Here is a 57,299-nt window from a genome sequence, read left to right as displayed (position 1 = left end):
AAGTGCAGGCCGTGCAGGGCTTCTCGGTCATCGCCACGGCGAACAACCGCGACAAGGGCGTGAACGAGTTGTCCAGCGCGCTCAAGCGCCGCTTCAACACCGTCATCCTGCCCGTGCCGGCCTCGCAGGACGAAGAGGTGCAGATCGTCACCAAGCGCGTGGCCGAGCAGGGCCGCGCCCTGGCCCTGCCCGCCGAGCCGCCGGCCCTGCAGGAAGTGCGCCGCGTGGTGCAGATCTTCCGCGAACTGCGCAACGGCCAGACCGAAGACGGCAAGACCGTGCGCGTCAAGTCGCCCAGCAGCACGCTGTCCACGGCCGAGGCCATCTCGGTCATCAACAGCGGCATGGCGCTGGCCGGGCATTTCGGCGACGGCGTGCTGCGCGCGGGCGATGTGGCCTCCGGCCTGCTGGGCGCCGTGATCAAGGACCCGGTGCAGGACAGCGTGGTCTGGAAGGAATACCTGGAGACCGTGGTCAAGGAGCGCAGCGACTGGAAGGACCTGTACCGCGCCTGCCGCGAGCAGCTCTGAAGCCCGCACTCCCGCACCGCTGACCGACCGCACCCTCTGCGCATCCCCCGTATGGCCACCTCTGCCAATCCGCTTCATTTCTTCGGCATCCGCCACCATGGCCCGGGCTGCACGCGCAGCCTGCTGCAGGCCCTGGAGCAGCTGCAGCCCGACTGCCTGCTGGTGGAGGGACCGCCCGAGGGCGAGTCCCTGCTGCCCATGCTGCAGCATGCCGACCTGCAGCCGCCCGTGGCCATGCTGGTCTATGTGCAGGACAGCCCGGCCCATGCCGCCTTCTATCCCTATGCCGAGTTCTCGCCCGAATGGCAGGCCCTGCAATGGGCGGCGCGCCAGGGCGTGGCCACGCGTTTCATCGACCTGCCCCAGACCCACCGCATGGCGCTGGACATGGCCGAGCAGGAGCGGCGCCGGGCCGAGGCGGCGGCAGCAGATGCAGCTGATGCAGGCGCGGATGCGGCCGACGAAGGCCAGGATGCAGATGCCGACACCGGCTCCGACTCCGACACCGGCTCCGATTCCGTCGCCGCTGCGGCAGACGGCAGCCAGCTCCAGAGCAATGCCGCCGAGGCCCTGGACCGCGACGACACCACGCAGTCCGTGCCGGCTGCCGACCTTGCAGTCGATCCCTCGGCACCGTCCCCGCAGGACTGGCACGATCCGCTGGACCTGCTGGCCGAGGCCGCTGGCTACCCTGACGGCGAAAGCTGGTGGAACCGCATGGTCGAGGAACGCGGCGACGGCGCCACCCTGTTCGAGGGCATTGCCGAAGCCATGACCGTGGTGCGCGCCGAGCTGCCCAACGAAGTGCGTGGAGAACGCCACGCCCAGCGCGAGGCGCTGCGCGAAGCCTGGATGCGCCAGTGCATGCGCGAGGCCGTCAAGGCCGGCCACCAGCGCATTGCCGTGGTCTGCGGCGCATGGCATGTGCCTGCCCTGCAGGCCCAGGTCACCGCCAAGGCCGATGCCGCCACGCTCAAGGGCCTGCCCAAGGCCAAGGTCCAGGCCACCTGGGCGCCCTGGACCTACCGCAACCTGTGCTCGTCCAGCGGCTATGGCGCGGGCGTGGATTCGCCGGGCTGGTATGAACATCTGTGGCGCTGCTCCGAGCCTGTGCCCGAGTCCTTGCTCCAGCCCGCACCTGCTGCCGACCCGGCACGCGCCAGCACCCAGCGCACCGTCGGCTGGCTGGCGCGCGTGGCCCATCTGCTGCGCTCCAAGGATCTGGACTGCTCCAGCGCCCACATCATCGAGGCCACGCGCCTGGCCGAAAGCCTGGCGGCCCTGCGCGGCCATGCCAGCCCCGGCCTGCCCGAGCTGGACGAGGCCATCGTCACCGTCATCAGCATGGGCGAGCACACGCCGCTGCGCCTGATCGAGCGCGAACTCAGCGTGGGAGACCGCATCGGCGGCGTGCCCGCCGACGTGCCCCAGGTGCCGCTGCAGCGCGACATCGAGCAGCAGCAAAAAAGCCTGCGCCTCAAGCCCGAGGCGGCCGCCAAGGTCCTGGCCCTGGACCTGCGCAAGGACACGGACCGCGAACGCAGCCACTTCCTGCACCGCCTGCGCCTGCTGGGCATAGAGTGGGGCAGCGTCACCACCGACCAGCAGCGCAACCGCGGCACCTTCCGCGAAAGCTGGCAGCTGCAGTGGGAGCCCGAGCTGGCCGTGCGCATCATCGAGGCCAGCCGCTACGGCGGCACCCTGGTGCAGGCCGCCGCCGCCAAGGTACGCCAGGCGCTGACGCCCGAGACCCCGCTGCCCGAGCTGGCCAAGACCATCGACGACGCCCTGCTGGCCGACCTGCCGCACCTGGTCGATGCCCTCATGCACGACCTGGCCGACCGCTCGGCCAGCACCGGCGATGTCTCCCAGCTCATGCAGGCGCTGCCGCCGCTGGCCAATGTGCTGCGCTACGGCAGCGTGCGCCAGACCGACACCCAGGCCCTGGCCACGGTGATCGACAGCATGGCGCTGCGCGCCGCCATCGGCCTGCCCCTGGCCTGCATGGCGCTGGATGAAGACGCTGCAAGACACATGCAGGCCACGGTGCTGCAGGCCCACGAGGCCCTGCGCCTGCGCGATGCCGACGAGCCGCGCGAAGCCTGGTTCGGCGCCCTGCGCAGCATTGCCATGGGCGACGCGGGCGCCGCCTTGCTGCGCGGCGCGGCCTGCCGCCTGCTGCTCGATGCCCACCGCCTGGACAGCGAGGCCGTGGCCACGCAACTGGGCCGCAATCTCTCGCTGGGCGTGCCGCCGCTGGACGCTGCCGCCTGGCTGGACGGCTTTCTCAACCGCCAGGCCCTGGTGCTGCTGCACGACGACGCCATCTGGGGCGCCGTCGATGCCTGGCTGGCGCAGCTGGGCGAGACCCAGTTCACCCAGATCCTGCCCCTGGTGCGCCGCAGCTTCTCGGCCTTCTCCAACCATGACCGCCAGAGCCTGGGCGAAAAGGCCCGGCGCGGCCAGGGCAGTGCAGCCGTGGCGGCTGCATCCGCAGGTGCCACGGGTGCCGCAGGCGCGGCAGGCGATGGGAACGACGGCGCCTGGAACGAGGCGCGTGCCGTGCTCGCCATTCCCGTACTCGATCAACTGCTGGGCCTGAACCTGCCCGCGCAACCGCTGACCCGCCTGCAAGAGGCCCAGCCATGAACACCGCTGCCACCGTGAACGATGCATCCCTTGCCGGCGCCGACCTGCAGGAGACCGCCCCCCAGCCCACCACCCGCCTGCAACGCTGGCGCCTGGTGCTGGGCCAGCCGTCCGAGGCCAGCTGCGGCTGGCTGGGCCCCAAGGGCAGCTCCATCGACGAGATGGACAAGGCCCTGGCCGCGCTCTACGAAGAGGACAACAAGGACGGCGGCCTTTCGCGCCGCGGCGGGCGGGGCAACTCCTCGCCCAGCGTGGCGCGCTGGCTGGGCGACATCCGCAAGTACTTTCCCAGCCAGGTCGTGCAGGTCATGCAGCGCGACGCCATGGAGCGCCTGAACCTGCGCGAACTCATGCTCCAGCCCGAAATGCTGGAGCATGTGCAGCCCGACGTGCACATGGTGGCCGACCTCATCTCCCTGGGCTCCGTCATCCCGCAGAACACCAAGGAGACCGCGCGCATCGTCGTGCGCAAGGTGGTGGACGACCTCATGCGCCGCCTGGAGGAGCCCATGCGCAGCGCCGTCTCGGGCGCGCTGGACCGCAGCCAGCGCAACCGCCGTCCGCGCCACTCCGAGATCGACTGGAACCGGACCATCCGCGCCAACCTGCGCCACTGGCAGCCCGACTACCGCACCATCGTGCCCGAGACCCTGGTCGGCTACGGCCGCAAGGTCCGCCGCCCGCAGCGCGAAGTCATCCTGTGCATAGACCAGAGCGGCTCCATGGCCAACTCCGTGGTCTACTCCAGCATCTTCGGTGCCGTCATGGCCAGCCTGCCGGCCGTCAGTACCAAGCTGGTAGTCTTCGACACGGCGGTGGTGGACCTGACCGACAAGCTCTCCGACCCGGTGGATGTGCTGTTCGGCGTGCAGCTGGGCGGCGGCACCGACATCAACCGTGCCGTGGGCTACTGCCAGGGCCTGATCAGCGAGCCGCGCAACGCCATCGTCGTGCTCATCTCCGACCTTTACGAAGGCGGTGTGGAAAGCGGCCTGCTGCGCCGCGCCTCCGAACTGGTGGAGTCGGGCGTGCAGTTCATCACGCTGCTGGCCCTCAGCGACGAAGGCGCCCCTGCCTACGACGCGCAACTGGCCGCCAAGCTGGCCGCGCTGGGCGTGCCCTCGTTCGCCTGCACGCCGGACGCCTTCCCGCAGCTCATGGCCGCCGCCATCCGCCGCGACGACGTGGCTGCCTGGGCGGCAGGGCAGGGCTTCAAGACCAGCAAGTGACGCACGGCCGGTCGGCCCCGTGACCGGGCTGGCCGCCGGGCATCTCCTACATGGGCAGGACATGCCCAGGCCCCATGATGGCGCCCAGGCAAAAAGAAGTTCCCCGAACAATTCACTGGAGTAATGCGATGGCTGGTGCTGGTTTGCTGATGCTGCTGGACGATATTGCAGCGATCCTGGACGACGTGGCCCTCATGACCAAGGTGGCGGCACGCAAGAGCGTGGCCATGGCCGACGATGTGTCCGTCATGACCAAGGTGGCCGCGCAGAAGACGGCCGGCGTGCTGGGTGATGACCTGGCCCTGAACGCCCAGCAGGTCACGGGCGTGCGCGCCGAGCGCGAGATTCCCGTGGTCTGGGCCGTGGCCAAGGGCTCGCTGATCAACAAGGCCATCCTGGTGCCTGCGGCGCTGCTGATCAGCGCCTTCATTCCCTGGGCTGTCACGCCGCTGCTCATGGTGGGCGGCGCCTTTCTGTGCTTTGAGGGTTGCGAGAAGCTGGCCCACAAATTCCTGCATTCGCCCGAGGAAGATGCCGTGGAGCGCGAGCGCCTGACCCAGGCCAATGCCGATGCGGGCGTCGATCTCGTCGCCATGGAAAAGGACAAGATCAAGGGCGCCGTGCGCACCGACTTCATCCTCTCGGCCGAGATCATCGCCATCACGCTGGGCACCGTGGCCTCGGCGCCGTTCGGGCAGCAGGTCGCCGTGCTGGCGGGCATTGCCCTCATCATGACCGTGGGCGTCTATGGCCTGGTGGCCGGCATCGTCAAGCTCGATGACCTGGGACTGTGGCTGGGCCAGCGTGCCAGCGCTGCGGCCCGCGCGCTGGGCCGGGGCATCGTCGCCGCCGCTCCCTGGCTGATGAAGGGGCTGTCCGTTGCGGGCACGGCCGCCATGTTCCTGGTGGGTGGCGGCATCCTCGTGCACGGCGTGCCTGCGCTGCACCACGCCGTGGAAGGCCTGGGCGAGGCCGTGGCCCAGGGCGCGCTGGGCGGCCTGTGGCGGGTGCTGGCGGTGAATGTGCTCAATGCGGTGGCCGGCATCGTGGCTGGTGCCATCGTGCTGGCGGCTGTCGAAGGCATCAAGCGCCTGCGCCGCCGCTGAGTCGCGGCAAACATCGCCGGCCGGCCCTGCAGCCGGCAAGGCACGCCACGGGGGCCGGACGGCCCCCGTTTGCATGGAATTTTCGCTTCGGCGCATCGCATTTGACTGTGGGCGCAAGCACGTGCATTTCCCCTGGAACTCCGCAAGGCCAGGCGTCCTCCTGTCCCTTGGCGGCGGCGCAATGCGTTTGCGCCTGCCGGCCGCCGAGGCTCCGAGAACGGCCCATTGCCGCAGCGGAGCCGTTGTCGGGATCGGGCGGCTGAATTCGCATCCGCACCGGTCCCTGGGTGTTCATCAGGGGGACTCCATGATTTCCAACCTCACCAAGGCCAGCGTGCTGCGGTCCGTCATCGCCGGCTGCACGCTCGCGCAAGCGGGCAGGGCCGAGAAACTCAGCACCGAGCGCGCGCGCACGGCGCTCAACCGCATCTGCGAGCTGCTGCATCTGCCCAACGACTTGGCCGCCATCCACGCGGAGCCGCAGCTGTACCTCGAATCCCTGGCCCACTTCGAGAGCCTGCCCCAGTTCGAGCTGCGCACGCCGCTGGTGGCCAAGCTCAAGCAGGTGCTGGGCCTGCGCTCGTCCAGGCAGCTGACGCCGGCCGTGCTCGCGCAGGTCAGCGCGTCACAGCTCATCAACCAGGGCGTCTCCATCATCGCCCTGGCCGATCTGCAGGAGTGGCTGCTCAAGCATGACCTGTCGCTGATGCATGGCCCGCCCATCACGGACATCGACTTCAGGGAAGCCAGAAAGGCCATTGCCTTGCTCGACGCCTTCGACTTCGACACCGAATCGCTGGAATGGCAAATGAATCACCTGGCCCGCAAGCGCGGCCGGGCCAGGAGCCGGCCTGCCCCGGCTGCCTGCGCAGTGGAATCCCTGCCTGCCGTCCGCACCACAGGGGCTGCGCCCTAATATCGGGGCTTCCCAACAAGGCCCGATACACCATGAAGTTCTCCTTGCTTGCTGCCGCGGCTGTGGCATTGCAACTGCTGGCGCCGGCGCCTGCCCTGGCGGCCGACGACATCGTGTTCAAGGACAGCGCCGGCCGCGTGCTCAGGCGCAGCGACCTGGACAAGGCCGATGGCCGCTTCAGCTGGGAGCTGCCCTCCGCCACACCCGTCAGCCAGGCCGCGCGCGATGCCCATGCCTCGGGCCGCGCTGCAGGGCAGAACGGCGATTACCGCGCCGCCCTGGCACATTTCGAGACCGCCTCGAAGCTGGCGCCCCGCTGGCCCTATCCCATCTACGACGCTGCATTCACCTACCTGCTGCAAAAGGACTTTGACGCGGCCTATCGGCATTACCGGCGCGTGGATGCACTGGCGCCCAGGGGCTTCTTCACCGCCAAGACGGCCGTGCACAGCCTGCGCATGGAGCGTGACGGCAAGCTCCCCCAAGGCACCTACCTGCGCTACCTTGCCCTGGAGTGGGAAACCGACCGCGACAAGACGCGCCAGGCCGCCTTGGCCATGACCCGCGAGACGCCCGGCTTCGCTCCCGCCTGGAAGACGGCCGCCCATCTGGAGGACGACCCCGCAAAACGTCTCGCCCTGCTGGACAGCGGCCTGAAGGCCGACCCCGATGCCGAGACCCGCGGCTTTCTGCTCCTGAACAAGGCCATGGTGCTGCGCGAACGCAACCAGATCCCAGAGGCCATGGTGATGCTGGGAGAGCTTGCGTTAGACCCGCAGTCTCCGCTGGATGTCGAAGCCCTGGCGCGGCACACGCTGGCGCAGTGGGCGCGGCCTTGACGCTGGCACCTGCACATTCCGCCCTGCAGCCCGCTCAGCGCAGGGCGAGCTCCACGGCTTCCGCAGACAGCCCGTAGGCCTCCACGAAGACCTCGATGCGGTCCTGCGTCTGCGCGTTCACAAACGTCTCCATACCCACGCTGTCCATCTCCCCTGACAGCATCTGGCCCGTATTCACGGGGCGGGTATCGAGCTGCTGCGCCAGCACGCAGCTGTCCTCTCCCTCCGGCTGCAGGCCGATGAGCCCCGTCTGGTTGTTGATGGCAATCACCCTGGCTTGTCTTTGCATGCTCCACCCTGTCGTCTGAATCCGTCGTTTCTGGAATGGCGAAAAGGCGCCGCCTTGTGCAACGCCCCTGCCTGTCCTGGCGACTGTAGGCAAGGCTTGGGGACGGCGGTAGAGGCCCGGGGCTTGGTGGACTGCCAAGGGGAATTTACGAATGGCTTTCAGAGATGATGGGTTTTCTGTTGAATGTGGCGGATGTGCCGAGGCGGTTGCAGGGCGCTTTGACCCGGCGACCTGGAGTGGATGCACTCGACGCGGCATCTGCTGTGCGATGGCCATGCATGGCGAGGAATGCATGAAACTTTCCGAAGCGCTGGCTTTGAACCGTACCGGGATTCGCCATGTGGTCAAGTCCCACCGTGCGACCCTGATGGATGAGGCCGCCATCCAGGAGGAACTGCAGCGCCTGCTGGGCATGTCGGTCGATGGGCTGACGCCCGGTGCCTTGCCGGAGGCCTTCCGCAGCCAGATGCTGGCCGAGGCGCTGCCGATGTGGGCAAGGCATTGCGCGCCAGCGTTCCTTCCTGATGAATCGGCAAGTGAACGGCATCTGCCGCAAACCTGCGATAGATACCTGACCAAGCACCTTCATTGCGGGTATCGCGGGCAGCCTCCCCCTCTCAGCTTCCCAGCGCCCCGCGCACGGCAGCGCGCTCGCCCATGCGCTTGAAATGCGCCTGCACCTTGGGGAAGCCGGCGATGTCCACGCCGTCGCCTTCCAGCCAGCCGGCAATGGTGAACAGATAGGCGTCGGCCACGGAATAGTCCGAGCCCAGCACCCAGGGGGCATCGCCCAGGTAATGGCGCTCGATCACGCCAAAGCATTCGGCCATGTTGGCTGCCACCTTGCGCTGCATGGAGGCAATGGCTGCTTCGTCATCGGCCCAGCGGCCTGCGCGGCGCCCGTGGGCGTGGGCCACGTGCACGGTGGAGGACAGGTAGCTGTGGAAATCCTGCATGTGGGCAAAGGCATACGCATCGTCGAGCGGGGCGAGCCGGGCCTCGGGGAAGCGGCGCGCAACGTAGGCGAGCAGGGCCGGCGTCTCGGTGAGCACGCCGCGCTCGGTCACCAGGGCGGGCACGCGGCCCTTGGGATTGATGGCCAGGTATTCGGGGCTGCGCTGCTCGCCCTTGGGGAAGTCGAGCTTGATGACTTCGTGCGGCGCATTGGCTTCGATCAGGGCGATGCGGGTGGCCAGGGCGCAGGTGCCGGGCGCGTAGTAGAGCTTGAGGGTGGTCATGAAAGAGACGGGCAGGAATGGGATACGTGCAGATTCTGCAGCCGGCGCCGATGGCCGGGCCGGCCCTCCAACTTAGTGCGTATCGCACGGCCGTGCAAGCGGCATCTGCGTCTTTGCTTATGTCTGGGACTGCAGGGCCGTCAACCACACGTTGGATCACCTTACTGCCTGTCATTTCCATGTGGTGATCCCGCCCCTTGTCAGCACTCAGAACCGATAGGCCGCAGCCACACGCACCTCACGCCCGAAGCCCAGCGCGCAGAATTGCGCGCCGCCACGGAAGGTGTTGCATTGCGTGCGGTACTGCCTGTCGGTGAGGTTGCTGAGGTTGACCGAGAAGCGCCACGGGCCGGTGGTGTAGGCGGCCATGGCGTCCCACAGCGTGTAGGCGTCGTTCATGGGGGTCTTCACGCCGTCCATGGGCAGCTCGCCAGGCGTGGCGCTGATGTGGCGCAGGCCCAGGCCCAGCTCCAGGGCGCCGCGCTGGTACTTGCCCCACAGCGATGCGGCATGGCGCGGCGTGGCGCCGGGGCGCGCGCCGATCTCGATGGCGTTGTTGCTGCGCGTGACCCTGGAGTCGAGGTAGGTATAGGCCGCAATGGCCGAGAAGCCGCCGCCGATCTCGCCCTGGGCCTGCAGCTCCAGTCCCCGGTTGCGCACTTCGCCGGTCTGCACGTCGAAGCGAGGGTTCAGTGTGGATGGCGTGCGCACATTGCGCTTGCGCAGGTCGAACACGGCGGCGCTGAGCGTGTAGCCGGCCGATGGCGGCGCGTAGCGCAGGCCTGCCTCGAACTGGCGCGCGGTCTCGGGCTCGTAGGGCCTGCCGTTGGCGTCGGTGGCCGTGACCGTGGTCAGCGGCGGCTGGAAGGAGTTGTTGAAGGACACATAGGGAGCCAGGCCGCTGGGCGCCAGGTAGATCAGGCCCAGCCGCCCGGTGACGGCGCTGTCGGTGCGGCGCACGGTGGTGATGGCGAAGGGCGCGTTGGCTGCGGCGCGCGCGTCGTAGTCGGTGTCTATGCGTGCGCTGTCGCGGCGCAGGCCGGCGCTGAGCACCCAGCGCTCGCCGAACTTGATCTGGTCCTGCACGTACAGACCCACCTGATGCGTGCGGGCCAGCGCGCGGTCGCTGAGGTAGTTGTCATTCCAGTTCGGCGCGATGTGGATGGGGTTGACCAGGTCCAGCGGCGCCACGGCGCCGTTGAGCGAGTAGATGCGCCAGTCGAGCCTGGAGCGGTAGTAGTCGAAGCCCACGGCCCACTGGTGCGAGACGGCACCCGTCCGGTGGCGCCCTTCGATCTGCGTGTCCATGACCCAGGTCTGTTCGGCGTCGGGCCGCACCATGGCCAGGCGTGCCATGCCGCGCTGGTCGGCCGTCAGGCCCCGGTTGCGCATCTCGCGCCGGTCGTTGCGGCCGTCCAGGTAGCGCAGGTTGTTGCGCAGCGTGAGCTGGTCGTTCAGGCGGTGCTCCAGCAGCCAGCCCACGCTGGCATTGCGCTTGTGGTGGCCAGATCCCGGTCCGCTGACGTTGATGTCCGTGGCCGACCAGCCCGCAGGCGTCTGGCGGTAGTAGGGGATGACGAAGCCGGTTTCGTCCTCCTGGTACTGCGCCAGCAGGGTGAGGCTGGTGCGCTCGCCCAGCAGCGTGAAGGAGGGGGCGATGTAGCTGCGATCGGCGCGCAGGCCATTCCACTGCGTGCCCGATTCGCGCTTGAGCACGGTCAGCCGGGCCAGTGCCGTGCCCTGTTCATTGATGGCGCCACCGATGTCGGCCGTGAGCTGGCGCCGGTCGTGGCTGCCGAATTCCACGCCCACTTCGCGCTGCATGCCGGCGCGCGGGCGCTTGGTGACGGCATTGATCAGGCCACCGGGCGCGGACTGGCCGTACAGCACCGAGGCCGGGCCGTGCACGACTTCCAGCCGCTCCAGCCCATATGGCTCCAGGTTGGTCATGAAGCCGTTGTGGACCATGCGCATGCCGTCGCGGTACAGGCCCGTGCCGGTCAGATAGAAACCGCGCACGGCCACGTCGTCATCGGTGACGCCGTAGTCCATGGGACGTACGCCCGCGCTGTAGCGCACGGCCTCGGCCACGCTGGAGATGGCCTGGTCGCGGATCTGGGCCTCGCCGATGATGCTGACCTGCTGCGGCGTCTCCAGCAGCGGCACATCCATCTTCATGGCCGAGGCGCTGCGGCGTGGCGCGTAGCCGGGCACGGCGCCCCAGGCGCTTTCATGCTCGGCATCGGCCAGCACGTTCACGGTAGGCAGTGCATGCTCGGCCGCGGCCCCGGGCCGCGCACGGTGCACGGCCCAGCCGCCTTCGGCCGTGCGCGTGGCCTGCAGCTGGTGCGGGGCGAGCAGGGCGGCAAGCCCTTCGTGCACGCCGCGCGTGCCGCTCAGCGCCGCCGACTGTCGGCCCTGGACCAGGGCTGGATCGAACGAGAGGGTGATGCCTGCCTGGCGCGCGAGGCTGTGCAGGCTGGTCTCCAGATCACCGGCCGGCAGGTCGAACCGGATGGACCTGGCATCCGGGGCGGAGCTCGGGCTCTGGGCCATAGCGGTCGCTGGCAGGCCCAGCGTGATCAACAGGCCCAGCGCCAAGGCCTGCGTGGCCAGGGCCGTGGGGCGTGTGCAGGAGGGCGGATGGGCAGCGTGGCGGGTACTGGGCAGGCTGGGCATGGAGGCAGTCCTTGAGAAGCGGCAAAGGAAAAAGCGATGTCTTTGCTCCTATGCCGAACGGGCGGTGTGAAACCCGTAATGACTGCCTGAAAAAAATTCCGGATCAGGCTTTGACCAGGCGCATGGCGCTGTGGGAACCGCTGGCTGCTCCTTGTCCGCGCTCCACACGCACAGGCAGCGTGCGGGCAATGGCGGCCAGCGCACGACCCGCCGGATCCGGCCCGTCCAGCTGGAATACGCCTGAAACATGCAGGGCAGCCACGTCGTCGGCGCATTCCATGGGAATGCCGGTCTGGCGTGACAGCTCGGTCATGAAGGCGTCCAGGCGCATGCGGCGGGCGACAAGCACGCCGTCGGTCCATGCGTCGGGCACCAGGCCTTCGTCGGGCAGGCGAACAGGGCGGTGCTGGCCGGCGTGCAGCACATGGGTTTCGCCGGAGGTGGCGACGATGGCGTCCAGGGGGTCTGGCGCAGTGCCGTCCAGCGCCCTGACATGGATGGCCACGCGGCCCTCGGTGACGTACAGGCGCGTGGCCGTGTCCGGGTGTTTTTCGTGGCGCACGCCGAAGCTGGTGCCCAGGGCCTCGAAGCGGGCCAGCGGCGTTTCCACCCAGAAGGAGCGTCGGCCCGCGAGGGAGCGCGGGTCGCTGCCGGTGTCGATGAAGATCTCGCCGCGTGCCAGGCGGACCACGCGGCGCAGCAAGGTGAAATCCACCTGCACCAGCGTGTCCGGTGCCAGGTGCAGGCGGCTGCCGTCGGCCAGCAGGGTGCTGCGGCGCTCACCGATGGCCGTGCCCAGCGCGATCTGCTCGCGCGGTGCAGCCCAACGCCATGCCATGGATCCCAGCAGCAGGGCAGCGGGGCCCAGGAACAGCAGCCGCTGCAGGCTTGCGCGCCGGCCTCGCGCCGGACCTGGACCAGCGGACCGCAGGACGCCGTGGGCCAGTCCCGCCTGGCCGGCGGGCAGGGCGAACTGGGCCTCCACCGCCTGGACCTGTTGCCAGGCCTGTTCGTGCGCGGCGTGGCTGCTGCGCCATGCCTGGCAGGCGGCGCGGTCGGCATCGGTGGCCGTGCCGGAGGCCAGCCGCACGGCCCAGGCAATGGCCTGTTCCAGCGCCTGGGGGGCTGGTCTGTGCTCACGCCGTCAGTTCCTTGCGCAGGGCAAGGCAGTGGCGTATGGCGGTGGTCATGTATTTCTCGACGGAGCTCAGGCACACGCCCAGCTGCAGGGCGATTTCCGGGTAGCTCAGGCCTTCCAGGCGGGAGAGCAGAAAGGCGCTGCGGGCCTTGGGCGGCAGGCCGGCCAGCAGGTTGTCGATGCGCACCAGGGATTCGATCAGCAGATGGCGCTCCTCGGCCGAGGGCGCCAGCGGCTCGGGCAGGCTGGCGATGGCGTCCAGGCAGGCGCGCTCCAGCGCGGCGCGGCGGGTGTGGTCCACGACCAGGCCGTGGGCGATGGTGGTGAGCCAGGCGCGCGGCTCGCGCACGCCATGCAGGGACTGGGGCTTGCCCAGCACGCGAACGAAGGTGTCCTGGGCCAGGTCGGCCGCATCGCAGGGATTGCCCAGCCTGCGCCTGAGCCAGCCCACCAGCCAGCCGTGGTGGTCGCTGTAGAGCAGGGCGATGTCGGGGTGCGAAGGCGCGGCGGCCATGGGGCGGGTTCCTGGGAATGCGGATTTGATAATGATTCGCATTCTATTTGAGCAATGGCTGCAGCCTGCCCGCAACTGGCCCGATGCGCAATGCGTTGCATGCATCCAACGCGATCCGGCCATGCGGGGCTGCGCACCTTCGGGTTTGAGCTAGGACAAGATCGGCCACGTCCGCCCCTGATGCAATACAGCTACGGGATTTGCCCCGGGCTACTCCAAGACTCTCCATCATGAAAAGAACTCTGCTCGCCGTTGCTGCCGTTTGCGCCCTGTCGTCGGGTGCCGCGTTTGCGCAGCAGGCCGAAGGCCCCTGGATGGTGCGCGTGCGCGCCGTGAATCTGGACAGCGCCAACAAGGACAGCACGGGTCTGGGTCTGTCGATCAACAACAAGTGGATGCCCGAACTGGACGTGTCCTACTTCTTCACGCCCAACATCGCGGCCGAGCTGGTGCTGACCTACCCGCAAAAGCACGACCTGCGTGCCAACGGCCTGGGCCAGATCGGCAGCCTCAAGCACCTGCCGCCCACGTTGCTGGCGCAATACCACTTCACCAATTTCGGCGCCTTCAAGCCCTACGTCGGCGCCGGTGTGAACTACACCCGCTTTTCGAGCGTGAGCTTCAACCCTGCCGTGCAGGCCGCGCTGAACCCCTCGATCAAGAAGAACAGTTTCGGCGGCGCGCTGCAGATCGGTTTCGACTACGCGCTGGACAAGAACTGGTCGCTGAATTTCGACGTGAAGAAGGTCTTCATTGAAACGGACGTGAGCTCCGCCGGCACCAAGGTGGGCACCTTCAAGGTGAACCCGGTGCTGGTCGGTGTGGGACTGGGCTATCGCTTCTGATCTCCGGATCATGAGTGAGGCACGCGCTGCTTCATCCGGCAGCGCGTAGTGAGGCAAGGATGGGTACTTGGTCCGGTATGCCGTTCGCGGCATACCGGATTTTTTTCGTCCGAACCGGCGCTTTCGCCTGCTGCGGACATGCTGCGGCGCACCACCGGACAGGTCACGAAAAAATCACGCGCGGGGGAAACTGTCCTACCCGCATGCCATGGGCAGGCGCCTAGGCTGGTGCCTCGGCCTGCCGGTGCGAGTCTTGCGAGGCTCGCTTGCCGTTTGCAGGCGTCAGTCACCATTGGCTGTCCGCCCCGTGGCGACCGCGCCCTGCTGCAAGCCGGGATGCGGCATTCACCATGCTGCGGCGGGCGGCGCACAACGCGAGGCCCCCACCATGCTGTCTGCCCACGATTCGACCGTGTCTTCCTCTGCCCTGGCATCGCGCGCCCAGCGCGTGCCGCTGCCTTTGCCTTCGGCGCCGCGTGCGCCCGCCCAGGGCGGCAGGCGCGAGGCGGCCCCGGAATGGGCGGACCACGCACTGCGCGCGACCCGCGCCGAACTGCAGCACGGGCTGATGCAGCCCCAGGCCCAGGTCTCTCCCAAATACCTCTACGACGCGCGCGGCTGCGACCTGTTCGAGCAGATCACGCGGCTGCCCGAGTACTACCCCACGCGCACCGAGGCCGCCATCCTGGCCGACTCTGGCGCCGCCATGGCCGAGGCCCTGCGCGGCAGCGAGGTGCTGATCGAGCTGGGCGCTGGCAATTGCGAGAAGGTGCGCGGCCTGTGCCGCAGCCTGCGGCCACGGCATTTCGTGGGCGTGGACATTGCGGGCGCGTTCCTGCGCCAGTCCGTGCGGCGGCTGGCCGAGGAATTTCCGCAGCTGCAGGCCCATGCCGTCACGGCCGACATCACCGAGCCGCTGACCCTGCCGCCCCATATCCCGCAGGCCGGGCGGCTGCTGTTCTATCCGGGCTCGTCCATCGGCAATTTCGACCCGGTACAGGCCCAGCGCATGCTGGGCCAGATGCGTGCCATGGTCAACGACGACGGCGGCCTGCTGATCGGCATAGACCTGCCCAAGTCCACGCAATGGCTGGAGCCCGCCTATGACGATGCACAGGGCGTGACGGCGCGCTTCAACCTGAACCTGCTCAGCCACGTCAACAGCCTGCTGGGCAGCGACTTCAACCCGGACGACTGGGAGCATGTGGCCTTCTTCAACGCCGAGCATTCGCGCATCGAGATGCACCTGCGCGCGCGCCGCCCGCTGATCGTGGGCTGGCCGCAGGGGCTGCGGCATTTCTCGGCCGGCGAGACCATCCACACCGAAAACAGCTACAAGTACCCGCTGCCCGAATTCCTGGGCATGCTCGCCTGCGCGGGCTTCGGGCCCTGCCAGGTCTGGACGGATGAGCGCCAGTGGTTTGCCGTGATCCATGCCCATGCGTGAAATGCCCGCCGTCTTCCGCTGGGTGCAGCGCTACGAGGCCGTGCGCCAGAGCACCGTGCTGCTGGCCGCGCCCCTGTCGGCCGAGGATGCCTGCGTGCAGTCCATGCCAGACGCCAGCCCGGCCAAATGGCATCTGGCGCATACCACCTGGTTCTTCGAGACCTTTGTGCTGGCCGAGCACGCGCCCGGCGTGCCGCCCTTCGATGCCGACTTTCGCGTGCTGTTCAACTCCTACTACCAGCAGGTGGGCGAGCGGCATCCCCGTGCCCAGCGCGGGCTGCTGACGCGCCCCTCGCTGGCGCGGGTGCTGGCCTACCGCGAGGCCGTGGACCAGCGCATGCTGCAGATGTTCGAGGACTGGGGCACGCAGCCGCCTGCACGGCTGGCCGCGCTGCTGGAGCTGGGCCTGCAGCATGAGCAGCAGCACCAGGAACTGCTGCTGACCGACATCAAGCACCTGCTGTCCTGCCACCCGCTGTGGCCTGCGTACCGGGCGCAGGAAGAGGGCGTGCCTGCGCCGCAAGAGCCCGATGGATTGCCCCCGCCGCTGCAGTGGCTGACCGTGCCGCGCGGCATGCATGCCGTGGGCCATGCGGGCGAGGGCTTTGCCTTCGACAACGAGCGCCCGCGCCACGAGGTGTTCCTGCAGGGCTGCGAGATGGCGCAGCGGCCCGTGAGCAATGCCGAGTTCCTGCGCTTCGTCAAGGATGGCGGCTATGCCCAGCCGCAGTGGTGGCTGGCCGAAGGCTGGGACTGGCGCTGCGCGCAGCAGCTGGAGCACCCGTGGTACTGGCGGCGCCAGGCCGGTGGCGTGATGGACGGCATGTGGCAGGAATTCAGCCTGCATGGCGCGCTGGCGCTGGACGGGCGCAGGCCCGTCTGCCACCTCTCTTACTTCGAGGCCGATGCCTATGCGCGCTGGGCCGGCGCGCGCCTGCCCACCGAGGCGGAATGGGAGGCGGCCCTTGCCGCGCAGATGGCGCAGCGCCCGCAGCACGGCGAGCCGCCCGGCCCCGTGCACCCGCGCGCCATGCAGCCCGGCAGCCATGTGCTGGGCGAGGTCTGGGAGTGGACCCAGTCGGCCTACACCGCCTACCCGGGCTTTGTGGTGGCCGAGGGCGCGGTGGGTGAGTACAACGGCAAGTTCATGGTCAACCAGTACGTGCTGCGTGGCGGCTCCTGCCTCACGCCGCCCGGCCATGCGCGCGCTAGCTACCGCAATTTCTTCCCCACCCAGGCGCGCTGGCAGATGACCGGCCTGCGGCTGGCAAGGGATCTGGCCTGAGCCTGCCCGTGCCGCGTTGCCTGGCATTGCATCGCGCGCCGGCGCATGCAGTAGCATCGTCGGCCTCAATGATCCGAGGGAGTTCCATGTTGTTGCGTTCGCTTGTTCTTGCCATGCCGCTGTCCCTGGTCCTTGCCGGCTGTGCCACTGCGCCGCCCCAGGCACCGGCGCCCAGCCAGCCACAGGACCAGCCCCGGCCCGAGGTGCCCGCCAAGGCCCCGGCCGATGCGCCGCACGCCGAACCCGAGGTCGCCAACCTCACGCCCCTGCCCAGCCTGCTGCTGATCGGCGAAGACGCTGCCGGCCGCTACTACTCCATGGTGGCTAAGGCCACGTTCACCATCGAGGCCGATGGCCGCCTGAGCCTGGCCGACCAGGGAGGTGGCCACGGCGGCGAGCCCATGGCGCCCCAGGCCGACATGCAGGACCAGAGCATGTCCACCGAATGCAAGCCCTATGGCGCCGTGGCCAACCAGCGCACCACCTGGTTCCCGTACACGGGCGTGTTCGTGCGGGGCGGCACGCTGGTTGGCGCCAGGGCCGACGGTGCGGACGTGGCCGCCAAGGCGCTCACCGAGCATGAAGGTGCCCAGATGCTCTACACGGGCAAGGATGCTGATGCCACCGAGTACTACTACGCGCCCTGCGTGGGTGCGCAGCGTGTATCCACGGGCTGGCGGCTGGACCGCTACCTGCCCGACGGCGGGCAGCTGCGCGTGCGCGCCGATGCGCGCGGCGGCAAGGGCCAGACACTGGAGCTGAAGATTCCCAAGCCCTTTGCGCCCTTCGTGCTGGTGCGCTACCAGTCGGGCGCCATGATTCCCGTGCCCATGCGCGCCGTGCTGGCCACGGTGGACCTGGCCGAGCGCCGCGTGGTGATGCAGTACCAGGGCACCTATGCCGTGGAGCCTGCCATCCGCAAGATGGAGCTGCGCCTCATCGTGCCCGGCAGCCGCCCGTCCGAAGGCGAGACCGCCGCGCGCCACGCCGAACGCACCCAGGCCCAGCTGCGCGACCTGGCCCGCTGCGCCCCGCCCAAGGGCCATGCCATCGAGCCCTGCGCCAACCCGCAACGCACGCCCGATCCGCTGATCTTCTACTCCTCGCAGCAAGTGCGGGAGCGCGCCAAGCGGCGCTGACAGGCCAGGGCCTGCCTGCAAGGGCCGGGCCGCCGCGCAGTCCGGCCAGCCCTTGCGCGGGAATCAGACCTTGGCCAGCGCCTGCTCCAGGTCGGCCAGCAGGTCGCTGATGTGCTCGATGCCCACGGACAGGCGCACCATGCCTTCGGTCACGCCGGCCTTGGCAAGCTCCTCGGCGTCCAGCTGGCGGTGCGTGGTCGATGCCGGGTGCGTGGCCAGGGACTTGGCGTCGCCGATGTTGACCAGGCGCGTGAACAGCTGCAGCGCATCCAGGAAGCGCGCACCGGCGGCGCGCGTGTCGCTGTCGCCGCTGCCGTTCTTGAGGCTGAACGAGAGGATGCCCGAGGCGCGGCCGCCCAGCTGCTTCTTCACCAGGGCGTGGTCGGGGTGGTCCTGCAGGCCGGCGTAGCGCACCCATTCGATCTTGGGATGCTTTTGCAGCGTCTCGGCGATCTTCTGGGTGTTCTCGCAGATGCGGTCCATGCGCAGGGCCAGCGTCTCGATGCCCTGCAGGATGAGGAAGGCGTTGTGCGGCGACAGCGCGGCGCCCGTATTGCGCAGCGGCACCACGCGCACGCGGCCGATGTAGGCGGCCTCGCCCAGGGCCTCGGTGTAGACCACGCCGTGGTAGCTGACATCGGGCTCGTTCAGGCGCTTGAAGCGTGTCTTGTGCTCGGCCCAGGGGAACTTGCCGCTGTCCACGACGGCGCCTCCCACGCTGTTGCCGTGGCCGCCCAGGTACTTGGTCAGCGAGTGCACGACGATGTCGGCGCCGTGCTCGATGGGGCGCAGCAGATAGGGGCTGGGCACCGTGTTGTCCACGATCAGCGGCACGCCATGGGCATGGGCCACATCGGCCAGGGCGCGGATGTCGGTGACATTGCCCAGCGGGTTGCCGATGGACTCGATGAAGATGGCCTTGGTCTTCTCATCGATGTGCTGGGCAAAGCTGGCCGGGTCGCGCGGATCGGCAAAGCGCACCGTGATGCCCTGCTGCGGGAAGGTGTGGGCGAACAGGTTGTAGGTGCCGCCGTAGAGCGTGCTGGCCGAGACGATGTTGTCGCCGGCCTCGGCAATCGCCTGGATGGCATAGGTGATGGCGGCCATGCCCGAGGCCACGGCCACGGCGGCAATGCCGCCTTCCAGCGCCGCGACGCGCTTTTCCAGCACGTCGGTGGTGGGGTTCATGATGCGCGTGTAGATGTTGCCGGCCACCTTGAGGTCGAACAGGTCGGCGCCATGCTGGGCACTGTCGAAGGCGTAGGCCACGGTCTGGTAGATGGGCACGGCGGCCGACTTGGTGGTGGGGTCGGGCGAGTAGCCGGCGTGGACGGCCAGGGTTTCGATGCGCATGGAAGATTGCCTTTCTGGTGACGGCTTACGCAAGAAGGGCACGGGCGGGCCATTTGCCATGGGGAGCGGCGCGTTCCCGCATCCTGTTTGCGTAAGTCCTGAGGTTTTACTAGCGGAGGACGGTTGGCATTGTGGCGTGCCGGCCTCCGGTGCCCAACGATGCGTTGGTTACGAACATATACGCCGCAGCCCGGTTGCTCCTCTGCCACGCGCAGATAGGCCCGGCCTGCCATCGCCAGAACCGTGAGTGAATGTGTATTTTTGTTAACGACGTGTTGTAACGTGACCTGATCGCTAGACTCCATCAGGGAGTTGATGGTGACGTTGACAGCAAGACATCTTCTGGCGCTGGCGGTGCCCCTGTGCACCTTGCTGCTGGCCGGCTGTTTCTATGTCTGCTGGCGGCATCTGCGTGCCCGGCGCGAGTTGCGCAGCATGTCCTTCGCCTTCACCGGCTTCAGCCTGGCGCTGCTGTTGCAGATCCTGGAGCGGCCTGCGGCCGTTCCCGTCAATGCGTTGACGACGGCCGCGCTGCAACTGTGCGCGGCCTGGTTCATCACCGAGGCCATGGCCATACGCCAGGGCGTGCGACCGGATGCACCGCTGGCGGCCGGCTTTGGCGGCGCGGTGCTGGTGGTGCTGGGCTACTACGCCTGGGCCGTGCCCGATGCCCAGGCGCGCCAGCATGTGCTCAATTTCGGCCTGGGCCTGCAGCTGGCCCTGCCGCTGTGGCGGCTGCCACGCAGGCATCCCTGCACAGGCTGGGACCGGCTGCTGCTGTGGGTGTTCGTGGTCTTTGCGCTGAGCTTTTTCGTCCGCACGCTGTGGGTGACGCCGCGTGCTGCTTCGGTATCGGCCATCGCAGCCGGGGAATGGCTGGGCATTTCTTCCTCGTGGATGGCGCTGCAGCTGAGCCTGCTGGTGTTCGGCCTGCTGTTTGCCATGCTCTTCCTGGCCGCAGCGGTGCGCGACACCGTGCAGGAGCTGCACGAGGAGCGCGACCGCGATCCGCTGACCGGGCTGCTGAACCGGCGCGCCTTCAGGGAGGCCGTGCAGCGCCGGCTGGCCGAGCAGCCGCAGCTGTCGGCCGCCGTACTGGTGTGCGACCTGGACCATTTCAAGCGGGTCAACGACGGCTGGGGCCATGCGGCGGGCGATGAGGTGCTGCAGCGCTTTGCGCGCCTGCTGCTGCGCAGCACACGCCAGCAGGACCTGGTTGCACGCTTTGGCGGGGAGGAGTTCGTGGCCCTGCTGCCGCACGCCGACCCGCTGGCCGCGCAATGGATCACCCGGCGCATCCAGACCCAGCTGCGCCTGATGGGCTTCAGCGCGCTGCCCGACGACATACGCATCACGGCCAGCTTTGGCGTGGCCTGGATGGCCCAGGGCCAGACGCTGGAGCAGGCGCTGGCGCGTGCCGACGCCATGCTCTACGAGGCCAAGCGCGCAGGCCGCGACCGGGTGCGGCTGGTGCCGCAAGAGGAAGAGGCCTAGCCAGGGCTTGGCTTGCCCGGTGTGACCGGCGCCTGCAGCAGGCGTGGGGTGCGGGAAGGGCGTGGCGATGAGCGCGGGGCGCTGGACTCGCGCGGTACATGTGGCTCATGTGGCTCATGCGGCTTGTGCTGCTCGTGCGACACATGCGGCTCGCGCGGTGCCTCCTGCTCGCGTGGCGCGTGGGCCCTGCGTGGTCCCCGCGGGCCGCTGGAGCTGCCGGGGCCGCGGGGTTCAGGCGCAGGCCTGGCGGGCCTGGCCGGGCGTTCGGCCACGGCCGGCTGGCGCTGTTCCCAGGTGGGCAGGGCGGCATGCACCATGGCGGCGCCGTGGGCGTCGTTGGCCGCGTAGTGGCGCTGGGCCAGGCTCAGCTGCGGTGCAGCCCAGTTGGAGGTGGAGATCTTCTTGGACTTGTGGAAGTTCTGCCCCAGCACCATGGCCACGGCCGCGCGCACGCCTACCGAGCTGGCATAGCCGTGGCGCTTGAACACGCGGTCCAGGTCGATCACGTTGTGCAGCGCAACGCCCAGGCGCGCGGGCAGCGCGCTGCGGTCATGGTCCAGGCCGAAACCGGCCTTGCAGATGGACTCGCTGGCCAGCACGTCGGCCGCAAGCGCGCGTGCCTGCGCATGGTGCAGCTGCAGCAGCCAGGCCTGGTCGCAGGTGGCCAACTGCACCACATGGGGGCCGGTGTCGGTCTGGTGGGCGTGGAACAGCGGCTTGCTCTCGGTATCGAAACCGAGCACGGGAGCCGCCATCAGCGCGGCGCGTGCGGCCGCGAATTCGGCGTCGGTGGCGGGCACGTGGATGCAGCGCTCGGGCAGGGCGGCAAAAGGCGGCAGCAGGCGGCTGTCATCCTTGCTGGGAGCGTGCAGGCGGGGCATGGGAAAAGAAGGGGAAGCCGAGGCAAGCCGTCAAGTATGCCTGCACTTGCATGCCCCTCAGGCACCGGGTTTTTATCCCCGGTGCGTGTGGACGGAGTTGTGGAAAACTCCGGGTGTAACTTGCCGAATCCGCGCCCTGCAAGGCTTTCCACGGAATGCCTAAAAAATCAGCGCAGTGGCGAAAGGGCGTCGAATAAGGGTATTTGCGGATGGCTGCGCCGGACCCCGATGCAGGGTCCGGCGGCTGTTTCAAAAGGTGTCTAAAGGCCTTGATCGTTGAAGACCGGCACCCGCTTTTCCAGGCCGGCGCGCACGGCCTCGGCCTGGTTGGAGCTGCCCAGCAGGGCCTGCTGCTCCTGCGCTTCGGCCAGCAGGATGTCTGCGGGAGAGGCGGTTTCGCTGAGCTGCATCAGCCGCTTGGACGCGCGTATGGCGTGCGGGCTGCTGGCCGCGATCTGGCGGGCCAGGTGGCGCGCTTCCTCCAGCGGCGCAGCGCTCACGCGCGTGGCCAGGCCCAGGGCCACGGCCTCGGGGCCGGGCACGATGCGGCCGGTGTAGACCAGCTCGCGCAGCACATCGCCGCGCACCAGCGGCGCGGCCAGCGCGCAGCCGGCCATGTCGGGCACCAGTCCCCACTTGATTTCCATGATGGACAGCCGCGCATCATCGGCCACCAGGCGGATGTCCGCGCCCAGGGCCAGCTGCAGGCCGCCGCCGTAGGCCACGCCATGCACGGCGGCGATCACGGGCACGGGCAGCTCGCGCCAGCCCCAGCAGATCTGCTGGAAGCGGTTGGCCATGCCGTGCGTGCGCGCGGCCAGGTCCGTCATGTCCGCCGTCTGCTGGCCGTCGGCAATGCCGGCCATGCTGCCCATGTCCAGGCCCGCGCAGAAGGCGCGCCCTTCGCCATGCAGCACCACGGCACGCAACCCGGGCGTGTCCCGCAGCCGCGCCAATGCGTCGATCAGGGCGTCGAACATGGCGGGGTCCAGCGCATTCATCTTGTCGGGCCGGGCCAGGGTCACCTCGGCCACGCCGTGGTCCACCGATATGCGCACGCGTTCTTGGCTCATGGCTTGTCTCCTTGTGTCTATGCGGTTCTTTGCTGGCGGTCGGCCGCGTTGCGCGATTCGATGGCGCTGCGCGCATTCGCCCAGTCCTGGTCGCTCCAGCTGGCCAGCCCGGCGAAGTTGCCGCCCGTCGCCTGGTATTGTCCGCCGTCTATGGCGATGGTCTGTCCCGTCAGGTACTCGGCCTGGGTGCTCATGAGGAAGACGGCCAGGTTGGCCAGCTCGGGCATGCGGCCGTTGCGGCCCATGGGGTTGTCGGCACGCACATGCTCGCCGCCCTGCGGGTTCAGCCGCGCGCTCATGCCTTCGGTGGGGAACAGGCCCGGCGCGATGGCGTTGAAGCGTATGCCCCGGTTGCCCCATTCCACGGCCAGCGACTGCGTCATGGCATGCACGCCCGACTTGGCCATGGCCGAGGGCACGGTGAAGGCCGAGCCGTTCCAGACCCAGGTGGTGAGGATGGACAGCACGCTGGCCTTGCGGCCCTCGGCCAGCCAGCGGCGGCCGCACTCCAGCGTGAGGTTGAAGCTGCCGCGCATGACGATGTTGGCCACGGCGTCGAAGGCGCGCATGGACAGGTCCTCGGTGCGGCTGACGAAGTTGCCGGCCGCGTTGTTGACCAGGCCCGTGAGCGCGCCGCCATCGGCCCAGATGGCCTCGATCATCTGCTCCACGGCCTCGGGCTGGCGCACGTCGCAGGCATGGCCCGTGGCCCGGCCGCCGTGCTGCTGCATCAGCTCCTGGGCGGTCTGCTCGACCACGGCGCCGCGCCGGCCGCACAGGTGGATGTCGGCGCCCATCATGAGAAAGGCCTCGCCCATGACACGGCCCAGGCCGGTGCCGCCGCCAGTGACGAGGATGCGTTCGCCCTTGAGCAGGCCGGGCTTGTAGATGAGGTCGTCGAGGGTCATGGCTGCTGTCTCCTGTGCTGCCGGGGAAGGGATAGGGGGACTGCGGCAGCGCTTGGCGCCGCCAGGGGATCGGAGCGTCAGAGCGCGCGCGATATCACTTCCTTCATGATTTCGCTGGTGCCGCCGTAGATGCGCTGCACGCGCGCATCGGCGTACATGCGGGTGACCATGTATTCGTTCATGTAGCCATAGCCGCCATGCAGTTGCACGAGTTCGTCAAGCACGCGGCCCTGCGCTTCCGAGCCCCAGAGCTTGGCCATGGAGGCCGTGGCCGTGTCCAGCGTGCCGGCCACCAGTTGCTCCACGCAGCGGTCGATGAAGGCGCGGCCCACGGTCAGCGTGGTGGCCACCTCGGCGAGCTTGAACCGGGTGTTCTGCATGTCGGCAATGGCCTGGCCGAAGGCGCGGCGCTCGCGCACGTAGGCCAGCGTGGCCTCGTAGGCGCCTTCCATGCAGGCCAGGGCAGCCAGGCCGATGATCAGGCGCTCGTAGGGCAGGTCGCCCATGAGCTGGTAGAAGCCCTGGCCTTCGCGCCCGCCCAGCAGCGCGTCCTGCGGCACGGCCACGTCGTCGAAGAACAGCTCCGAGGTGTCCTGGGCCTTCATGCCCATCTTGTCGAGCACGCGGCCCACGCGAAAGCCCGCGCAGTCCCGGGTCTCCACGATGAGGATGGAGGTGCCGCGCGCTCCCTGGGCCGGGTCGGTCTTACAGACCACGAGGATCAGGCCGGCCAGCAGGCCGTTGGTGATGAAGGTCTTGCTGCCGTTGATGCGGTAGCGGCCGTCCCTGAGTTCTGCGCGCGTGCGCACGCCCTGCAGGTCCGAGCCCGCGCCGGGCTCGGTCATGGCGATGGCACCCACCAGTTCGCCGCGCGCCATGGCGGGCAGGTACTTGCGCTTTTGCGCCTCGGTGCCGTGGTTGAGCAGGTAGTGGGCCACGATGGAATGCACGGAGTTGCTCATGCCCGAGAGGGCGCGGCGCGCCATCTCCTCGTGGATCACGGCCTCGTGGCGGAAGTCGCCGCCGCCGCCGCCGTAGTCCTCGGGGATGTCGGTGCACAGCAGGCCCAGCTCGCCGGCGCGGCGCCAGATGGCATGGCCAACGTTGCCGCGCTGGCGTGCGGCCTCGTCCTGCGGCTGCATTTCGGTTTCCAGAAAGCGCACGGCGGTGGCGCGCAGGCTTTCCAGCTCGGGGGTGCTCCAGGAGCGTGTCAGTTGCAGTGGCATGGCGTGGCCTGGTGGTTCGTGGGGGTCAGTTGATGCGGCGTTCGCGGCCCTGCCAGTAGGGTTCGCGCAATTGGAATTTCTGCAGCTTGCCGGCGGCCGACAGCGGCAGCTCGGCGCGGAACTCCACCGAGCGCGGGCACTTGTAGCCCGCGATGCGTTCGCGGCAGTGGGCGATGACCTCGGCCTCGGTCAGCGGCTGGCCCTCGCGCGCGACGATCACGGCGTGCACGCGCTCGCCCCAGCGTTCGTCGGGCACGCCGATGACGGCGCACATGGCGACCTGGGGCAGCTGGGCGATGGCGTTCTCGACCTCGGCCGAATACACGTTCTCGCCGCCGCTGACGATCATGTCCTTGAGCCGGTCCACGACGAAGAGGTAGCCGTCGGCATCCAGCCGGCCCATGTCGCCCGTGTGCATCCAGCCGTCCTTGAGCGCGGCGGCCGTCTCGGCGGGCCTGTTCCAGTAGCCCTGCATGACCATGGGGCCGCGCGCCGTGATCTCGCCCACCTCGCCGGGCGGCAGCTCGCGGCCCTCGCCATCGACGATGCGCACCTCGGCAATGGTCACGGGCCGGCCGGCCGCGCGCAGCAGGCGCTCGCGCTGCGGGCCGGGACGGTGCTCGGCCGGGCCCATGGACACGATGGTGGGCGACAGCTCGGTCATGCCGTAGGCCTGGGCGAAGTCGGCGCCGGGCAGCGCCTGCATGGCGCGCTCCAGCAGGCTGGCGTCTATGGGCGCCGCGCCATAGAGCATGAGGCGCAGGCTGGACAGGTCGAACTCCGCCAGGCGCGGATGCTCGATCAGCCGGCGGATCATGGTGGGCACCAGGAACAGCTCGTTCACGCCGTGCTGCTGGATGCCGTCCAGGATGGCCAGCTCGTCGAATGCCGGCACGATGACCTGGGGCACCAGGCGCTGGGCCATGAGCAGGGCCAGGCCGCAGCCGGCCACATGGAACATGGGCGTGACCACCATGCCCACCTTCACATGCTGGCGCGGCACGTTGCTGGCATTGGACAGGGCGTTGATGAACAGGTTGTCGTGGCTGAGCATCACCCCCTTGGGCCGGCCCGTGGTGCCGCCTGTGTACATGACGGCAGCCAGGTCGGTGCCGCTGCGCAGCGCGTCGGGGCAGGGCGTGGCGGCGGCCAGCAATTGCTCGTAGTGCAGAGCGCCTTCGGGCGCGGCGCCCGTGCCGCAGAACACCACGGTGCGCAGGCTGGAGGACAGCTCGCGCAGCCGGGGCACCAGGGGCGCGAAGGCATCGTCCACGAAGAGCACGCGCGTGTCGCAATCGTCCAGCGAGTAGGCCACCTCGTGCGCGCTCCAGCGGATGTTGACGGGGTTGACCGCGGCGCCTGCCCACCAGCAGCCATAGAAGTATTCAAGGTAGCGGATGGAGTTCAGGCCCATCATGCCGACGCGGTCGCCGGGCGCCACGTCCAGCGCCCGCAGCAGGCCGGCACAGCGTTCGATGCGCTGCGCAAGCTGCGACCAGCTGGCCTGCTCTTCGCCGCAGATGGCCGCCGTGGCGCCGGCCCTTTCGCGGCGGCCCTTGTGGATGGCCTGGGTGAGATACATGGGCATGGGGTTTCCTCAGGAGCGGGCGTTCCAGGCGGCCAGCGTGTCCTGCAGGCTGGCGGCGCGCGGGGGGCGGGGCTGCTCGGGCACGCTGCGCGAAAAACGCGGCGCCGGCGCGGGCTGGAGCACGCCACCGGCCTCGGTGAACGTGGCACGCGCGCGGTTGTGGGCGTGCTGCGGCGCCTCGTCCCAGTCGAGCACGGGCGCGAAGCAGGCATCGCTGCCTTCCAGCAGCTCGCACCACTGCTGGCGCGTGCGCGTGCGGAACACGTCGGCCAGGCGCAGCTTGAGCAGGGGCCAGCGCGCGGCGTCCAGCTGCGCGTCGAACAGCGGGTCCTGTATGCCGCAGCGCTGGCGCAGCTCGGCGTAGAACTGCGGCTCGATGGCGCCTATGGCGATGTATTTGCCGTCGGCGCAGGCATAGGTGTCATAGAAGTGCGCGCCGCCGTCCAGCAGGTTCTCTCCGCGCTGGTTGCTCCACTGGCCCTTGGCCTTGAAGCCGTACATGAAGGCCGACAGCAGGGCCGTGCCATCGGTCATGGCCGCGTCGATGACCTGGCCCCGGCCGCTGCGCCCGGCCTCGTGCAGGGCGGCCAGCAGGCCCACGGCCAGCAGCATGCCGCCGCCGCCGAAGTCGCCCACGTAGTTGAGCGGCGGCACGGGCGCCTCGCCCGCGCGGCCGATGGCGTGCAGGGCGCCGGAGATGGCGATGTAGTTGATGTCATGCCCCGCCGCATTCGCCAGCGGCCCGTGCTGGCCCCAGCCCGTCATGCGGCCGTAGACCAGGCGCGGGTTGCGCGCCAGGCAGGGCTCGGGGCCCAGGCCCAGGCGCTCCATCACGCCGGGCCGAAAGCCCTCGATCAGCAGGTCGGCGCGCGCGATCAGCGCCAGGGCCGAGGCCTGGCCTTCCTCGCCGCGCAGGTCGATCTCGACCTGGCTGCGGCTGCGCGTGGTGATGTCCTGTGCATCGACCGGCGTGCCGGGCCGCGCGATGCGCAGCACCTCGGCACCCATGTCGGCCAGCAGCATGGCGCAGAACGGCCCCGGGCCCAGGCCCGCGAACTCGACAACGCGCACGCCTTCAAGCGGTCCTGGCATGGAGGTCTCCTTTCAGGCCGTGGGCAGTGGATGGTTCTTGTACTGCTCGCGCAGCTTGGTCTTTAGCAGTTTTCCCGTGGCCGTGTGCGGCAGCTCGGCCACCTGCAGCACGTCGTCGGGCAGCCACCATTTGGCGATGCGCGTGGACAGGAAGTCGAGCATGGACTCGCGGCTGACGCTGTGGCCTGCGCGCGGCACCACCAGCAGCAGCGGCCGCTCCTGCCACTTGGGATGGGCCACGCCGATGATGGCGGCCTCGGCCACGCCGGGATGGCCCATGGCGGCGTTCTCCACGTCGATGGAGGAAATCCACTCGCCGCCCGACTTGATCACGTCCTTGGCGCGGTCCACCAGCTGCAGGAAGCCGTCGGCATCGATGGTGGCCACGTCGCCCGTGGTGAAGAAGCCTTCCTCATCGACGGGCGAGCCGCCTTCGCCCTTGAAGTAGCCGCTGGCGATCCAGGGGCCGCGCACGCGCAGGTGTCCCCGGGCCTGGCCGTCCCAGGGCTGGGGCCGGCCGTCGTCGTCCACGATCTTGAGGTCCACGCCCCAGACGCCGCGCCCCTGCTTGAGCTTGACCTTGACCAGTTCCTCGCCCGACAGCGCGTCGTGCCGGGGCAGCAGCTTGCTGACCACGCCGATGGGGCTGGTCTCGGTCATACCCCAGCCCTGCACGACCTGGGCGCCGAACTGGTTCTCGAAGCGCTCCAGCATGGCGCGCGGCACGGCCGCGCCGCCGATGCCTATGCTCTTGACGCCCAGCGCGCGCGGGTCGATGTCGGGATGCGCATCCAGGTACTGGAACAGCATCAGCCACACGGTGGGCACGCCCTGCGAGAAGGTGACCTTCTCGTCGCGCATGAGCTCGTAGACGCTCTGGCCGTCCAGGTGCGGGCCGGGCAGCACCAGCCGTGCGCCGGCCATGGCCGCCGCATAGGGCGTGCCCCAGGCGTTGGCATGGAACATGGGCACGATGAGCATCACGGTCTCGCTCGCGTTCAGGCCGAAGGTGTCGGGCGCCAGCTCCATCAGCGTGTGCAGCACGGTGGAGCGGTGCGAGTACAGCACGCCCTTGGGGTGGCCCGTGGTGCCCGAGGTGTAGCACAGCGAGGAGGCCGTGCGCTCGTCGAACTCGGGCCACTCGAAGTCCTCGCTCTGGTTGCCCACCAGTTCGTCCCAGCAGTGCAGGCCGGGCAGGTCCAGCGCGGGCATGTGCTCGCGCGAACTCATGCAGACATAGGTGGTGACGGTCTTCAGATGCGGTGCGAGCTTTTCCACCAGCGGCGCGAAGGTCACGTCGAAGAACAGCACCCGGTCCTCGGCATGGTTGGCGATGTATTCGATCTGCTCGGGAAACAGGCGCGGGTTGATGGTGTGCAGCACCGCGCCGCTGCCCGAGACGCCGAAGTACAGCGCCAGGTGGCGCCAGCTGTTCCAGGCCAGCGTGCCCACGCGTTCGCCGGGCTGCACGCCCAGCGACTGCAGGGCGTTGGCCACCTGGCAGGAGGCGCGGCGCATGCCGGCCCAGTCGGTGCGGTGCAGGCCACCGTCCCGGGTTTCCGGCAGGCGCGAGATGATCTCGGTGTGCGGATGAAAGCGCGCCGCATGCTCGATCAGCGACGAGATCATGAGCGGGCGGTCCTGCATCAGTCCTTGCAAGGCGGGCATGGGGGTGTCTCCTGTCGTTGTCCTGAAGGCCGGGGTCATTGCACGGGCGCGTAGCGGCTGCCGTCGAAGCGCACGAGCTGCATCTTCTTGATGGGGAAGAAATCGTCCCCACCGGTCTGCAGGCTGATGCCCGGGTAGAGCATGGGCAGGTCCATCTTCAGGCTGGCGGCCTGCTTCATGATGTTGGCGCGCGTGAGTTCGTCGCCGGCCTGCCTGAGCACCTGCACCAGGGTCTGGGCCTGGGAGTAGCCGATGACGTTGAGCGAATCGTTGGGGTCGCCGGCCGGGTAGTACTTCTGCATGAAGGCCAGGTAGCCGGCCAGCTCGGGCGTGCCCTGGTTGGTGGGGTCCGAGGGCTCGCGCAGGTAGCTGGCCGTCATCACGCCGCGCGCGTTGTCCAGGCCCGCAGGCTTGAGCACCGAGCTGATGGACAGCGAGACGCTGACCAGGTAGTGCGCAGGCTTCCAGCCGATGTCGGCGGCCTTGCGTATGGACTGGGCCGCGAACTTGGGCGTGCTGATGTTGATGAAGGTGTCCGCCCCCGAGCCCTTGAGCGCCACCATCTGGCTGTCCACCGTGGGGTCGCCGACCTCGTAGGTCTGCTGCACGACGATGCGCTGCTTGGCCTGCTCGCCGAATCCGTCGAGCACGCCCTTGAGGTAGTCCTTACCGAAGTCGTCGTTCTGCATCAGGACGGCCACCTTGGCCTGGGGCCGCGTGGCCAGGATGTGCTGGGCGAACGTGCGGCCTTCGAGCTGGTAGGTGGGCTGCCAGCCCATGGTCCAGGGGAAGTTCTTCGGATCGCCCCAGCGCGTGGCGCCCGTGGAGACGAACAGCTGGGGCACCTTGCGCTGGTTCATGTAGCGATGCACGGCCTGGTTGTGCGAGGTGCCCAGCGCGCCGAACATCAGCAGCACTCCGTCGCGCTCGACCAGCTTGCGCGTCTGCTCCACGCTCTGCGCGGGGTTGTAGGCGTCGTCGGCCGAGAGGTAGGTGATCTTGCGGCCGTTGATGCCGCCCTCGGCGTTGATCTTGGCGAAGTAGGCCGCATGGGCCTTGCCTATGGTGCCGTAGGCCGACACGGGACCCGAGTAGGGCACGAAGTTGCCGATGCGGATCTCGGTGTCGCTGGCGCCGGTGTCGTACTTCTTCTGGGCCTGGGCTGGCGCCTGGGTGATGGCCGGCAGGGCCAGCGCCAGGCAGGCGATCAGGGCCCAGGGGCCCCGGGCGATGGTGTTGCGCATGGTTGTCTCCTGGCTTGCGGGCGCCGTGCCCGCTTTTCTTGTGGTGGCCGGTCCATGGTAGGAACCGGCCCGGCGCGCGCCCATCGTCGATTCCGACGAATGCATGTGCGGGCGCAGCAAGGTGAGTCGGGAAGGTGTGGCGGGAAGGCGCGGCGGTCAGCCCGGCTGGCGGGGCGCGAACACGGGCTCGCGCTTTTGCATGAAGGCCTGCACGCCCTCCATGAAGGCCGGCGCGCCCACCAGATCGCGCTGGCGTTCGGCCTCGTAGTGAAGCTGCTGCTCCAGCGTGGAAGCGGCTGCGTGGTCCAGCGCGCGGCGGGCTTCCAGCACGGCACCGGCCGGCAGCCGCGCCAGGCGGGCGGCCGTGGCCAGGGCCTGTTCGCGCAGGGCCTCGTCGTCCACGCAGGCCCAGACCAGGCCCCAGTCGGCAGCCTGCTGCGCGCCCAGCCTGTCGCCCAGCAGGGACAGGCCCAGGGCGCGCGCACGGCCCAGCCGGCGCTCGATGAACCAGGTGGTGCCCAGGTCCGGCACGATGCCCAGGCGCGGCAGGAAAGGCAGGTAGAAGTAGGCCGAGCGCGCCGCCAGCGCCACGTCGCCGGCCAGGGCCAGGCCCACGCCGGCCCCGGCTGCCGCGCCGTTGATGGCGCAGACCACGGGCACGGGCAACTGCTGCAGGTCCAGGATGAGGCGGTTGGACAACTGCTGCATGTTGTCGGCCGTCTGCGCGCCCAGCGTGCGGCCATCGGCCTGGGCCCCGCCTTGTGCCCCGCCCATGGACGATAGGTCCGCGCCCACGCAGAACCCCCGGCCCTCGGCGGTGAGTACCAGGGCGCGGAGGGAGGTGTCCTCGCACACCTCGGCCAGCAGTTCGCGCAGCCGCAGCTGCAAGGGCCTGCCCAGCGGATTCATGCGGGCGCTGTCCTGTAGGACGATGAGGGCGATCTCGCCGCTGTCGCCGTTCTCGCCGTGGCGTTCCATGCGGACGGCCGGACTGGAATTCATGGGGGACTCCTGTGGGTGGGGATGGAAAGTCAGGCACGCGGCCGCTGCCGGGGCAGGCGCCGGCCCGGCCGGCCCAGCCGGTGCAGCAGGCCCATCACGCCGCCGGGCATGGCGAACATGAAGACGATGAGCACGGTGCCGTAGACGGCCCAGGGCGCGGCCTTGGACACCTGCTCGGCCAGCCCCGGGATGAACATGATGAACAGGGCGCCGAACAGCGCGCCCCACAGCGTTCCCACACCACCCACCACCACGCCCACCAGCAGCGAGATCGACAGGAACATGGTGAAGGAGTCGGGCGCCACGAACTGCACGGCAATGGCCGACAGCGCGCCGCCCACGCCCGTGTAGCCGGCCGAAATCGCAAAGGCCATGGACTTGCAGTGCGCGTTGTCCACGCCCATGGCCTCGGCCGCCATGGCATGGTCGCGGATGGCGCGCAGCGCCAGGCCGCTGCCGCTGTCTATGAGGTTGCGCGCCATCCAGAACAGCAGCGCCGCCACGGCCAATGCATAGAGGTAGAACCACTGGTCGGCATCCAGCGGCAGGCCCCAGGGCGCCTCGGGCTTGGTCAGCACGATGCCGCCCACGCCGCCGGTCCAGGCCTCCAAGTGACGGTACTTGAGCAGCTGGGGCATGACCACGCCCAGCGCAAAGGTGGCCAGCGCCAGGTACAGCCCTTCCAGCCTGAGCGCGGGCCGCCCGAACAGGTAGCCCGCCGCCAGGCTCACCAGACCCGCTGCAGGCACGGCCAGCCAGTAGGCCAGGCCCGCGCGGTCCATCAGGATGCCGGCCGCATAGGCGCCTATGGCGAAGAAGGCGCCATGGCCCAGCGAGATCTGGCCGCTGTAGCCCGTGAGGATGTTCAGCCCCACCAGGGCCACGGCATAGGCCAGCACCATGGTGGCCTGAAACAGCTGGTAGCCCTTGGCCACGAAGACCAGCGAGCAGGCCGCCAGCGCCAGCGCCGCGATCAGTACCGCGCCCAGGGGCAGGGGGCGGCGCGCGCTGGTGGCGGCGGCCAGTGCGTCAGACGAGGAGGCGGATCGTGTGGACATCATTGTTCTCCAGGGCGTTTGGCACAAAACTGGCGTGGCCCAAAAGCGAGGGACACCGAGCAAGGGCCTACGCCGGCCGCGCCGCCCCGCCGCGAGGGTGTCGTCCCCCTCCCGCGTAGCGAGAGAGGGGGCGCCGTGCAACGGGAAGCGGCGTAGCCGCTCAGGGGGGGCATTGTTCAAACCCTCCTGACGACTTTGCGGCCCATCAGCCCGGCCGGCCGCACGATGAGCACGCCCACGATCAGCACCAGGGCCACAGAAAGCTTGAGTTCGGTGCCGACGACGTAGCTGCCCACCAGGTTTTCAAGCACGCCCACGATGAAGCCGCCCAGCACGGCGCCCGCGGGGCTGTCGATGCCGCCCAGCAGCGCGCCCGCAAAGGCATACAGCAGCACGCCGCTCATCATGTGCGGATCGAGGAAGACCACGGGCGCCACCATCATCCCGGCCACCGCGCCGATGGCGCCGGCCAGGCCCCAGCCCAGCATCAGCATGCGCCCCACGGAGATGCCCACCAGGCGCGAGGAGGCCGGGTTCTGCGCGGCCGCGCGCATGGCCAGCCCCAGCGGCGTGAGCCGGAAGAAGGCAAACAGCAGGGCCACGATGGCCAGGGCCACGAAGATGGTGCCCACCTCATGGGCCGACATCAGGGCGCTGCCATACCAGGCGTCGGCCGGGAACGGGCTGGGAAACTCCTTGATGGTGTAGCCGAAGATCCAGCCGGCCAGGCTGTGGAAGACGATCAGCAGGCCGATGAAGACCACCACCTGGGCCAGGTCCGCCGCCTTGTGCATGGGGCGGATGATGGCGAACTCCACCGCCGCGCCCAGCACGAAGGACAGCGCCACCGTGGCCAGGAAGGCCCACCAGTACGGCAGCCCCGCCTGCAGCAGCGCCCAGGCGATGAAGGTGGAGAACATGGCCATCTCGCCCTGCGCGAAATTGATGTGGTGCGTGGCCTGGTAGATCATGACCAGGGCCAGGGCCACGGTGGCGTAGATGCCGCCAGTGGCCAAGCCGGCCAGCAACTGGTGGATGAAGGCGTCCATGGCCGCTACTCCCCGAGATAGGCCTGGCGCACCGCATCGTTGCGGCGCATGGCTTCGCTGGGGCCGTGCAGCACGATGCGGCCTGTCTCCAGCAGGTAGGCGCTGTGCGCCAGCTCCAGGGCCAGGCGCGCGTTCTGCTCCACCAGCAGGATGGTCGTGCCCTGCTCGGCGTTGATGCGCCGCAGGATGCCGAAGATGTCGCGCACCACCAGCGGCGCCAGGCCGAAGGAGGGCTCGTCCAGCAGCAGCAGGCGCGGGCGGCCCATGAGGGCGCGGGCAATGGCCAGCATCTGCTGCTCGCCGCCCGACAGCGTGCCGGCCTGCTGGGTGCGGCGCTCGCGCAGGCGGGGGAAGTAGCCGAACATGCGCTCCATGTCGCCGCCCACGTCGGCACGGGCAGCGCGCGTGGGCCGGGCCTGCGCGCCCAGGCGCAGGTTGTCCTCGGCGCTGAGCTGGGCGAAGGTGCCGCGCCCGTCGGGCACATGGCCCACGCCCTGGCGCGCGATGCGCTCGGTGCTGTGCCGGTCTATGCGTTCGCCCGCCAGGCGCACCTCGCCGCGTGTGTCCACCAGGTGGCGGCAGATGGCGCGCAGCGTGGTGGTCTTGCCCGCGCCATTGGCGCCCAGCAGGGCCGTGACGCGGCCTTCGGCCAGGTCCATGTCGATGCCGTCCAGCACGCGCACCGACCCGTAGGCCGCATGCAGTCCGCGGATTTCAAGCAGTGCCGGCATGCGCCACCTCCCTGTCCCGATCCTGCGGCTGCATGTCCGAACCCAGGTAGGCGCGGATGACTTCGGCATGGGCGCGAACCTCGCCCGGCGTGCCTTCGGCGATCTTGCGGCCGAAGTTCAGCGCCACGACCTTGTCGCTCACGCGCATGACCAGGCCCATGTGGTGCTCCACCAGCAGCACGGTCAGCCCCAGCCGGTCGCGCAGCGACAGGATCAGGTCGCCCAGGCCGGCCAGCTCCTCATGGTTGAGGCCGCAGGCCGGCTCATCCAGCAGCAGCAACTGCGGGCGGCAGGCCAGGGCGCGCGCCAGCTCCACGCGCTTTTGCGTGCCGAAGGGCAGGTCGGCCACGCGGCGCTGTGCCACGCCCGTCAGCTCCAGCAGGGCCATCAGCGATTGCGCCTGGGCGCGGGCTTCTTCCTCGCGCCGGCGCACGCCGGGCAGGCGCAGGGCGTCGCGCACAAAGCCGGCGTGCTGGTGGCTGTGCGTGCCCAGGCGCACGTTGTCGGCCACCGTCATGCTGGAAAACAGGGCCAGGTTCTGGAAGGTGCGGCCCATGCCCAGCGCGGCCATGCGGTGGCGCGCCAGCGTGGCCAGCGGCTGGCCGCGAAAGCGGATGTGGCCGGCCTGCCAGGCATACAGCCGCGACAGGCAGTTGAACAGGCTGCTCTTTCCCGCACCGTTGGGGCCGATGAGGCCGCAGATCTGGCCTGCCGCAACATCGAAACTCACGCCGTCCAGCGCGACGATGCCGCCAAAGCGCAGCGAAACGCCTTCGATGCGCAGCAGGGGCTGCGAGTCCTGGCTCATGGCTTTCCCTCCCCCGATGGTGGGCGACCGGCGCGGGCGGCGCCGGCCGCACGGTGGCATGGCGGCGCCTAAAGACGCTCGATGATGGTGACGTTGGCCATGCCGCCGCCCTCGCACATGGTCTGCAGGCCGTAGCGCCCGCCGCGTGCGTGCAGGGCGTGGACCAGCGTAGCCATGAGCTTGGTGCCCGAGGCGCCCAGCGGATGGCCCAGCGCAATGGCGCCGCCGTTGACGTTGAGCCGCGCCGGATCGGCGCCCGTGGCCTGCAGCCAGGCCAGCGGCACGGGGGCAAAGGCCTCGTTGACTTCATACAGGTCGATGTCGGAGATGCGCATGCCGGCCTTTTTCAGCGCGGCCTGGGTGGCGGGGATGGGGGCCTCCAGCATGATCACCGGGTCATGCCCGAGCAGGCTCATGTGGTGGATGCGCGCCAGCGGCTGCACGCCCAGGGCCTTGAGGCCGCGCTCGCTGACCACCATGACGCCGCTGGCGCCATCGCAGATCTGGCTGGCCGTGGCCGCCGTCACGCAGCCGCCCTCGCGGATGGTCTTGACGCCGGCAATGCCCTCCAGCGTGGCGTTGAAGCGTATGCCTTCATCCACCGTGTGCGGCTGGCCTTCGCCCTCGGCACCGCCTTCGGCGCTGCGCGCCTGCACGGCCAGGATCTCGCGGTCGAAGCGGCCCTCGCGCGCGGCCTGCACGGCGCGCTCATGGCTTTGCAGCGCATAGGCGTCCAGCTGGTCCTTGGCCAGGCCGTACTTGCCGGCCATCATCTCGGCGCCCATGAACTGGCTGAACTCCACGCCCGGATAGCGCCTCTGCATGGCCGGGCTCATGTACACGCCCAGGCCGGCCTTGGCGGGCAGGGCGTTGGGCGTGCCCATGGGCACGCGCGACATGCTCTCCACGCCTGCGGCGATCACCATGTCCATGTTGCCCGACATCACGGCCTGGGCCGCGAAATGCAGTGCCTGCTGGGACGACCCGCACTGCCGGTCCACCGTGGTGCCCGGCACGGACTCGGGCAGGGACGAGGCCAGCACCGCGTTGCGCGCCACGTTCGTCGCCTGCTGGCCGACCTGGCTGACGCAGCCCATGATCACGTCCTCGACCTGGGCCGGGTCGGCCTGGCTGCGGCGCACCAGCTCGTCCAGCACCTGGGCCGCGAGATCGGCCGGATGCCAGCCCGAGAGCTTTCCGCCGCGCTTGCCGCCCGCCGTGCGCGTGGCGGCGACGATGTATGCCTGTGCCATGGATATGTCTCCTGTTCCTGTATTCCTGGGGGGATGGTGGCCCGGCCTGCGCGGGCCGGGCATCGTCGCAAGCGACGATTCCGGCCAGGGAAAACGCGGGGACGGTGCCTGCCGTGGTGACTGGGCGGTACGCCTAGCGCGGTGCCATGCGGATGGCGCCGTCCAGGCGCACGCACTCGCCGTTGAAGTAGCCGTTGGTGATCATGGTCTCGGCCAGGTGGGCGTATTCGTCGGGCTGGCCCAGCCGCTTGGGGAAGGGCACGGAGGCGGCCAGCGCGGCCTTCACGTTGTCGGGCGCGCCCTGCAGCAGCGGCGTGTCGAAGATGCCGGGCAGGATGGTGTTCACGCGGATGCCCTCGCCCATGAGGTCGCGCGCGATGGGCAGGGTCATGCCCGTGATGCCGGCCTTGCTGGCCGAGTAGCTGGCCTGGCCCATCTGCCCGTCCTGCGCCGCCACCGAGGCGGTGTTGACGATGGCGCCGCGCTCGCCGTCGGCCAGCGGCTCCAGCGTGAGCATGCCCGCCGCCGACTTGGCGATGCAGCGGAAGGTGCCCACCAGGTTGATCTGGATGATGCGGTCGAAATTGGCCACGGGCAGGTGCCGGATCTCGCCCGTGGCCTTGTCGCGGCTGGCCGTCTTGACGGCATTGCCCGTGCCTGCGCAGTTGACCAGGATGCGCTCCTGCCCGTGGGCCGCGCGCGCCCGGGCAAAGCCTGCGTCCACGCTGGCCTCGTCGGTCACGTCCACGCGGCAGAACAGGCCGCCTGTCTCGCGCGCCAGCGCCTGCCCGGCCGTCTCGTTGAGGTCGAACAGGGCGACGCGCACGCCTTTTGCGGCCAGGCGGCGCGCGGTGGCCGCGCCCAGGCCCGATGCCCCGCCCGTGACGACGGCGCTGATGCTTGCGTCAAGCTGCATGTGAAGGTCTCCTTGGTTGGTGCGTTGGCGGCACGCCGTTGCCTGTCGCCTTGGATCGGGACAGGCGGCAGTCCGCCACCTATGATCTGCCTCCAAGTCTAGGAATCGCCCCGTCTTGCCGCCATCGTCGAAACCGACGAAAGTGCCCGGTGCCTCACCCCTTCACAGTGCCCCCTGCCTGCATGCAGCCCCCAGCGCCCACCCCTTCCTCCGGCCCCGGTCCGGGTTCCGGCTACGTGCCGCAGGCCAAGCTGAGCCCGCCGCGCGCCGCTGCCGCCCAGGTGGCCCGGCTGGCCGTTGCCGCGCGCTGGCCGGAGGCCTTGCGCGCCCGCGTGGTGCTGGTGCGCGCGCCTGCCGGCTTCGGCAAGACCACGGCCATGCGCCAGATGCGCGAGCGCCTGCAGGCCGAGGGCCAGGCCACGGCCTGGCTGACGCTGGATGCCGCCGACAACGATGTCTCGCGCTTTCTGCAGTGCCTGGGCGCGGCCGTGCGCACCCTGGGGGTGGGGCCGTCGCAAGGCGCCGGCGAGTTGTCCCAGGCCCTGCATGCGCTGGCCGGCGAGGGCCGCTCCTTTGCGCTGTTCATCGATGATTTCGAGGTGCTGCACAACGATGCCGTGCTCGGCCTGGTGCGCCAGCTCATGGAGCAGCTGCCCGAGCGCGGGCGCCTGGTCATAGGCTCGCGCGCGCTGCCGGCCCTGGGACTGGGGCGGCTGCGCACCAGCGGCCAGTTGCTGGAGATCGATGCGGCGCTGCTGCGCTTTTCCGTGGGCGAGGCCGAGGAGTTCTTTCGCCTGCGCGGCTGCCCGCTGCCGCGCGAGGCCCTGGCGCGGCTGCTGGACAAGACCGAAGGCTGGATAGGCGCGCTGTGGCTGGCCTCGCTGGCGCTGGAGCGCCATGGCCCGCACAGCGATTTCATCGAGCGCTTCTCGGGCTCGGAGCGCGCCGTGGCCGACTACCTGGCCGAGGATGTGCTGGCCCAGCAGCCCGCGTCCGTGCGCGACTTCCTGCTGCGCACCAGCATCCTGCGCACGCTGGATGCCCAGGTCTGCCAGGCCCTGGTGCCGCGTGCCGACGGCGCCGCCATGCTGCAGGCGCTGGAGCAGGCCCACCTGTTCCTGGTGCCGCTGGCCGACGAGGCTCAGGGTGGCCAGGGCGGGCACAGCTGGCGCTACCACAGCATGTTTGCCGACTTCCTGCGCGCGCAGCTGCTGCGCGAGCAGCCCGGTGAATTGACGCGCCTTCACCTGGCGGCCAGCGGCTGGTACGAATCCTGCGGCCGGCCCGTGCCCGCCATCGAGCATGCGCTGGAAGGCGGCGACCTGCCGCATGCCCTGTCCCTGCTGGCGCGCCACGCCGAGGCGCTGATGGAGCAGGGCCGCATGCGCCTGCTGTCGCGCTGGTTCTCGGCCATGCCGGCGCTGCTGATGGCGCGCGAGCCGCTGCTGCAGGCCGTGGCCGCCTATGCCGACTGCTTCACGCGCGGCCCCTGGCAGGCGCAGCAGCGGCTGGACGCCTTGCGGCCCCGCATGGCCGCAGACCCCGCCGCGCAGGCGCTGGTCATGGCCCTGCAGCCGCTGCTGCTGGCCATGATGGACCGCGTGGAAGAGGCGGCGCCCCTGGGCCGCCAGGCGCTGGCCTGCCTGCCCAGCTGCCGGCCGTTTGCGGACAGCTCGCTGACCAATGCCATGGCCTACGTGGTGTCGGTGCTGGGCGATGCCGAGGAGGCCCACCGCCTGCTGGACGCAGCGCGCAGCACCCAGGCCGGCAGCCTGTTCAGCCGCATGTACACCGAGGCCATGGAGGGCGTGCTGGACCTGTCGGGCGGGCGGCTGCGGCAGGCGGCATCGCGCTTTCGCGTGGCGCTGGCCGCCACGCCGCGCAGCGCCTCCTACAACCCCACCAACGGCAATGCCTGGGCCGGCGTGCTGCATGCCGGCGTGCTCTACGAGACCAACGACCTCGATGGCGCCGACCACCTGCTCAACGTCTACCTGCCGCTGGCCCGCGACGTGGGCCTGCCCGACCATGTGATCTCCAGCTACCGCATGCGCGCGCGCATTGCCTTCGTACGTGGCGATGTGGATGCGGCCTTCGGCCTGCTGACCGAACTGGAGTACCTGGGGCATGAACGCCAGCTGCCCCGCGTGACGGCCAGCGCGCGGCTGGAGCATGCGCGCATCTTCGTGCTGCAGGGCAACCGGGCCGCCGCGTCCGAGGCGCTGGAGCGTGCCGACGATCCCGGCGTATGGCCGCGCGTGGAACGCCTGCGCCTGCCCCCGCACGAGGTGGAGGACATCGCCATCGCCCGGCTGCGCTGGGGTCTGCACTTTGGCGACTGCCGTGCCGTGCGCGATGCCATCGCCCCCTTGCTGGCCGATGCGCAACTGCGCGGGCGCCGCCACCGCAGCCTCAAGCTGCAGGTGCTGTGCGCGCTGGCCGAGGCGGGCTGCGGCGACTTGGACGCCGCAGCCGCCATGCTGGCCCAGCCGCTGCGCCACGGTGCCAGCGAAGGCTTTGTGCGCCTGATGCTCGATGAGGGGCCGCTGCTCGCGCCCGTGCTGCAGCGTGTGCTGTCGCCCTCACTGTCGCCTTCACAGACGCTTTCACTGTCGCGCCGCACCGAACCGGCGGAGCCGGAGGCGGCCGCCCATGCGCAGCGGCTGCTGTCTGCCCTGGGCGAGCCTGCCGAGCCCGCCGATACACCCGAGCTGCAGGCAGCGGATGCGCCCCAGGGCCCGGCGCCCGCCACGGCGCTTGCCGAGCCCCTGACCCGCAAGGAGCTGCGCGTGCTGGAGCTGCTGGCCTCGGGCTACTCCAATGCGGCCATGGCCGAGAAGCTCTTCGTCTCCGACAGCACGGTGCGCACCCACCTGCGCAGCATCAACCTCAAGCTGGGCGCGCGCAGCCGCACCCAGGCCGTGGCGCTGGCGCGGGAGCTGCGGGTTTTGCGCTAGGCCGCTGGCGGCTCAAGCCTGCAGATGGCGCGCATAGGTCAGGAATACTTCATCACGCACCCAGCCCAGCGACTCGTACAGCGCCTGGGCGCGCAGGTTGTTGCGGGCCGTGGTCAGGTCCATGCGTGCATGGCCCGTGGCGCGGGCATGGGCTTCGGCCGCCAGCAGCAGGGCGCGGCCCACGCCCAGGCGGCGCGCATCGGGCGCCACGAAGAGGTCGTAGAGCACGTAGATGGGCGCGGCCAGCACCGAGCAAAACGAGGGATAGAGCTGGCAAAAGCCCAGGGCACTGCCGTCCGGTCGGCGGGCCAGCAGGATGACGGATTCGCCGCGCTCCAGCCGTGCCGTGATGAAGGCCAGCGCCGCGTCGGCATCCGCAGGTTGCTCGTAGAACTGGCGGTAGGCATCGAACAGCGGCGCGATCAGCGCGGCGTCTTCGGGGATGGCGGTGTGTATGGCTGTGGAGTTCATCGGTGGTCCGGGGCTGAGGTTGCCAGCATGGCGCAGGGCAAGGATGCCGTGCTCATATCTTTGCTGAATCTCTCCATTTGGAGATGTGATTTGACCTGGATCATGGACAGGCGGAACACTTCCGCCCCATGTCCGAACAAAAGATCGAGTTCTACAAGGGGGCCGCTGGCGGCTGGGGCGCACTGCGCAGCGTGAGCCAGGCCCTGATGCGCCAGGATATCGCCGTCAAGGGCGCCAAGACCCTGCTGTCGGCCAACCAGCCCGACGGCTTCGACTGCCCGGGCTGCGCCTGGCCCGACCGCAACCACCATTCCACCTTCGAGTTCTGCGAGAACGGCGCCAAGGCCGTGGCGGCCGAGGCCACGGCGCGCCGCGTGACGCCCGAATTCTTTGCCCGGCACACGGTGGCCGAGCTCATGGCGCAAAGCGATTTCTGGCTGGAAGACCAGGGCCGGCTCACCGAACCCATGGTGTACGACGCGGCCAGCGACCGCTACCGGCCGATCGACTGGGACAGCGCCTTTGCGCTGATCGCCCGCCACCTGAACGCGCTGCCCGACCCTGACCAGGCCATCTTCTACACCTCGGGCCGCGCCAGCAACGAGGCGGCCTTTCTGTACCAGCTGTTCGTGCGCGCCTACGGCACGAACAATTTTCCCGACTGCTCCAACATGTGCCACGAGCCCAGCGGCAGCGGCATGAAGCCGCAGATCGGCGTGGGCAAGGGCACGGTGCAGCTGGCCGATTTCGAGCAGGCCGATGCCATCTTCATCTTCGGCCAGAACCCCGGCACCAACCACCCGCGCATGCTGGGCGAGCTGCGCGCAGCCCACAAGCGCGGCGCGCGCATCCTGAGCTTCAACCCGCTGCGCGAGCGCGGGCTGGAGCGCTTCCAGGACCCGCAAAGCAAGCTGGAGATGGCCACCCTGGGCGCCACGCCCATCAGCACGCACTACTTCCAGCTGCGCGTGGGCGGCGACATCGCGGCCGTCAAGGGCATCATGAAGCATGTGATCGCGCAGGACGATGCACTGGGGCATGGGTGCGGCGGCGTGCTGGACCATGCCTTCATCGCCGAACACACCACCGGCTTCGAGGCCCTGGCCGAGGACCTGCGTGCCGAGGACTGGGGCCTGCTGGAGGCCGAGTCCGGCCTGAGCCGCGCGCAGATGCAGACGGCGGCCGAGGTCTACATCGCCGCCCGCAGCACCATCGTCTGCTGGGGCATGGGCATCACGCAGCACATGCATTCGGTGGCCGCCGTGCAGATGCTGGTCAACCTGCTGCTGCTGCGCGGCAACATAGGCCGCCCCGGCGCAGGTGCCTGCCCGGTGCGCGGCCACAGCAATGTGCAGGGCGACCGCAGCATGGGCATCTGGGAAAAGCCGCCGGCCGCGCTGCTGGACCGGCTGCAGCAGGTCTTCGGCTTCGAGCCGCCGCGCGCCCACGGCGTGGACGTGGTCGAGTCCATCCGCCTCATGCTCGAAGGCAGGGGCAAGGTCTTTTTCGCGCTGGGCGGCAACTTCGCGGCGGCCACGCCCGACACGCATGCCACCTGGCAGGCGCTGCGCCGCTGCGACCTGACCGTGCATGTGACCACCAAGCTCAACCGCAGCCACCTGGTGCACGGCCGTGAGGCGCTGATCCTGCCCTGCCTGGGCCGCACCGAGATCGACATGCAGGCCGGCGGCCCGCAGGGCGTGACGGTGGAGGACTCCATGGGCATGGTCCATATCTCCAGCGGCATCAACCCGCCTGCGTCGGAGCACCTGCTCAGCGAGATCGCCATCGTCGCGCGCCTGGCCGCTGCCACGCTGGGCGCGCAGCGGCCCGTGCCCTGGCTGGAGCTGGCTGGCGACTATGCACGCATACGCGAGCTGATCGAGCAGGTCTTCGACGACTTCCACGACTTCAACGCGCGCGTGGCCGTGCCGGGCGGCTTCAAGCTGCGCAATGCGGCGAGCGAGCGTATCTGGGAGACGCCCCGGGGCAAGGCCGGCTTCTTCGTGCACGCCGTGCCGCGCGACACGCCCGTGCACCGCGCGCGCGCCGCGCGCAGCCCCGGCGCATCGCCGGTGTTCACGCTGTTCACCACGCGCTCGCACGACCAGTACAACACCACCATCTACGGCATGGACGACCGCTACCGCGGCGTCTTCGGACAGCGCCGCGTGGTCTTCATCCATGCCGAGGACATCCGCGCCCTGGGCATGAAGAATGGCGACTGGGTGGACCTGCAGACGGTGTGGGATGACGGCCAGCAGCGCAGCGCCGAGCGCTTCAGGCTCGTGGCCTACGACATTCCGCGCGGCTGCATCGCTGCCTACTATCCAGAGACCAATCCGCTGGTGCCGCTGTCGGCCACGGCCATCGTGGCGGGCACGCCCAGCTCCAAGTCCATTCCCGTGCAGCTGGTGGCGCACAGGCTGCCTGCCGTGCCGTCTCCCGCGCTGGAAGAAATGGCGGCCTGAAGTGCAAGGCATGGAAGAACTGGCCGCCGCCATCCTGCGCGAATTGGCCACCGAGCCCGCACCCATGTCCCTGCCCAGGCTGGGCAAGCGACTGGGGCAGGGCGCCAGCGTGCTCATGCGCTGCCTGGCGCTGATGGGCGATGCGCCCATTGCCGGCACACCGGGGCCGGGCTGGGTCAGGCTGGAGCAGGAAGAGGGGCGGTGGCTGGCGGCCCTGACGGAGCGCGGGCGCTTGTGGGTGGAGGCCGAGGCCTGTCAGGCGCTGGCCGAAGGCACGGGACGCGTGCGGTAGAACTGCATCGGAAACTCCTGCATTTCCTTGGCGTGCTGGTTGATCACCGCGCGCTTCATCTTGCCGACCACATGCATCTCGCAGGGCTTGCAGTCGAAGCGCAGCGTGAGTTTTTCCTTGCCGTTGATCAGCTGCAGCGGCTCGGCCTTGATGGTGCCCTTGACGCCGATGACGCCCTTGGCCTGCTTGGGGCACAGGCTCATGGAAAAGCGCACGCAATGCTTGGTGATCATCAGGCTGACTTCGCCTTCTTCTTCCTTGCTCTCGTAGGCCGCGTCCATGACCTTGACGCCGTGCTTGATGTAGAAGTCGTGCGCCTTCTGGTTGTAGACGTTGGCCAGATAGGTCAGCGTGTCCTCGGGGAAGGGCACGGGCGGCTCCACGGGCAGGGCGCGCGGCAGGCGCACGAAGCCGGCCTGGCGCGCGGCCTCCAGCGCGGCGACGGCGTCGCGGCGCAGCTGGTTCAGGGCCGAGGCCGGCACGAACCAGGGCTGGCTCAGCTGCAGGCCGATGTCATGCACGGAGAAGATGGTGGCGCCGAAGCGGCCCAGCTGCTCGCGCAGCGTGGCCTCGGCACGGGCTGCGTCGGTGGCGGCCTGGTGTTCCTGCGCGATGGCGGCAGTGGCGGTGAAGCCGTCCTCGTCGGTCAGCGTGAGCGCAAAGCCGTCGGGCGTTTCCTTGAGTTCGGCCCACAGGCCGATGCGGCGGTCGCTGGACTTCTTGTCCAGCGTGCGCACCCAGGCCATGTCGCGGTTTCGGTTGACCTCCAGGCCCTTGCGCAGATCCTTGAAGCCGGCGATGGGGTCCTTGGGGAACAGGCGCCACAGCGACTTCTTCGCATCCACCGACTCGGCGCGGTTGATCTGCAGGCCCACCAGTTCCTTTTGCAGGTCGTAGTAGCACAGGCCGTCGCCGTTGTGCAGTTCGGTGTCGCGGCTCGATGTCTCGATCTCCACGAAGTTCTCGCCCACCTTGGTGACCCAGCCGATGGCGCGGCCCGGTGTCTTGGGCGTGTCGAAGGCGCCGATGTCGTCCTTGCGGCCGTTGACGAAGTAGTCGGTGAACTCGCGGTTGAAGTTCTGGTCGGGGTCGGGCGTGAAGCTGAACGTGGTGCTGCCCGAGGATGAGCGCGCCAGGGGCGTGTCGGAGAACTCGCGCTCCTCGATGATTTCGTCCAGCAGCTTGCGGTAGTGGGCCGTGATGTTCTTCACGTAGCCCATGTCCTTGTAGCGGCCCTCGATCTTGAAGCTGCGCACGCCGGCGTCGATCAGTGCGCGCAGGTTGTCGCTCTGGTTGTTGTCCTTCATGGACAGCACGTGCTTTTCGTGGGCGATGATGCGGCCGCTCGCGTCCAGCACCTCGTAGGGCAGGCGGCAGGCCTGGTTGCAGTCGCCGCGGTTGGCGCTGCGGCCCGTGTGGGCGTGGGTGATGTAGCACTGGCCCGAGTAGGCCACGCACAGCGCGCCGTGCACGAAGAATTCGATGGTGGTGCGCGCCGGGTCGGTGGCCGCGCGCACGGCGGCGATCTGCTGCAGGTCCAGCTCGCGCGCAACGACGATCTGCGACAGGCCGGCGTCCTGCAGGAAGCGCGCCTTCTCGGGGGTGCGGATGTCGGTCTGGGTGCTGGCGTGCAGCTGGATGGGCGGCAGGTCCAGCTCCAGCAGGCCCATGTCCTGGATGATCAGCGCGTCGGCACCGGCCTCGTAGATCTGCCAGGCCATCTTGCGCGCGGCCTCCAGTTCATCGTCGCGCAGGATGGTGTTGAGCGTGATGAAGATGCGGCTGCCGAAGCGGTGCGCGTGGTTGATCAGCCGCTGCAGGTCGCGGATGTCGTTGCCTGCCGTGGCGCGTGCGCCGAAGGCCGGGCCGCCGATGTAGACGGCGTCGGCGCCATGGTTCACGGCCTCGATGCCGATGTCGGCATCGCGCGCGGGAGACAGGAGTTCGAGCTGGTGGGGCAGGAGGGACATGGGGCTTTGTGGTGTTCTGTGTTCGTACCCGCACCGGCGTGGGGGCCGGGCGTCGGGCGCAATGCGGGGGAAACTGGCCCCCACGCTACCCTTGCTGCGCAAGGTCCGCTGCCCCCCAAGGGGGCCGCTTTTTGTCTTGGGGCGGCCCGGCGACAAAAAAAGGCCCCCACTCTTGGGGCGGTCCGGCGACGAAAACCTCGCAGCCCGCTTGCGGTGAGGCGCAGCATTATCGCCGCAGCCCCGAAAAAACGCGCGCCAGGGGGTATGCGCCCGATGCCCTGGCGGGCGGCGCCGGTTTTTGCCTATCCTTTAGGATGCGCACTGCACGGGCCGGGCCGCCATGCCGGATACCCCGGCCCGTGCCTGCCCCGCCCCGGGCCTGATGCGCGCTTTCTGCGCCAGGCCTTGCCCGGCCGGGCAGCGCCCGAGTGGGCCACGCCGCAGCGGATTTCGTTTGCCAGGGCGCCTGTTTCACAGATTGACCGTTTTTTCCAGGAGTTGCCATGCACGCCTCGATTCGCCATTTCCCGTGGGCCGGCCCGGCCCTGCTGTGCACCATGCTGGGCAGCGGCGGCCTGGCCTGGGCGCTGCCGGGAAGCGGCCCGGCCAACGGGCAGTCGGCAGGGGCTTCCGCTTCGGCGGCTGCACCCGGTGCGGCCGCTGCACCCGCTGCAACTGCTGCACCCGCTGCACCCAGTTCAGCCGATGCGCCCCTGGTGGTGCGCATTGCCCATGCGGGGCCGGTGTCCGGCCCTATTGCCAGCCTGGGCAAGGATGAGGAAAACGGCGTGCGCATGGCCCTGGACGATCTCAATGCCAAGGGGCTGGAGATCGGCGGGCGCAAGCTGCGCTGGAAGCTGGAGGCCGGCGACGATGGCGGCGACCCCGGCCAGGCCGTGGCCCTGGCCCGGCGCCTGTGCGACAAGAAGGTGGCGGCCGTGGTCGGCCACCTGCAGTCGGGCACCACGCTGCCGGCCACATCCATCTACCACGACTGCGGCATCGTCATGGTCACGCCCGCAGCCAGCAATCCGGCCATCACCCAGGCGGGCTACGACACCACCTACCGCGTGATCGCCGACGACCGCGCCATGGTCGATGCGCTGGTCGCGCACGCCGTGGGCAAGCTGGGCGTCAAGCGCGCGGCCATCATCGATGACCGCTCGGCCTACGGCCAGGGCATCGTGGCGCTGTTCGAGGCCGAGGCGCGCGAGCAGGGCATCGAGATCGTGGACAAGCAGTTCACCGGCGACAAGGCCACCGACTTTGTGTCCATCCTCACGGCCATCAAGGGCAAGAAGCCCGATGCCATCTTCTTTGGCGGCCTGGACGCCCAGGCCGGCCCCATGCTCAGGCAGATGGCCCAGCTGGCCATGGACAAGGTGCGCCTGCTGGGCGGCGACGGCCTGTGCACGCTGCGCCTGCCCGAGCTGGCGGGCAACACGTCCCCGCTGCGCAATGTGACCTGCGCCATGGGCGGCAGCCCGCTGGAGCGCATGCCGGGCGGCGCTGCCTGGAAGCAGCGCTACGACCAGCGCTTTCCCGACCAGTACCAGGTCTTCAGCCCCTACGCCTACGACGCCACCATGGTGCTGGCCCAGGCCATGCTGCGGGCCGACTCCATCCGGCCCGATGCCTATATCCCCTATCTGCGCCAGACCCGGCATGACGGCGTGACGGCACCGATTGCCTTCACGCCCCAGGGCGAGCTGCAGGCGCCGGTCGTCACGCTCTACCACTATGCGCAGGGCGTGCGCAAGCCGCTACCCTGACCCCCTGTCGCCCGGACACTGTGACACCTTGACTGCCGAGCATCGTCCACTGCCGCAGGCCGACGACGAGGCCTGGATGCGCGCCGCCCTGGAGCTGGCGCGCGCCGCCGCCCAGGCGGGCGAGGTGCCCGTGGGCGCCATCATCGTCAAGGACGGCGCCATCGTCGGCCAGGGCCGCAACGCGCCCGTGGCCCAGGGCGACCCCACGGCCCATGCCGAGGTGCTGGCGCTGCGCGACGCGGCCGCGCGCCTGGGCAACTACCGGCTGGACGATTGCACGCTCTACGTGACCCTGGAGCCCTGCACCATGTGCAGCGGCGCCATGCTGCATGCGCGCCTGGGCCGCGTGGTCTATGGTGCGGCCGAGCCGCGCACGGGCGCGGCCGGATCGGTGCTGGACGTGTTTGCGCTGCCTCAGATCAACCACCACACGCAGGTGACGCGCGGCGTGCTGGCTGGGGAATGCGCGGCCTTGATGTCGGACTTCTTTCGCACGCGCCGCGCCGAGCAGCGCGCGGCCCAGCCGCATCCGCTCAAGGACACGGCGCTGCGCCATGCGGATTCCACCTTTGGCGGCTTTGCCCAGCCGCAGTGGCGCAGCGACCTGCCGGCGCTGGCAGGCCTGCGCCTGGCCGTGGTCGATGAAGGACCGCACGATGCACCGCTGACCTGGCTGTGCCTGCACGGCAGCCCCTCATGGGGCCAGCTGTTCCAGCCCATGCTGCCCGGCTGGCTCCAGGCCGGCCATCGCGTGATGGTCCCCGACCTGCCGGGCTTTGGCCGCAGCGACCAGCCCAAGAAGGAGAAGGCGCACAGCGCGGCCTGGCATGTGCAGGTGCTGCGCGAGCTGGTGCTGGCGCTGGACCTGCGAAGCATCGTGCTGGTCGGCCATGACGATGGCGCGCGCCTGGGCCTGGCCGTGGCGCAGGCCGAGCCCGCCCGTTTTTGCGGCGCCTGGCTCATGAATGCCTGGCCTGCAGGCCCGGCGCCCGATGCCTGCGTGCAATGGTTTGCGCAGGCGGCGCGCAAGCCGTCATGGCCCGTGGGCCGCGCCATGCACGAGGTGGGTGAGGAGGCCGGCGCACAGCCGCAGGCCTGGAACCTGCCGTTTTCCCAACCCGGCCACCGCGCCGCGCTGCAGGCCTGGCCCCGCGTGCAGGCCGAAATGCCGCCGCTGCCGATGGCGTTGCTGGCGCAGTGGAGCCAACAGCAGCGCCTGTGGGTGCAGGGCGGCGAGCACGATGCGCTGATGCCCGCGCCCGCATGGCGCCAGGCCTGGCTGCAGGCGCTGCCACAGCTGCCGCCAGCGCAACTGCGCCTATCCCCGTGCGGCCATTGGGTTCCCCTGTGCGCTGCCGGCATGGTGGCCGACGCTGTGGAATACTTCCGCCCGTAGGCCTGCGCCGCCGGCCCCTTGCCGGGGCTGCGCAGCGGCAGGTCCCCGTCTTCACTCCCCTTGCAATATGGAGCATGCCGGCCAGGGCCGGCATGGAACCACCTTGGCCACTTCGCGCAGTTCCCGCTCTTCCAGCACGCCCGGCACACCCAGCACATCCGGCACGCCCCGCAAAAAGGCAGCCGCTGCCGCGCCTGCACCCGTTGATCATGCGCACGAACATGTGCATTCCGCCGACGGCACTTGCTGTGCCCACGGGCACGAACATCCACATGATCATGGCGCTGCCCACAGCCACGATCACGATCACGGCCATGTGCATGCCGCCGACGGCAGCTGCTGCGGCCATGCGCATGACCAGGGTCCGCGCCACATCTATATCTACTCGCCCGCCGGTGCCGTGCGCGACAAGGCCGGCTTCAAGCGCGGCGTGCGCCGCCTGGAGGCCATGGGCCATCAGGTGGAGATCGATGCCGACGCGTTGAGCAGCCACCAGCGCTTTGCAGGCGACGACGCCACGCGCCTGGCGGCCATCGAGCGCGCAGCGGCCAGCGGTGCCGACCTGGCGCTGCCCACGCGCGGCGGCTACGGCCTCACGCGCATCCTGCCGGGCATCAAGTACAAGGCCGTGGCCAAGGCCATCGCAGGCGGCACGCGCTTCGTGGGCCTGAGCGACTTCACGGCGCTGTCGCTGGCCCTGCTGGCCAAGACCGGCGCCACCACCTGGGCCGGCCCGCTGCTGGTGCACGACTTCGGCCGCCCCGACGACGAGGGCGGCGTGGACGACATCATGCTGGACTGCTTCAACGACCTGCTCAGCGGCCAGGGCGAGGGCGCGGGCTGGCAGATGCCGAAGATCGGCCTGCGCGAAGACGGCAAGCCTGCCGTCAAGGACTTCTACATCAGCGGCGGCGCCACGCTGTGGGGCGGCAACCTGGCCGTGCTGGTCTCCCTGCTGGGCACGCCTTACTTCCCGCAGATCAAGGGCGGCATCCTGTTCCTGGAAGATGTGGGCGAGCATCCCTACCGCGTGGAACGCATGCTGACCCAGCTGCTGCATGCGGGCGTGCTGGCCCAGCAAAAGGCCATCGTGTTCGGCCAGTTCAGCGAGTTCAAGCTCAGCTCGCACGACAAGGGCTTCAAGCTGCAGACCGTGATCGACTGGCTGCGTAGCCAGGTCAAGTGCCCCGTGCTGCAGGGCCTGCCCTACGGCCATGTGCCGACCAAGGTGATGCTGCCCGTGGGCGCGCCCGTGTCGCTGTCGGTCGAAGGGCGCGATGCGCTGATCTACTGGGGCCACGTGCACTGAGCGGCAAGGAGCGGACGGCATGCTGCAGATGTGGGAGTTCGCGGCCTACCCGCTGCTGGCGCTGATGTTCGTCGGCATCTTCACGCGCGAGGTGATCGCGCCGGCCTCGCGCAACCATTGCGACCGGCGCTGGCTGATCCTGTCCACGCTGCTGGGCCTGGGCACGCTGGCCACCACCTTGGCGGTAGGCCATCTGTTCTCGGACGGCATCCGCCGCCATGCGCTGCTGGACGTGGGCCGGCAATGGCCGGCCTGGGCCGTGGGCGCGCTGAGCTTTGTGCTGACCAGCTTTGTCTTTTACTGGTGGCACCGCGCCACGCACCGGTCGGACACGCTGTGGCGCCTGTTCCACCAGCTGCACCACAGCGCGCCGCGCGTGGAGGCGCTCACGGCGTTTTTCGCCCATCCCATGGACACGGCGGCCGCCGTGCTGCTGAGCGCGCTGTCCAGCTACTGGGTGCTGGGGGCCAGCCCGCTGGCTGCCGCCTTCGCCATCGGCCTCACGGGGGCGTTCGATCTGTTCCTGCATGCCGACATCCGCACGCCGCGCTGGCTGGGATACATCGTGCAGCGGCCCGAGATGCACACCGTGCACCACCAGTACGGCCACCATGCGCAGAACTACGGCCTGCCCGTCTGGGACCTGCTGTTCGGCACCTGGGCCAATCCGGCCGAGCGGGTGGAGCGCCTGGGCTTCGATGCCGACAAGGCCGAGCGCGTGACCGATATGCTGCGCTGGCAAGACGTGCACAAGCAGAACGCCCCCTGAGGCGCTGCGCGCCTTCCCCCTCTCGCTTCGCGGGGGGACGACAGCCTCGCTGCGGGGCGGCGCGGCCGGCGTAGGCCCTTGCTCGCTGTCCCTTGTTCTTGGCCGCGCCAGTTTTTGAGGCTCTGTACGGTGGCGGAGGGGGCTGACTGCTATTCGAGGTAGCGGCCGTTTTCCTTGCGGCGGGCGCGCATGCCGGTGCGCAGGAAGAGCACGGTGCCGCCTTGCTCGGCCAGCGGCACGCGCGTGTCGCTGGACAGGTGGGCGTCCAGGCGCTGGGGCAGGTTCTCCAGCAGGGAGTGGATGGCGGACAGGTCGGTGTCGGCGGCCTCGGGGTGGTCGCGCACGAAGCCTTCAAGATAGGCGCGGGCGTCGGCCTCCAGCTGCTCGCGCGTGGTGGCCAGCGAGACGTAGCTGACGCCGGCCTGGCCCGGCGCCTCGGTGCCCAGCAGGTAGCAGCCGATGTAGTCACCACGGGGCTGGCCCACGGGCGGGTCCTGGGTGAGCTTCTTCAAGAGGCTGAAAGGCCACATTCCACGTACTTCCTGTTTCTGTCGGTTGCCCTGCATCCATGCGCGCAGGGCCGGCAGTGATTGTCGCCTGAAGCCTGCGCCCTGCAGGCGCGGCTTTCTGTCGTGAGCAATGTGAGCATGTCGCGCGCGCATATGCTACAAACTGCAACACTACGATACGAAAAAAGCAGAGGGTGGGGAAAAGAATGGGAATCATGCGAATCCTGAACTCGCGGTGGTGGGGTGTGGGCGCCGTGGCGGTGGTCGGCTCGGCCCTGCTGGCCGGCAGCGCGCTGGCCATCTATGCCGTGCGCGTGCAGCCGGTGCTTGACGGACAGCTCACGCTGGCCGGGCTGGAGCAGCCCGTGCGCGTGCGGCGCGATGATGCCGACATCACCCACATCAGCGCCTTCTCGCCGCAGGACCTGTGGCGCGCGCTGGGCCATGTGCATGCGCAGGAGCGCGGCTGGCAGCTGGAGTTCAACCGCCGCCTGATGCATGGCACGCTGTCCGAGATCCTCGGCCCGGCCACGCTGGACACCGACAAGCTCATGCGCGCGCTGGACATACGCGGCGCGGCGCGGCGCCAGTACGCATCCCTGCCCGCCAACGCGCGCGAGGCGCTGCAGGCCTACAGCGAAGGCATCGCGGCCTTCTATGCGGCGCTGCCCATGCGCCAGCACCCGCAGGTGCCCGAGTTCATGCTGCTGGACACGTCGCCGGGCGGCGGCGACAACTCGGCCTGGGCGCCCGAGGACAGCGTGGGCTGGGCGCTGATGATGGCGCTGGACCTGGGCGGCAACTGGGGCAACGAATTCGCGCGGCTGGCCGCGCTCTCGCAACTGGACACACAGCAGCTGTGGCAGCTGATGCCGCCTTATCCCGGCGAGTCGCCGGCCACCTCCACCGACCTTGCGGCCCTCTACCGGGGCCTGGGCGTGTACCGCCAGGAGGCACAGGCTGCGTCTGCGTCCAAGGTGGCTGCCGCCAGCGAGGCGAGCGATGCCTGGGCACGCTGGTCCCGCGACATGGTGCGCGATGCGGGCACCAACGACGGCAAGGGCAGCAACAACTGGGTGCTGTCGGGCAGCCGCACGGCCAGCGGCAAACCGCTGCTGGCCAACGATCCGCATCTGGGCCTGAGCGCGCCCGCCATCTGGTACTACGCGCGCCTGCAGTCGCCTGCCGGCCAGGCGCAGGACGGCACGCCGCTGTCGCCCATCGACGTGGTGGGGGCCACCCTGCCGGGCCTGCCCTTCGTGGTGCTGGGGCGCACGCGCGAGGTGGCCTGGGGCTTCACCAACACGAATCCCGATGTGCAGGATCTGTACCTGGAGCAGATCGATCCAGGCAACCCGGGCCGCTACCGCACGCCGGACGGCTGGGCGCCTTTCACCGAGCGCAGCGAGCGCATCAGGGTCAAGGGCCGGGCCGATGTGCAGCTCACGCTGCGCAGCACGCGCCACGGCCCTGTGATCAGCGATGTGCAGCCCCAGTACGAGGCCGTGCTCGACAAGCGCCGCTACGCCGTGGCCCTGCGCTGGGCCGCGCTGGACACCGACAACCTCACCGTGCAGGCGGGCCTGCGGGCCAACGAGGCGCGCAGCGTGGCCCAGCTGTTCGAGGCCTTTGCCGACTACCACTCGCCCATGCAGAGCATCGTCGCGGCCGATGTGCATGGCGCCATCGGCTTCAAGGCCGCAGGCCGGGTGCCGCTGCGTGCGGCCGACAACGACCTGCGCGGCGTGGCGCCCGCACCGGGCTGGGAGGCACGCTACGACTGGCAGGGCTGGCTGCCCTACGACCAGGCTCCACAGGACGATGGAACGGCGCTGGGCTATCTGGCCACCGCCAACCAGCGCATCACGCGCGAGGGCTATGCCCACTTCCTCACCCAGGACTGGAGCCTGCCGTACCGGCACCGCCGCATCTCCGAGCTCATCGAGGCGAAGGACAGGCACGACGTGGTCAGCATGGCCTCCATCCAGAACGACCAGACCTCGCTGGCCGCCCGCGCCCTGTTGCCGCAAATGCTCAAGGCCCTGGACGAAGCGCCGGCCACACATCCGCTGGCCCCGCAGGCGCGCCGGGTGATGGCGCAGTTCGACGGCCGCATGGATGCCGCGCAGGCCGCGCCCCTGATCTTTGCCGCCTGGGTGGACGAGCTGACGCGCGGCCTGGTGATCCCGCGCATTGGCGCCCAGACCTTTGCGGCCACCTATGGCAAGCGCGACTACCGCGCAGGCATCGAAGGCATGCTGGAACGCCGCGACGGCTGGTGGTGCGCGGCTGCAGGCTGCAGTGCCCAGGTCAGCCAGGCGCTGGACCGGGCGCTGGTGCGCCTGCAGTCCATGCAGGGCAGCGATCTGGGCCGCTGGCGCTGGGGCACGGCGCATGCGGCCCTGAGCAGCCACCGGCCGCTGGGCAGCGTGGGGTTGCTGGCGGGCATCTTCAATGTCAGCGTGCCTTCGGGTGGCGACAGCTACACCGTCAACGTGGGACAGTACCTGCCCGGCGATGCCAGGGCGCCGTTCGCCAACCGCCATGCGGCATCGCTGCGCGCCATCTACGACCTGGCCGAGCCTGAGCGTTCGCTGTTCATCTACCAGACCGGCCAAAGCGGCGTGGCCCTGTCCAGCCGCTATGCGGACATGTCTGCCGAATGGGCCGACGGCCGCTACCGGCCGCTGCAGATGGCGCCTGCGCGCTGGCGCCATTCGATGATGCTGCGGCCGCAGTAGGTTGCAGTAGGTTGCATTTGGCTGCAGCAACGGCGCGCGCAGGCCTCAGGTGCTGAGGAATTGCTCGATCAGCCCGGCCACGGCCGCCGGCTGGTCGTGGTGCAGCATATGGCCCGCGTCCTGGACCACGGCCGTGCGGCAGTCGGCAATCTGCCCGATGCGCTCGTGGTACTCGGCCAGCGTGTAGCGGTCCTTCCACCACATGCCCAGGCTGTCGTCGCTGGCCTCGACGGCCAGTACCGGCGCCGTGATGGCACGGTACAGGGCCAGGATTTCTTCCACGCGGAACAGCTGGGCGCTGATGAGCTTGTGCGCCGTGTCGCCCAGGATTTCCCAGCGGCCCTGCGCATCGGGCGCCGCCCAGTGGTGGGCCAGCCACAGCGCCTTGTCCCCGGGCAGGCGGCGGTTGGTCTTCATCAGCCTGCGCGCCACGTCCTGCACGCTGTCATAGCTCTTGAGCTCCATGCCGCCGCTGCGCAGCTGGCGCAGCTCGTCCATCCACTGCGCGTAGCGTGCGGGTGCCTGATCGGGCCGGGTGGCCGGCATGCCGAAGCCCTCCAGATTGACCAGCCGGCGTATGCGCGCAGGCCGCGCGCCCGCGTACATCATGGACACGTTGCCGCCCATGCTGTGGCCGACCAGGTCCACGGGTGCATCGCCCACCAGGGTGTCCAGCAGATGGTCCAGGTCGCCCAGGTAGTCGGCAAAGTCATGCCGGTCGGCAGGCCAGGCCGGCCGGCTCAGGCCGAAGCCGCGCCAGTCCGGCGCAATGATGCGGCGCCCCGCCATGAAGGCCTCGCCAAAGGCATCGACCACGAACTGGTAGGAGGCCGCCACATCCATCCAGCCGTGCACCAGCACCAGCGGCGCCAGGGCGGGATCTCCATCCACGGGTCCCCACTCGCGCACGTGGTACTCCATGGTGCGCACCGGCACCATGCGCGAGCGCCAGGGGCGTGTGGGAGCGTAGATGGGCGCTTCTTCAGCGGCCGTGGCGGGGAGGGAAGAGGGGGCTTGCAGCATCCCGCCGATTATTCCGGTTTGCTGCTGTGCAGCAGTCAGGGGCGGGACAGCGGTGGCTGGGGATTTCCCCTGTGGCGGCAGACCCGCAGGTAGTAACCCGAGCGCCGCCGCCGCTGATGCACGGCATCAGAAACAATGATTGGCCGGCAGGGCCGGCGCTGCCTACAGTGGGTTGCAGATTGACCGCACAACAACCCGAAGGAGACAGCAATGCAGCAACGCAGATGGCTGACGGCCGCCATGGCCGCAGGATTGTGGGGCGCCGCCATGGCGGCCCAGGCCGGCACGGTGACGGTGCTGACCTCGTTTCCCAAGGAGCTGACCACGGCCTACCAGAAGGCCTTCGAGGCGGCCAATCCGGGGATCAAGATCGAGATCCTGAACAAGAACACCACGGCCGCCGTGGCCTATGTGCGCGAGCTGCCCGAGGGCCAGCGGCCCGACATCATGTGGGCCAGCGCCCCCGATGCCTTCGAGGTGCTGGCGCGCAACAAGCTGCTGACCGCCGCGCCCGAGACGCGCAATCCGGCCGCGCCCGCCAAGATCGGCAACTACCCGCTCAACGACCCGCAGGGCCTGTACTACGGCCAGGCGCTGGCCGGCTACGGAATCATGTGGAACACGCGCTACCTGAAGGCGCACAAGCTGGCGGCGCCCAAGGAGTGGAGCGATCTGACGCGGCCCGAGTACTTCGGCCACATCGCCATCTCCTCGCCCTCGCGCTCAGGCACCACGCAGCTGACGGTGGAGACCATCCTGCAGGGCGAGGGCTGGGACAAGGGCTGGCGCCAGCTGCTGTCCATGATGGGCAATGCCGCCGCCGTGACCGACCGCAGCTTTGCCGTGCCCGATGGCGTGAACAACGGCCAGTACGGCATAGGCATCGTGATCGATTTCTTCGGGCTGGCGGGCAAGTACTCGGGCTTTCCGGTGGACTTCGCCTACCCGGCGATGACGGCCGTGGTGCCGGCCAACATCGCGTTGATCGCGGGCGCCAAGAATGCCGATGAGGCGCGCAAGTTCATGGCCTTCACCATGTCGGTGCCGGGCCAGCAGCTGCTGTTCGACCCCAAGATCAGCCGCCTGCCCATCCTGCCCTACAGCCAGCTCAAGGCGCCGGCCGGCTACCCCGTGCCGCAGGAGGTGGCGCAGCGCGCCAAGGTGCAGTTCGACGCCAACCTGTCCGAGTCGCGCTATGCCGTGGTGATCAGCCTGTTCGACCAGATGGTGACCTTCCGCCTCAAGGAGCTGCAGGCCGCCACGCGCGCCATCCAGGAGGCGCACAAGGCCCTGCAGGCCAAGCCCAATGCGAAGGGGCAGGAGCTGCTGGCGCAGGCGCGCGACATCGCCTACTCGCCGCTGGTGGGCGAAGCCAATGTGAAGGACGAGCAGTTCCTGGAGCTGTTCCGCAAGAGCCGGCGCGACGTGGCCGTGTCCAAGGAGCTGACGGGCCTGGAGCAGATGTGGGCCGACAAGGCGCGTGCCAACTACGAGCGCGCAGGCAAGCTGGCCGCCGAGGCGCGCGGCTTGGCCCGGTAAGTGGCGGGCGCAGGGGCCCGGCACCGGGCGCCTGCATGCACTCCCCTTGACAGTCTCTTTCGCTGCGGAGCATTCGCATGAGCATCGATTCCATGGCGGCGCCCGCCGCCGCCCCCCTTGCTGCGCGCGCACGGCGCATTCCGTCGGGCTGGGGGCCGTGGCTGGCCTTCGCGCTGATCCTGGCCTTTTTGCTGGCCTTTCTCATCGTGCCCGTGGGCATGGTGGTCTACACCGCCTTCGTCAATGAAGGCGGCGGGCTCACGCTGGGGCACTTCGGCAATTTCTTCGGCCAGACCGTCTTCCGCGAGTCGTTCTTCAACAGCCTGGGCGTGTCCCTGGCCAGCGTGTTCTTCGCCAGCCTGATCGCCGTGCCGCTGGCCTACCTGACGGTGCGCTTCGAGTTCCGGGGCGCGCTGCTGATACAGACGCTGGGCGTGCTGCCGCTGATCATGCCGCCCTTCGTGGGGGCGGTGGCGCTGCAGCTGATCTTCGGGCGCAGCGGCTCGGTCAACCTGCTGCTGGACGACTGGTTCGGCTTCACCGTGCCCATCATGGAGGGGCTGACGGGCGTGATCTTCGTGGAGAGCATCCACTACTTCCCGTTCATCTTGCTCAACCTCGTGGCGGCCATGCGCAATATCGACGGGGCCATGGAGGAGTCGGCGCTGAACCTGGGCTCGCGTGGTTTCCGGCTGTTCCGGCGCGTGATCTTTCCGCTGGCCATGCCCGGCTACCTGGCGGGCGCGGCCTTGGTGTTCGTCAAGGTGTTCGACGACCTGGGCACGCCGCTGGTGATGGGCGTGACCAATATGCTGGCGCCCCAGGCCTATCTGCGCATCACCTCGGTGGGGCTCGATGATCCGCTGGGCTATGTGATCAGCGTGATCATGATC

47 protein-coding genes (2 of these 47 cut by a window edge) are annotated in these 57,299 nt (G+C 69.4%); 22 read left to right on the top strand and 25 right to left on the bottom strand.

From position 1 onward, the window contains the following. The 6 genes from CLV01_RS22695 to CLV01_RS22670 form a co-directional block, all read left to right on the top strand. Positions 1-530 carry the 3' portion of an AAA family ATPase gene (locus CLV01_RS22695; RefSeq protein WP_099733140.1) on the top strand. Its footprint begins 553 nt before the window's first position, so only the last 530 of its 1,083 coding nucleotides appear in the window; its start codon lies off the left edge, out of view; the stop codon is at positions 528-530. Between the two features lie 51 nt (positions 531-581). Then, a complete protein-coding gene (locus CLV01_RS22690) occupies positions 582-3,179 on the top strand; it encodes a DUF5682 family protein (RefSeq protein ID WP_099733141.1) in 2,598 nt (865 codons plus the stop codon). After that, positions 3,176-4,408 carry a VWA domain-containing protein gene (locus tag CLV01_RS22685; protein WP_099733142.1) on the top strand — a complete coding sequence of 411 codons (1,233 nt, stop codon included), beginning with the start codon at positions 3,176-3,178 and terminating at the stop codon, positions 4,406-4,408. Before CLV01_RS22690 ends, CLV01_RS22685 begins: the two co-directional genes overlap by 4 nt. Before the next feature lie 128 nt (positions 4,409-4,536). Next, on the top strand, positions 4,537-5,514 hold the full coding sequence (locus CLV01_RS22680) for a DUF808 domain-containing protein (protein ID WP_012206642.1): 978 nt from the start codon (positions 4,537-4,539) through the stop codon (positions 5,512-5,514). 307 nt (positions 5,515-5,821) lie between these two features. After that, positions 5,822-6,430, top strand: a complete 609-nt coding sequence (locus CLV01_RS22675) for a hypothetical protein (RefSeq protein WP_099733143.1) — start codon at positions 5,822-5,824, stop codon at positions 6,428-6,430. A 32-nt stretch (positions 6,431-6,462) separates the two neighbouring features. Further along, positions 6,463-7,269, top strand: coding sequence for a tetratricopeptide repeat protein (locus CLV01_RS22670; RefSeq protein ID WP_099733144.1), 807 nt, complete (start codon positions 6,463-6,465; stop codon positions 7,267-7,269). A 34-nt stretch (positions 7,270-7,303) separates the two neighbouring features. Here the strand turns inward: CLV01_RS22670 and CLV01_RS22665 are convergent, their stop codons facing one another. Further along, a complete protein-coding gene (locus tag CLV01_RS22665) occupies positions 7,304-7,558 on the bottom strand; it encodes a hypothetical protein (RefSeq protein WP_012206639.1) in 255 nt (84 codons plus the stop codon). 292 nt (positions 7,559-7,850) lie between these two features. Here CLV01_RS22665 and CLV01_RS29940 point away from each other — a divergent pair, with 292 nt between their 5' ends. Further along, on the top strand, positions 7,851-8,225 hold the full coding sequence (locus tag CLV01_RS29940) for a hypothetical protein (RefSeq protein ID WP_373681074.1): 375 nt from the start codon (positions 7,851-7,853) through the stop codon (positions 8,223-8,225). Here the strand turns inward: CLV01_RS29940 and CLV01_RS22655 are convergent. The 4 genes from CLV01_RS22655 to CLV01_RS22640 all read right to left on the bottom strand — a co-directional run bounded on the left by CLV01_RS22655 (position 8,176) and on the right by CLV01_RS22640 (position 13,127). Further along, positions 8,176-8,796 carry a glutathione S-transferase family protein gene (locus tag CLV01_RS22655; protein WP_034396003.1) on the bottom strand — a complete coding sequence of 207 codons (621 nt, stop codon included), beginning with the start codon at positions 8,794-8,796 and terminating at the stop codon, positions 8,176-8,178. The two genes, CLV01_RS29940 and CLV01_RS22655, sit on opposite strands and share 50 nt — an antisense overlap. A 207-nt stretch (positions 8,797-9,003) precedes the next feature. Next, a complete protein-coding gene (locus tag CLV01_RS22650; RefSeq protein WP_099733145.1) occupies positions 9,004-11,475 on the bottom strand; it encodes a TonB-dependent siderophore receptor in 2,472 nt (823 codons plus the stop codon). Between the two features lie 103 nt (positions 11,476-11,578). Continuing rightward, positions 11,579-12,577, bottom strand: a complete 999-nt coding sequence (locus CLV01_RS22645; RefSeq protein WP_257221597.1) for a FecR family protein — start codon at positions 12,575-12,577, stop codon at positions 11,579-11,581. A 34-nt stretch (positions 12,578-12,611) separates the two neighbouring features. Beyond that, on the bottom strand, positions 12,612-13,127 hold the full coding sequence (locus CLV01_RS22640; protein WP_099733147.1) for a sigma-70 family RNA polymerase sigma factor: 516 nt from the start codon (positions 13,125-13,127) through the stop codon (positions 12,612-12,614). Between the two features lie 230 nt (positions 13,128-13,357). Between CLV01_RS22640 and CLV01_RS22635 the strand changes: the two genes are divergently transcribed. The 4 genes from CLV01_RS22635 (at position 13,358) to CLV01_RS22620 (ending at position 17,843) form a co-directional block, all read left to right on the top strand. Further along, entirely contained in the window at positions 13,358-13,972 is a 615-nt protein-coding gene (locus CLV01_RS22635; protein WP_013801530.1) for an OmpW/AlkL family protein, read from the top strand. A gap of 388 nt (positions 13,973-14,360) precedes the next feature. Beyond that, a complete protein-coding gene (egtD, locus tag CLV01_RS22630; protein ID WP_099733148.1) occupies positions 14,361-15,419 on the top strand; it encodes an L-histidine N(alpha)-methyltransferase in 1,059 nt (352 codons plus the stop codon). Further along, a complete protein-coding gene (gene egtB / locus CLV01_RS22625) occupies positions 15,406-16,704 on the top strand; it encodes an ergothioneine biosynthesis protein EgtB (protein ID WP_099733149.1) in 1,299 nt (432 codons plus the stop codon). Before egtD ends, egtB begins: the two co-directional genes overlap by 14 nt. Before the next feature lie 86 nt (positions 16,705-16,790). Then, entirely contained in the window at positions 16,791-17,843 is a 1,053-nt protein-coding gene (locus CLV01_RS22620) for a hypothetical protein (RefSeq protein ID WP_034395985.1), read from the top strand. Positions 17,844-17,906: 63 nt separating this feature from the next. On the opposite strand, the gene CLV01_RS22615 is transcribed toward CLV01_RS22620, so the two are convergent. Next, complete coding sequence (locus CLV01_RS22615; protein ID WP_034395982.1) at positions 17,907-19,196, bottom strand: O-acetylhomoserine aminocarboxypropyltransferase/cysteine synthase family protein; 1,290 nt, start codon at positions 19,194-19,196, stop codon at positions 17,907-17,909. A 315-nt stretch (positions 19,197-19,511) separates the two neighbouring features. Between CLV01_RS22615 and CLV01_RS22610 the strand changes: the two genes are divergently transcribed. After that, the gene (locus tag CLV01_RS22610) at positions 19,512-20,690 is read left to right on the top strand and encodes a GGDEF domain-containing protein (RefSeq protein ID WP_099733150.1); all 1,179 of its coding nucleotides are present in this window, start codon (positions 19,512-19,514) and stop codon (positions 20,688-20,690) included. Here CLV01_RS22610 and CLV01_RS22605 read toward each other — a convergent pair. The 15 genes from CLV01_RS22605 to CLV01_RS22525 form a co-directional block, all read right to left on the bottom strand. Then, a complete protein-coding gene (locus CLV01_RS22605; RefSeq protein ID WP_099733151.1) occupies positions 20,687-21,571 on the bottom strand; it encodes a 3'-5' exonuclease in 885 nt (294 codons plus the stop codon). The two genes, CLV01_RS22610 and CLV01_RS22605, sit on opposite strands and share 4 nt — an antisense overlap. A gap of 260 nt (positions 21,572-21,831) precedes the next feature. Next, positions 21,832-22,644, bottom strand: a complete 813-nt coding sequence (locus tag CLV01_RS22600; RefSeq protein WP_013801537.1) for a crotonase/enoyl-CoA hydratase family protein — start codon at positions 22,642-22,644, stop codon at positions 21,832-21,834. Between the two features lie 17 nt (positions 22,645-22,661). After that, complete coding sequence (locus tag CLV01_RS22595) at positions 22,662-23,552, bottom strand: SDR family oxidoreductase (RefSeq protein ID WP_099733152.1); 891 nt, start codon at positions 23,550-23,552, stop codon at positions 22,662-22,664. Between the two features lie 77 nt (positions 23,553-23,629). Further along, positions 23,630-24,778, bottom strand: coding sequence for an acyl-CoA dehydrogenase family protein (locus CLV01_RS22590; RefSeq protein ID WP_017406341.1), 1,149 nt, complete (start codon positions 24,776-24,778; stop codon positions 23,630-23,632). A 25-nt stretch (positions 24,779-24,803) separates the two neighbouring features. Then, positions 24,804-26,366, bottom strand: a complete 1,563-nt coding sequence (locus CLV01_RS22585; RefSeq protein ID WP_099733153.1) for a long-chain-fatty-acid--CoA ligase — start codon at positions 26,364-26,366, stop codon at positions 24,804-24,806. A gap of 9 nt (positions 26,367-26,375) precedes the next feature. Next, positions 26,376-27,458 carry a CaiB/BaiF CoA transferase family protein gene (locus CLV01_RS22580; RefSeq protein WP_099733154.1) on the bottom strand — a complete coding sequence of 361 codons (1,083 nt, stop codon included), beginning with the start codon at positions 27,456-27,458 and terminating at the stop codon, positions 26,376-26,378. Between the two features lie 12 nt (positions 27,459-27,470). Then, entirely contained in the window at positions 27,471-29,126 is a 1,656-nt protein-coding gene (locus CLV01_RS22575) for a long-chain-fatty-acid--CoA ligase (RefSeq protein WP_099733155.1), read from the bottom strand. 35 nt (positions 29,127-29,161) lie between these two features. Then, a complete protein-coding gene (locus tag CLV01_RS22570) occupies positions 29,162-30,370 on the bottom strand; it encodes an ABC transporter substrate-binding protein (RefSeq protein WP_065346603.1) in 1,209 nt (402 codons plus the stop codon). A 156-nt stretch (positions 30,371-30,526) separates the two neighbouring features. Continuing rightward, complete coding sequence (locus tag CLV01_RS22565) at positions 30,527-31,372, bottom strand: enoyl-CoA hydratase-related protein (RefSeq protein WP_099733156.1); 846 nt, start codon at positions 31,370-31,372, stop codon at positions 30,527-30,529. A 29-nt stretch (positions 31,373-31,401) separates the two neighbouring features. After that, a complete protein-coding gene (locus CLV01_RS22560) occupies positions 31,402-32,430 on the bottom strand; it encodes a branched-chain amino acid ABC transporter permease (RefSeq protein WP_099735072.1) in 1,029 nt (342 codons plus the stop codon). A gap of 176 nt (positions 32,431-32,606) precedes the next feature. Continuing rightward, positions 32,607-33,479: a branched-chain amino acid ABC transporter permease gene (locus CLV01_RS22545; protein ID WP_012206619.1), complete on the bottom strand. Its 873-nt coding sequence runs from the start codon at positions 33,477-33,479 to the stop codon at positions 32,607-32,609. Between the two features lie 5 nt (positions 33,480-33,484). After that, positions 33,485-34,210: an ABC transporter ATP-binding protein gene (locus CLV01_RS22540; RefSeq protein ID WP_012206618.1), complete on the bottom strand. Its 726-nt coding sequence runs from the start codon at positions 34,208-34,210 to the stop codon at positions 33,485-33,487. Continuing rightward, complete coding sequence (locus CLV01_RS22535) at positions 34,194-35,018, bottom strand: ABC transporter ATP-binding protein (RefSeq protein ID WP_099733157.1); 825 nt, start codon at positions 35,016-35,018, stop codon at positions 34,194-34,196. The genes CLV01_RS22540 and CLV01_RS22535 overlap by 17 nt, the downstream gene beginning before the upstream one ends. Before the next feature lie 68 nt (positions 35,019-35,086). Beyond that, on the bottom strand, positions 35,087-36,271 hold the full coding sequence (locus CLV01_RS22530) for an acetyl-CoA C-acetyltransferase (protein WP_099733158.1): 1,185 nt from the start codon (positions 36,269-36,271) through the stop codon (positions 35,087-35,089). 133 nt (positions 36,272-36,404) lie between these two features. Continuing rightward, positions 36,405-37,187, bottom strand: a complete 783-nt coding sequence (locus CLV01_RS22525) for an SDR family NAD(P)-dependent oxidoreductase (RefSeq protein ID WP_099733159.1) — start codon at positions 37,185-37,187, stop codon at positions 36,405-36,407. 182 nt (positions 37,188-37,369) lie between these two features. Between CLV01_RS22525 and CLV01_RS22520 the strand changes: the two genes are divergently transcribed. Then, a complete protein-coding gene (locus CLV01_RS22520; RefSeq protein ID WP_099733160.1) occupies positions 37,370-40,144 on the top strand; it encodes a LuxR C-terminal-related transcriptional regulator in 2,775 nt (924 codons plus the stop codon). Positions 40,145-40,156: 12 nt separating this feature from the next. Here CLV01_RS22520 and CLV01_RS22515 read toward each other — a convergent pair whose 3' ends face one another. After that, entirely contained in the window at positions 40,157-40,615 is a 459-nt protein-coding gene (locus CLV01_RS22515) for a GNAT family N-acetyltransferase (RefSeq protein WP_012206613.1), read from the bottom strand. A 128-nt stretch (positions 40,616-40,743) separates the two neighbouring features. On the opposite strand from CLV01_RS22515, the gene CLV01_RS22510 reads away from it, so the two are divergent. Both CLV01_RS22510 and CLV01_RS22505 read left to right on the top strand, forming a co-directional pair. Further along, positions 40,744-43,086, top strand: coding sequence for an FdhF/YdeP family oxidoreductase (locus CLV01_RS22510; protein WP_099733161.1), 2,343 nt, complete (start codon positions 40,744-40,746; stop codon positions 43,084-43,086). Positions 43,087-43,096: 10 nt separating this feature from the next. After that, entirely contained in the window at positions 43,097-43,378 is a 282-nt protein-coding gene (locus CLV01_RS22505; protein WP_012206611.1) for a hypothetical protein, read from the top strand. Here CLV01_RS22505 and CLV01_RS22500 read toward each other — a convergent pair. Continuing rightward, on the bottom strand, positions 43,342-45,348 hold the full coding sequence (locus tag CLV01_RS22500) for a peptidase U32 family protein (protein ID WP_013801553.1): 2,007 nt from the start codon (positions 45,346-45,348) through the stop codon (positions 43,342-43,344). The genes CLV01_RS22505 and CLV01_RS22500 overlap by 37 nt on opposite strands. A gap of 503 nt (positions 45,349-45,851) precedes the next feature. On the opposite strand from CLV01_RS22500, the gene CLV01_RS22495 reads away from it, so the two are divergent. The 4 genes from CLV01_RS22495 to CLV01_RS22480 all read left to right on the top strand — a co-directional run bounded on the left by CLV01_RS22495 (position 45,852) and on the right by CLV01_RS22480 (position 50,594). After that, positions 45,852-47,120: a branched-chain amino acid ABC transporter substrate-binding protein gene (locus CLV01_RS22495; protein WP_099733162.1), complete on the top strand. Its 1,269-nt coding sequence runs from the start codon at positions 45,852-45,854 to the stop codon at positions 47,118-47,120. Further along, a complete protein-coding gene (gene tadA / locus CLV01_RS22490; protein ID WP_099733163.1) occupies positions 47,089-48,516 on the top strand; it encodes a tRNA adenosine(34) deaminase TadA in 1,428 nt (475 codons plus the stop codon). The genes CLV01_RS22495 and tadA overlap by 32 nt, the downstream gene beginning before the upstream one ends. Before the next feature lie 316 nt (positions 48,517-48,832). Then, positions 48,833-49,825, top strand: coding sequence for an LD-carboxypeptidase (locus CLV01_RS22485; protein ID WP_065348046.1), 993 nt, complete (start codon positions 48,833-48,835; stop codon positions 49,823-49,825). Positions 49,826-49,844: 19 nt separating this feature from the next. Next, entirely contained in the window at positions 49,845-50,594 is a 750-nt protein-coding gene (locus CLV01_RS22480) for a sterol desaturase family protein (RefSeq protein WP_099733164.1), read from the top strand. A gap of 149 nt (positions 50,595-50,743) precedes the next feature. Here CLV01_RS22480 and CLV01_RS22475 read toward each other — a convergent pair whose 3' ends face one another. After that, positions 50,744-51,124 carry a hypothetical protein gene (locus tag CLV01_RS22475; RefSeq protein WP_099733165.1) on the bottom strand — a complete coding sequence of 127 codons (381 nt, stop codon included), beginning with the start codon at positions 51,122-51,124 and terminating at the stop codon, positions 50,744-50,746. A 185-nt stretch (positions 51,125-51,309) separates the two neighbouring features. On the opposite strand from CLV01_RS22475, the gene CLV01_RS22470 reads away from it, so the two are divergent. Continuing rightward, positions 51,310-53,844 (top strand): penicillin acylase family protein, encoded by a 2,535-nt coding sequence (locus CLV01_RS22470; protein ID WP_099733166.1) that lies wholly within the window; start codon positions 51,310-51,312, stop codon positions 53,842-53,844. A 45-nt stretch (positions 53,845-53,889) separates the two neighbouring features. On the opposite strand, the gene CLV01_RS22465 is transcribed toward CLV01_RS22470, so the two are convergent. Next, on the bottom strand, positions 53,890-54,867 hold the full coding sequence (locus CLV01_RS22465) for an alpha/beta fold hydrolase (RefSeq protein WP_099733167.1): 978 nt from the start codon (positions 54,865-54,867) through the stop codon (positions 53,890-53,892). Between the two features lie 210 nt (positions 54,868-55,077). Here CLV01_RS22465 and CLV01_RS22460 point away from each other — a divergent pair, with 210 nt between their 5' ends. Both CLV01_RS22460 and CLV01_RS22455 read left to right on the top strand, forming a co-directional pair. Further along, positions 55,078-56,406: an ABC transporter substrate-binding protein gene (locus CLV01_RS22460; RefSeq protein WP_013801562.1), complete on the top strand. Its 1,329-nt coding sequence runs from the start codon at positions 55,078-55,080 to the stop codon at positions 56,404-56,406. 77 nt (positions 56,407-56,483) lie between these two features. Beyond that, positions 56,484-57,299, top strand: the start of a protein-coding gene (locus tag CLV01_RS22455) for an ABC transporter permease (RefSeq protein ID WP_034395921.1). It continues 924 nt past the right edge of the window; the window shows 816 of its 1,740 coding nt (coding positions 1-816); it begins with the start codon at positions 56,484-56,486; the stop codon falls past the right edge of the window.

The sequence above is a fragment of the Delftia sp. 60 genome (assembly GCF_002754395.1).
GTDB classification, from domain to species: domain Bacteria; phylum Pseudomonadota; class Gammaproteobacteria; order Burkholderiales; family Burkholderiaceae_C; genus Comamonas; species Comamonas acidovorans.
This window is presented reverse-complemented; position numbering and strand designations above follow the sequence as displayed.

Coding starts and splice junctions, on each gene's coding strand:
- CLV01_RS22545 (WP_012206619.1), bottom strand. CDS start 33,479: ATGGACGCCTTCATCCACCAGTTGCTGGCCGGCTTGGCCACTGGCGGC.
- CLV01_RS22665 (WP_012206639.1), bottom strand. CDS start 7,558: ATGCAAAGACAAGCCAGGGTGATTGCCATCAACAACCAGACGGGGCTC.
- CLV01_RS29940 (WP_373681074.1), top strand. CDS start 7,851: ATGAAACTTTCCGAAGCGCTGGCTTTGAACCGTACCGGGATTCGCCAT.
- CLV01_RS22480 (WP_099733164.1), top strand. CDS start 49,845: ATGCTGCAGATGTGGGAGTTCGCGGCCTACCCGCTGCTGGCGCTGATG.
- CLV01_RS22640 (WP_099733147.1), bottom strand. CDS start 13,127: ATGGCCGCCGCGCCTTCGCACCCCGACATCGCCCTGCTCTACAGCGAC.
- CLV01_RS22575 (WP_099733155.1), bottom strand. CDS start 29,126: ATGCCCGCCTTGCAAGGACTGATGCAGGACCGCCCGCTCATGATCTCG.
- CLV01_RS22500 (WP_013801553.1), bottom strand. CDS start 45,348: ATGTCCCTCCTGCCCCACCAGCTCGAACTCCTGTCTCCCGCGCGCGAT.
- CLV01_RS22560 (WP_099735072.1), bottom strand. CDS start 32,430: ATGTCCACACGATCCGCCTCCTCGTCTGACGCACTGGCCGCCGCCACC.
- CLV01_RS22525 (WP_099733159.1), bottom strand. CDS start 37,187: ATGCAGCTTGACGCAAGCATCAGCGCCGTCGTCACGGGCGGGGCATCG.
- egtD (WP_099733148.1), top strand. CDS start 14,361: ATGCTGTCTGCCCACGATTCGACCGTGTCTTCCTCTGCCCTGGCATCG.
- CLV01_RS22680 (WP_012206642.1), top strand. CDS start 4,537: ATGGCTGGTGCTGGTTTGCTGATGCTGCTGGACGATATTGCAGCGATC.
- CLV01_RS22495 (WP_099733162.1), top strand. CDS start 45,852: ATGCACGCCTCGATTCGCCATTTCCCGTGGGCCGGCCCGGCCCTGCTG.
- CLV01_RS22475 (WP_099733165.1), bottom strand. CDS start 51,124: ATGTGGCCTTTCAGCCTCTTGAAGAAGCTCACCCAGGACCCGCCCGTG.
- CLV01_RS22540 (WP_012206618.1), bottom strand. CDS start 34,210: ATGCCGGCACTGCTTGAAATCCGCGGACTGCATGCGGCCTACGGGTCG.
- CLV01_RS22620 (WP_034395985.1), top strand. CDS start 16,791: ATGTTGTTGCGTTCGCTTGTTCTTGCCATGCCGCTGTCCCTGGTCCTT.
- CLV01_RS22615 (WP_034395982.1), bottom strand. CDS start 19,196: ATGCGCATCGAAACCCTGGCCGTCCACGCCGGCTACTCGCCCGACCCC.
- CLV01_RS22520 (WP_099733160.1), top strand. CDS start 37,370: ATGCAGCCCCCAGCGCCCACCCCTTCCTCCGGCCCCGGTCCGGGTTCC.
- CLV01_RS22610 (WP_099733150.1), top strand. CDS start 19,512: ATGGTGACGTTGACAGCAAGACATCTTCTGGCGCTGGCGGTGCCCCTG.
- CLV01_RS22650 (WP_099733145.1), bottom strand. CDS start 11,475: ATGCCCAGCCTGCCCAGTACCCGCCACGCTGCCCATCCGCCCTCCTGC.
- CLV01_RS22585 (WP_099733153.1), bottom strand. CDS start 26,366: ATGCCCATGTATCTCACCCAGGCCATCCACAAGGGCCGCCGCGAAAGG.
- CLV01_RS22515 (WP_012206613.1), bottom strand. CDS start 40,615: ATGAACTCCACAGCCATACACACCGCCATCCCCGAAGACGCCGCGCTG.
- tadA (WP_099733163.1), top strand. CDS start 47,089: ATGCGCAGGGCGTGCGCAAGCCGCTACCCTGACCCCCTGTCGCCCGGA.
- CLV01_RS22685 (WP_099733142.1), top strand. CDS start 3,176: ATGAACACCGCTGCCACCGTGAACGATGCATCCCTTGCCGGCGCCGAC.
- CLV01_RS22535 (WP_099733157.1), bottom strand. CDS start 35,018: ATGAGCCAGGACTCGCAGCCCCTGCTGCGCATCGAAGGCGTTTCGCTG.
- CLV01_RS22460 (WP_013801562.1), top strand. CDS start 55,078: ATGCAGCAACGCAGATGGCTGACGGCCGCCATGGCCGCAGGATTGTGG.
- CLV01_RS22580 (WP_099733154.1), bottom strand. CDS start 27,458: ATGCCAGGACCGCTTGAAGGCGTGCGCGTTGTCGAGTTCGCGGGCCTG.
- CLV01_RS22595 (WP_099733152.1), bottom strand. CDS start 23,552: ATGACCCTCGACGACCTCATCTACAAGCCCGGCCTGCTCAAGGGCGAA.
- CLV01_RS22565 (WP_099733156.1), bottom strand. CDS start 31,372: ATGAATTCCAGTCCGGCCGTCCGCATGGAACGCCACGGCGAGAACGGC.
- CLV01_RS22635 (WP_013801530.1), top strand. CDS start 13,358: ATGAAAAGAACTCTGCTCGCCGTTGCTGCCGTTTGCGCCCTGTCGTCG.
- CLV01_RS22570 (WP_065346603.1), bottom strand. CDS start 30,370: ATGCGCAACACCATCGCCCGGGGCCCCTGGGCCCTGATCGCCTGCCTG.
- CLV01_RS22675 (WP_099733143.1), top strand. CDS start 5,822: ATGATTTCCAACCTCACCAAGGCCAGCGTGCTGCGGTCCGTCATCGCC.
- egtB (WP_099733149.1), top strand. CDS start 15,406: ATGCCCATGCGTGAAATGCCCGCCGTCTTCCGCTGGGTGCAGCGCTAC.
- CLV01_RS22470 (WP_099733166.1), top strand. CDS start 51,310: ATGGGAATCATGCGAATCCTGAACTCGCGGTGGTGGGGTGTGGGCGCC.
- CLV01_RS22505 (WP_012206611.1), top strand. CDS start 43,097: ATGGAAGAACTGGCCGCCGCCATCCTGCGCGAATTGGCCACCGAGCCC.
- CLV01_RS22530 (WP_099733158.1), bottom strand. CDS start 36,271: ATGGCACAGGCATACATCGTCGCCGCCACGCGCACGGCGGGCGGCAAG.
- CLV01_RS22690 (WP_099733141.1), top strand. CDS start 582: ATGGCCACCTCTGCCAATCCGCTTCATTTCTTCGGCATCCGCCACCAT.
- CLV01_RS22600 (WP_013801537.1), bottom strand. CDS start 22,644: ATGAGCCAAGAACGCGTGCGCATATCGGTGGACCACGGCGTGGCCGAG.
- CLV01_RS22605 (WP_099733151.1), bottom strand. CDS start 21,571: ATGCCCCGCCTGCACGCTCCCAGCAAGGATGACAGCCGCCTGCTGCCG.
- CLV01_RS22590 (WP_017406341.1), bottom strand. CDS start 24,778: ATGCCACTGCAACTGACACGCTCCTGGAGCACCCCCGAGCTGGAAAGC.
- CLV01_RS22655 (WP_034396003.1), bottom strand. CDS start 8,796: ATGACCACCCTCAAGCTCTACTACGCGCCCGGCACCTGCGCCCTGGCC.
- CLV01_RS22670 (WP_099733144.1), top strand. CDS start 6,463: ATGAAGTTCTCCTTGCTTGCTGCCGCGGCTGTGGCATTGCAACTGCTG.
- CLV01_RS22465 (WP_099733167.1), bottom strand. CDS start 54,867: ATGCTGCAAGCCCCCTCTTCCCTCCCCGCCACGGCCGCTGAAGAAGCG.
- CLV01_RS22510 (WP_099733161.1), top strand. CDS start 40,744: ATGTCCGAACAAAAGATCGAGTTCTACAAGGGGGCCGCTGGCGGCTGG.